The 57,671-nt window shown below is 37.0% G+C and carries 49 protein-coding genes (1 of these 49 running past the window's edge); 17 read left to right on the top strand and 32 right to left on the bottom strand.

Translation table 11 applies throughout. The features are described from left to right. The 6 genes from hemE to hemA all read right to left on the bottom strand — a co-directional run. Window positions 1-217 carry the beginning of a uroporphyrinogen decarboxylase gene (gene hemE, locus NZD88_RS13320; RefSeq protein WP_169234446.1) on the bottom strand. The gene continues 815 nt to the left of window position 1, outside the view, so 217 of the gene's 1,032 nt are visible here — the first part of the coding sequence; the start codon lies at window positions 215-217; its stop codon lies off the left edge, out of view. A 66-nt stretch (window positions 218-283) separates the two neighbouring features. Then, window positions 284-955 (bottom strand): uroporphyrinogen-III synthase, encoded by a 672-nt coding sequence (locus NZD88_RS13315; protein ID WP_259829800.1) that lies wholly within the window; start codon window positions 953-955, stop codon window positions 284-286. Beyond that, window positions 955-1,611, bottom strand: coding sequence for a peptidoglycan recognition protein family protein (locus NZD88_RS13310; protein WP_259829798.1), 657 nt, complete (start codon window positions 1,609-1,611; stop codon window positions 955-957). The genes NZD88_RS13315 and NZD88_RS13310 overlap by 1 nt, the downstream gene beginning before the upstream one ends. A gap of 10 nt (window positions 1,612-1,621) precedes the next feature. Continuing rightward, on the bottom strand, window positions 1,622-2,203 hold the full coding sequence (locus NZD88_RS13305) for a DUF1287 domain-containing protein (RefSeq protein WP_259829796.1): 582 nt from the start codon (window positions 2,201-2,203) through the stop codon (window positions 1,622-1,624). Between the two features lie 45 nt (window positions 2,204-2,248). Next, window positions 2,249-3,157 (bottom strand): hydroxymethylbilane synthase, encoded by a 909-nt coding sequence (hemC, locus tag NZD88_RS13300; RefSeq protein WP_259829794.1) that lies wholly within the window; start codon window positions 3,155-3,157, stop codon window positions 2,249-2,251. Then, the gene (hemA, locus tag NZD88_RS13295; RefSeq protein WP_169234451.1) at window positions 3,144-4,418 is read right to left on the bottom strand and encodes a glutamyl-tRNA reductase; all 1,275 of its coding nucleotides are present in this window, start codon (window positions 4,416-4,418) and stop codon (window positions 3,144-3,146) included. The genes hemC and hemA overlap by 14 nt, the downstream gene beginning before the upstream one ends. Window positions 4,419-4,807: 389 nt before the next feature. Between hemA and NZD88_RS13290 the strand changes: the two genes are divergently transcribed. The 6 genes from NZD88_RS13290 to NZD88_RS13265 all read left to right on the top strand — a co-directional run bounded on the left by NZD88_RS13290 (window position 4,808) and on the right by NZD88_RS13265 (window position 11,130). After that, the gene (locus NZD88_RS13290; protein WP_034700899.1) at window positions 4,808-5,833 is read left to right on the top strand and encodes a rod shape-determining protein; all 1,026 of its coding nucleotides are present in this window, start codon (window positions 4,808-4,810) and stop codon (window positions 5,831-5,833) included. Window positions 5,834-5,861: 28 nt separating this feature from the next. Further along, window positions 5,862-6,716, top strand: a complete 855-nt coding sequence (gene mreC / locus NZD88_RS13285) for a rod shape-determining protein MreC (protein WP_259829786.1) — start codon at window positions 5,862-5,864, stop codon at window positions 6,714-6,716. Continuing rightward, window positions 6,709-7,215 (top strand): rod shape-determining protein MreD, encoded by a 507-nt coding sequence (mreD, locus tag NZD88_RS13280; RefSeq protein ID WP_169234453.1) that lies wholly within the window; start codon window positions 6,709-6,711, stop codon window positions 7,213-7,215. Before mreC ends, mreD begins: the two co-directional genes overlap by 8 nt. After that, complete coding sequence (locus NZD88_RS13275; protein WP_259829784.1) at window positions 7,212-9,215, top strand: penicillin-binding transpeptidase domain-containing protein; 2,004 nt, start codon at window positions 7,212-7,214, stop codon at window positions 9,213-9,215. Before mreD ends, NZD88_RS13275 begins: the two co-directional genes overlap by 4 nt. After that, window positions 9,215-10,444: a rod shape-determining protein RodA gene (gene rodA, locus NZD88_RS13270; RefSeq protein ID WP_259829783.1), complete on the top strand. Its 1,230-nt coding sequence runs from the start codon at window positions 9,215-9,217 to the stop codon at window positions 10,442-10,444. The genes NZD88_RS13275 and rodA overlap by 1 nt, the downstream gene beginning before the upstream one ends. Before the next feature lie 107 nt (window positions 10,445-10,551). After that, window positions 10,552-11,130, top strand: coding sequence for a pentapeptide repeat-containing protein (locus tag NZD88_RS13265; RefSeq protein WP_259829782.1), 579 nt, complete (start codon window positions 10,552-10,554; stop codon window positions 11,128-11,130). A 368-nt stretch (window positions 11,131-11,498) separates the two neighbouring features. Here NZD88_RS13265 and NZD88_RS13260 read toward each other — a convergent pair whose 3' ends face one another. Both NZD88_RS13260 and NZD88_RS13255 read right to left on the bottom strand, forming a co-directional pair. Then, window positions 11,499-12,209: a C40 family peptidase gene (locus NZD88_RS13260; RefSeq protein ID WP_169234457.1), complete on the bottom strand. Its 711-nt coding sequence runs from the start codon at window positions 12,207-12,209 to the stop codon at window positions 11,499-11,501. A 338-nt stretch (window positions 12,210-12,547) separates the two neighbouring features. Beyond that, window positions 12,548-14,743: a glutamine synthetase III family protein gene (locus NZD88_RS13255; RefSeq protein WP_259829781.1), complete on the bottom strand. Its 2,196-nt coding sequence runs from the start codon at window positions 14,741-14,743 to the stop codon at window positions 12,548-12,550. Between the two features lie 290 nt (window positions 14,744-15,033). Between NZD88_RS13255 and NZD88_RS13250 the strand changes: the two genes are divergently transcribed. Further along, entirely contained in the window at window positions 15,034-16,725 is a 1,692-nt protein-coding gene (locus NZD88_RS13250) for a DUF6909 family protein (protein WP_259829780.1), read from the top strand. Window positions 16,726-16,912: 187 nt separating this feature from the next. Here the strand turns inward: NZD88_RS13250 and NZD88_RS13245 are convergent, their stop codons facing one another. Then, complete coding sequence (locus tag NZD88_RS13245; protein ID WP_259829779.1) at window positions 16,913-18,292, bottom strand: aspartate kinase; 1,380 nt, start codon at window positions 18,290-18,292, stop codon at window positions 16,913-16,915. Between the two features lie 474 nt (window positions 18,293-18,766). Between NZD88_RS13245 and NZD88_RS13240 the strand changes: the two genes are divergently transcribed. Beyond that, window positions 18,767-20,608, top strand: coding sequence for a M1 family metallopeptidase (locus tag NZD88_RS13240; RefSeq protein WP_259829778.1), 1,842 nt, complete (start codon window positions 18,767-18,769; stop codon window positions 20,606-20,608). A 151-nt stretch (window positions 20,609-20,759) separates the two neighbouring features. Here NZD88_RS13240 and NZD88_RS13235 read toward each other — a convergent pair whose 3' ends face one another. The 4 genes from NZD88_RS13235 to NZD88_RS13220 form a co-directional block, all read right to left on the bottom strand. Further along, a complete protein-coding gene (locus tag NZD88_RS13235) occupies window positions 20,760-21,362 on the bottom strand; it encodes a hypothetical protein (protein WP_259829777.1) in 603 nt (200 codons plus the stop codon). A gap of 132 nt (window positions 21,363-21,494) precedes the next feature. Continuing rightward, window positions 21,495-22,328 (bottom strand): M23 family metallopeptidase, encoded by an 834-nt coding sequence (locus tag NZD88_RS21290; protein WP_279324428.1) that lies wholly within the window; start codon window positions 22,326-22,328, stop codon window positions 21,495-21,497. An 80-nt stretch (window positions 22,329-22,408) separates the two neighbouring features. Continuing rightward, complete coding sequence (locus NZD88_RS13225) at window positions 22,409-22,849, bottom strand: hypothetical protein (protein WP_259829776.1); 441 nt, start codon at window positions 22,847-22,849, stop codon at window positions 22,409-22,411. Window positions 22,850-23,400: 551 nt separating this feature from the next. Continuing rightward, entirely contained in the window at window positions 23,401-25,368 is a 1,968-nt protein-coding gene (locus tag NZD88_RS13220) for a hypothetical protein (RefSeq protein WP_259829775.1), read from the bottom strand. Between the two features lie 104 nt (window positions 25,369-25,472). On the opposite strand from NZD88_RS13220, the gene NZD88_RS13215 reads away from it, so the two are divergent. Genes NZD88_RS13215 through NZD88_RS13205 form a run of 3 tightly spaced genes read left to right on the top strand, consistent with a single transcriptional unit; the run spans window position 25,473 to window position 27,195 of the window. Next, a complete protein-coding gene (locus NZD88_RS13215) occupies window positions 25,473-25,838 on the top strand; it encodes a helix-turn-helix domain-containing protein (RefSeq protein ID WP_259829774.1) in 366 nt (121 codons plus the stop codon). Further along, window positions 25,839-26,597, top strand: a complete 759-nt coding sequence (locus NZD88_RS13210; protein ID WP_259829773.1) for a type III pantothenate kinase — start codon at window positions 25,839-25,841, stop codon at window positions 26,595-26,597. A 55-nt stretch (window positions 26,598-26,652) separates the two neighbouring features. Then, on the top strand, window positions 26,653-27,195 hold the full coding sequence (locus NZD88_RS13205) for a GNAT family N-acetyltransferase (RefSeq protein WP_259829772.1): 543 nt from the start codon (window positions 26,653-26,655) through the stop codon (window positions 27,193-27,195). Window positions 27,196-27,434: 239 nt separating this feature from the next. Here NZD88_RS13205 and NZD88_RS13200 read toward each other — a convergent pair whose 3' ends face one another. The 13 genes from NZD88_RS13200 to NZD88_RS13140 all read right to left on the bottom strand — a co-directional run bounded on the left by NZD88_RS13200 (window position 27,435) and on the right by NZD88_RS13140 (window position 42,298). Continuing rightward, window positions 27,435-27,866 (bottom strand): nucleoside deaminase, encoded by a 432-nt coding sequence (locus NZD88_RS13200; protein ID WP_259829771.1) that lies wholly within the window; start codon window positions 27,864-27,866, stop codon window positions 27,435-27,437. Further along, window positions 27,867-28,184, bottom strand: coding sequence for an energy transducer TonB (locus NZD88_RS13195; protein WP_259829770.1), 318 nt, complete (start codon window positions 28,182-28,184; stop codon window positions 27,867-27,869). It abuts the gene before it with no gap. 269 nt (window positions 28,185-28,453) lie between these two features. Continuing rightward, window positions 28,454-29,080, bottom strand: a complete 627-nt coding sequence (locus NZD88_RS13190) for an energy transducer TonB (protein ID WP_259829769.1) — start codon at window positions 29,078-29,080, stop codon at window positions 28,454-28,456. Between the two features lie 52 nt (window positions 29,081-29,132). Beyond that, window positions 29,133-30,053 (bottom strand): helix-turn-helix transcriptional regulator, encoded by a 921-nt coding sequence (locus NZD88_RS13185; RefSeq protein WP_259829768.1) that lies wholly within the window; start codon window positions 30,051-30,053, stop codon window positions 29,133-29,135. Window positions 30,054-30,164: 111 nt separating this feature from the next. After that, window positions 30,165-30,719 carry a hypothetical protein gene (locus NZD88_RS13180; protein ID WP_259829767.1) on the bottom strand — a complete coding sequence of 185 codons (555 nt, stop codon included), beginning with the start codon at window positions 30,717-30,719 and terminating at the stop codon, window positions 30,165-30,167. Between the two features lies 1 nt (window position 30,720). Further along, window positions 30,721-32,904 (bottom strand): hypothetical protein, encoded by a 2,184-nt coding sequence (locus tag NZD88_RS13175; RefSeq protein WP_259829765.1) that lies wholly within the window; start codon window positions 32,902-32,904, stop codon window positions 30,721-30,723. 192 nt (window positions 32,905-33,096) lie between these two features. Next, on the bottom strand, window positions 33,097-36,801 hold the full coding sequence (locus NZD88_RS13170; protein WP_259829763.1) for a hypothetical protein: 3,705 nt from the start codon (window positions 36,799-36,801) through the stop codon (window positions 33,097-33,099). 53 nt (window positions 36,802-36,854) lie between these two features. Beyond that, window positions 36,855-38,570, bottom strand: a complete 1,716-nt coding sequence (locus NZD88_RS13165) for a hypothetical protein (RefSeq protein WP_259829761.1) — start codon at window positions 38,568-38,570, stop codon at window positions 36,855-36,857. 12 nt (window positions 38,571-38,582) lie between these two features. Next, window positions 38,583-39,224 (bottom strand): leucine-rich repeat domain-containing protein, encoded by a 642-nt coding sequence (locus NZD88_RS13160; protein ID WP_259829760.1) that lies wholly within the window; start codon window positions 39,222-39,224, stop codon window positions 38,583-38,585. Window positions 39,225-39,230: 6 nt separating this feature from the next. Next, entirely contained in the window at window positions 39,231-39,863 is a 633-nt protein-coding gene (locus NZD88_RS13155; RefSeq protein ID WP_259829759.1) for a leucine-rich repeat domain-containing protein, read from the bottom strand. Between the two features lie 303 nt (window positions 39,864-40,166). Beyond that, window positions 40,167-40,337 (bottom strand): hypothetical protein, encoded by a 171-nt coding sequence (locus NZD88_RS13150; protein WP_259829758.1) that lies wholly within the window; start codon window positions 40,335-40,337, stop codon window positions 40,167-40,169. 231 nt (window positions 40,338-40,568) lie between these two features. After that, window positions 40,569-41,606 carry a patatin-like phospholipase family protein gene (locus NZD88_RS13145; RefSeq protein ID WP_259829757.1) on the bottom strand — a complete coding sequence of 346 codons (1,038 nt, stop codon included), beginning with the start codon at window positions 41,604-41,606 and terminating at the stop codon, window positions 40,569-40,571. Window positions 41,607-41,797: 191 nt separating this feature from the next. Then, the gene (locus NZD88_RS13140; protein ID WP_259829756.1) at window positions 41,798-42,298 is read right to left on the bottom strand and encodes a M15 family metallopeptidase; all 501 of its coding nucleotides are present in this window, start codon (window positions 42,296-42,298) and stop codon (window positions 41,798-41,800) included. Window positions 42,299-42,642: 344 nt separating this feature from the next. On the opposite strand from NZD88_RS13140, the gene NZD88_RS13135 reads away from it, so the two are divergent. The 4 genes from NZD88_RS13135 to NZD88_RS13120 all read left to right on the top strand — a co-directional run bounded on the left by NZD88_RS13135 (window position 42,643) and on the right by NZD88_RS13120 (window position 47,491). Continuing rightward, the gene (locus tag NZD88_RS13135) at window positions 42,643-44,226 is read left to right on the top strand and encodes a Na+/H+ antiporter (RefSeq protein ID WP_259829755.1); all 1,584 of its coding nucleotides are present in this window, start codon (window positions 42,643-42,645) and stop codon (window positions 44,224-44,226) included. Window positions 44,227-44,887: 661 nt separating this feature from the next. Beyond that, complete coding sequence (locus NZD88_RS13130; protein WP_259829753.1) at window positions 44,888-45,748, top strand: complement C1q domain-containing protein; 861 nt, start codon at window positions 44,888-44,890, stop codon at window positions 45,746-45,748. A gap of 10 nt (window positions 45,749-45,758) precedes the next feature. Continuing rightward, complete coding sequence (locus tag NZD88_RS13125) at window positions 45,759-46,571, top strand: hypothetical protein (RefSeq protein ID WP_259829752.1); 813 nt, start codon at window positions 45,759-45,761, stop codon at window positions 46,569-46,571. Between the two features lie 11 nt (window positions 46,572-46,582). After that, window positions 46,583-47,491, top strand: a complete 909-nt coding sequence (locus NZD88_RS13120; RefSeq protein ID WP_259829751.1) for a hypothetical protein — start codon at window positions 46,583-46,585, stop codon at window positions 47,489-47,491. Window positions 47,492-47,711: 220 nt separating this feature from the next. Here the strand turns inward: NZD88_RS13120 and NZD88_RS13115 are convergent, their stop codons facing one another. Genes NZD88_RS13115 through NZD88_RS13105 form a run of 3 tightly spaced genes read right to left on the bottom strand, consistent with a single transcriptional unit; the run spans window position 47,712 to window position 51,034 of the window. Next, complete coding sequence (locus tag NZD88_RS13115; RefSeq protein ID WP_259829750.1) at window positions 47,712-49,268, bottom strand: tetratricopeptide repeat protein; 1,557 nt, start codon at window positions 49,266-49,268, stop codon at window positions 47,712-47,714. A 15-nt stretch (window positions 49,269-49,283) separates the two neighbouring features. Then, the gene (locus tag NZD88_RS13110) at window positions 49,284-49,895 is read right to left on the bottom strand and encodes a YdeI/OmpD-associated family protein (protein WP_259829749.1); all 612 of its coding nucleotides are present in this window, start codon (window positions 49,893-49,895) and stop codon (window positions 49,284-49,286) included. Window positions 49,896-49,900: 5 nt separating this feature from the next. After that, complete coding sequence (locus NZD88_RS13105; protein WP_259829748.1) at window positions 49,901-51,034, bottom strand: serine hydrolase domain-containing protein; 1,134 nt, start codon at window positions 51,032-51,034, stop codon at window positions 49,901-49,903. Between the two features lie 101 nt (window positions 51,035-51,135). Between NZD88_RS13105 and NZD88_RS13100 the strand changes: the two genes are divergently transcribed. Beyond that, window positions 51,136-52,461, top strand: coding sequence for a M48 family metalloprotease (locus NZD88_RS13100; RefSeq protein ID WP_259829747.1), 1,326 nt, complete (start codon window positions 51,136-51,138; stop codon window positions 52,459-52,461). 24 nt (window positions 52,462-52,485) lie between these two features. Here NZD88_RS13100 and NZD88_RS13095 read toward each other — a convergent pair whose 3' ends face one another. From NZD88_RS13095 to NZD88_RS13085, 3 genes are all read right to left on the bottom strand, one after another. Further along, window positions 52,486-54,018, bottom strand: coding sequence for a hypothetical protein (locus NZD88_RS13095; protein ID WP_259829746.1), 1,533 nt, complete (start codon window positions 54,016-54,018; stop codon window positions 52,486-52,488). A 323-nt stretch (window positions 54,019-54,341) separates the two neighbouring features. After that, window positions 54,342-55,883, bottom strand: a complete 1,542-nt coding sequence (locus NZD88_RS13090) for a glycine--tRNA ligase (RefSeq protein ID WP_169235867.1) — start codon at window positions 55,881-55,883, stop codon at window positions 54,342-54,344. Between the two features lie 216 nt (window positions 55,884-56,099). Beyond that, window positions 56,100-56,612 carry a hypothetical protein gene (locus NZD88_RS13085; RefSeq protein WP_259829745.1) on the bottom strand — a complete coding sequence of 171 codons (513 nt, stop codon included), beginning with the start codon at window positions 56,610-56,612 and terminating at the stop codon, window positions 56,100-56,102. Between the two features lie 207 nt (window positions 56,613-56,819). Here NZD88_RS13085 and NZD88_RS13080 point away from each other — a divergent pair, with 207 nt between their 5' ends. After that, entirely contained in the window at window positions 56,820-57,515 is a 696-nt protein-coding gene (locus NZD88_RS13080; RefSeq protein WP_259829744.1) for a pseudouridine synthase, read from the top strand. Window positions 57,516-57,671 lie beyond the last annotated feature (156 nt).

Genomic DNA, 57,671 nt, shown 5'->3' with positions numbered 1-57,671 from the left:
AAAACAAGATGGCTGCATCCAAAGGAAACCTACGGATAGGCTGTACAGTAATCTCAGAAGCCAGTTCAGGAGTCTGGCATCTTGTAAAGAAGTCATATTTATCACGAAGAGCAATGAATTCCGGCAGATATCTTCCGGCCTGTCTCATCATCCATACCGGCGGTCTTTCTACCGTTTCTCCGCGGAGTGCTTTTAAATATAAGTCGTTTTTAATCATAATTTATTTAAACTAATACGGCCGTTCCCGGCACTCATTATTTTTACCAGCCAAACTTGTAGCTGCTCAAAGTTCTTTTTTTATCAGCCCAAAAATAGAAGCCAGATTGTTTTCTTCTGATGTAAAGATCTCCTCTGTGGTGTGCTTGCGCAGTTCATTGGAGGTTGTTTCTCCGATTGAAAAAATCTTCATTCCTTCTAAAGAGTTGAGTTTTGCAAAACTACGAACTCCGCTTGGACTAAAAAAAACTGCAGCATGATATTTTTCAGGTACTGAAGGATGGATTTCTTCCGTGTTGTAAATGGTGATCTTTTTGTATTGGATATTCTGAAGAGGAAGGTCCTTGTCCAGGACATCAATGGCCAGATTGCCACAAAAATGAAGGAACTGTTCGTGTTGGCAGTTTCCGATGATAAACCTCGAAAGGGTATCGGCATTTTTCAGAACTTTAAATGTTCCGAAACCGTATTTTCTTAGCTCACGCTTCGTTTTTTCTCCAACGCAGTATATTTTATTGTAGTTTTTGGCGGTAAAATCTTCGTTGGGCTTAAACTGATTTTTAAAAAATGATCTTACCCCATTGACACTTGTGAAAATCAATGAGTGATTTTTTAAGTCAAATGGCGCCATTTTTATAGGCTCAGTCCTAATCACCTCAATACATTCAGCCGAGATATCCGATCCTAATTCTTTGGATAATAAGGTGGCATCTATGGTTTTGGTAAATAGAATTGTCATCAGGGCTTATCTTTTAAGTGTAAATCAGTAACGAGTAGTCTTACTTTTTTCATGAAATCTTTACCCGGATCGTCTTTTGCTGTAAAATAATCTGGGTCAGTCTCTTTCCAAAGTTTTGACCCCCTAAATATACCATATTCTGAGTGTCCTATAAGATATTCTATACTGTATTTTTTAGTTAAGTGTCTAATTAATTGTGCGTTTGCTACAGCTTGTTTTTCTGTAAGCGGCTGGCTTTTGCTTCCAATGTTTTCAATGCCGATGGCGCAGTAATTGAGTCCAATGGTGTGTCTTGCAAACTTATTAGGCTCCATAAGCTGATAAATCGTACCGTCCCTGTCTACGATAAACTGCGAAGAAACATTCAATGTACTCTGTTTTTTTAAAACGTTTCGGGCAGATTCCAAATGGGTCTTATTGAAATATTTATAATTCGTTTCTACAGTTCCGCCAGCGGTATAATGCAGTACAATTACCTTAGGCGAAATGGTGACCGTATTCTGAACAATATTATAATGACTTTTAAGATACTCTAAACTTAAGCGGACTCTTTCGGGAGAATAGTCTATCGGTTTATTAATGATTTTAAATTCGCTGGTTTGAGCTTTCGTACAACATGCCATCAATACAAAGAAAGCATAAATAAGATTTTTCATAAAAGGGGGCTTATTTCTGGTATTGATAATGTCCTGTAATCGTATATTTAAAAAGCACGTCTTCCATCACCTGTCCGCCTCCTATGTTATGGACAATCAAAAACCTCTTTCCGTCAGCAGATTTTTTATTGACGACAATTCCGATATGCGTTAAATTCCCGGGTAAAAGCCAGGTAACAATATCGCCCGGAACATAAAGTGCAGGATTGGTTTCAATGGATTTTGCTTTTCCGAATTTAGAAAAGAAGACGGCAAGATTCGGAACTCTCCGGTGATCAATATTGGTGTCCGGTTTTTTTAATCCCCAGATTTTTGGATATTTTGAGAAATTTTTTGCCATGTCCTCATGCACTTCCTTTTGCAGATCAATCCCCAGTTTTCTGTATGCTCTTATAACAACATCTGTACAGACTCCTTTATTGGCAGGGACATCTCCATTGGGGTACTTAAGTATGAAATAAGTGGGATCATAGGTAACCGTGTTATCTATTAATCCCAAAGCAGAATCAGATAATTGGAGTGCAAATTTATTCTGTGCATTTGCCATAAACACACAGAATGTGAGTAATAATAAAAACAGGGACTTTTTCATTGTTTGTACGTAAGAATATGAAAGTACAAATAAGCTTAAAAGTTCTTAATAAGAATTTTTAATTTCAGTCATCAGCTCTTTTCCTCCGTTTTCAAGAACGATCTTGGCGAACTTTTCTCCGAAATTCTCAGTTTCATTATATTCAAAACTCTCGTCAGTAGCAATGCAGTTTTTGCCATCCAAAGAGCAAAGAGCAGCTTTGAAACGAATCTGGTTTTCGATGATCTCTGCATAGGCGCCAATAGGGGCCGTACATCCGCCTTCCAGTGTGCTCAGGAAATTTCTTTCGATCTCTACACAGATTTGAGTCTTCTTGTGGTTGATTTGGCCTAAGATTTCATTGATCTCAGTTTTATCTGAATGCCCGGCAACAGCAATTACTCCCTGAGAAGCAGCTGGGATCATCAATGGAAGCATCTCGTAATCGATATCCATTTTCATTCTTTTGATTCCTGCCAGAGATAAAATAGTAGCATCAAAATCTCCGTTCTCCAGTTTTTGAAGACGCGTCTGGATATTCCCGCGGATATCGGAAAACTCAGCATGAGGGTAATTCTTTAGCCAGAATGCTCTTCTTCTCAAACTGCTGGTAGCCAGTTTCAGCTCATGGAATTCTTTATTTCGTGCAGATTCTTTTCTGATCAGGACATCCTGTGGGAAATCTCTTTCCAGGTACGTGATGATCTCAATGTTTTGGGGAAGTTGCGTGGGAACATCTTTTAAAGAATGTACAGCGATGTCAATCTCATCATTCAGCAAAGCCACATCAAGGTCTCTTGTGAAAACCCCGGTGATCCCTAAGGAATAAAGTGGTTGATTTAAGTTCTTATCCCCAGAAGATACGATAGGAACGATGTCCGTTAAATAATTACGGTTTTGAAGATGCCTAGCAACCTCTCTTGCCTGCCAAAGTGCAAGTGCGGAATTTCTTGTTCCGATTCTAATGCTTTTCATTGAATTCGTTGTTTGGTTGTTCAACTAATATTTCGTGCATTAATTTACTAATTTCTTCGGCTTTTAAAGGATTATCGATGATAAATTTTGCAAAACGGTTGGTAATTTTCTGGATCATTTTGTCAGAAAGCTCCATGTCCGTGATGTTTATGTATTTATTTTTTCTGTAAAATTGATGCATTTCATTGCGTTCCATGTTCTTCAGAACAGCCTTGAAATGATGAATATTCGGTGCCAGCTTTCTCTTTTTTTCCCACTCCAGAAACTCTTTCATCAGTTCTTTGATGATTTTTTCAGCTTTCGGGATCTCTTTTTCCCGTTGCTGGATCGTTTCCTGGATCTGTTTGGAAAGCTCATCTACATCAATCAGGGTTACATTTTCATTTTCAGTAACGTTCTTTTCAACGTTGTGCGGAATAGAGAGATCGATCACGAGTGTTTCTTTTCCGTTCGGGAAATGAGACTTGTTGATAATAGGGTGTTTTGCTCCTGTTGCAACGATTAAAATGTCGGTATTTTTTAATTCCTGGTCAAAATCAGAATAATCAACATGAGGAATATTATATTTTTCGGAAATCTTTTCAGCTTTCTCCTGCGTTCTGTTGGCGATTTTAATTTTAGGTTGGTAAACATGTTTTACCAGATTTTCAACCGTATTCTGTCCAATCTCGCCTACGCCTAAAAGAAGAATGTTCTTTTCCGTAATTTTTTTCTGGTTGTTTAAAATATAATGGACGGCTGCATAAGATACAGACGCAGCACCGGTGGAAATTCCGGTTTCATTTTTAATCCTTTTCGAGATCTGAATGGCAGCATTGATCGCTCTTTCCAGATAAGGATTAGAATTCTGTCTTTCTTTTTTAAACCGGCTGTACGCTTTTTTGATCTGCCCGATGATCTCAAAATCTCCGATGATCTGGCTCTCAAGTCCTGCTGCTACCCTGAACAGGTGGATAAGAGCCTCTTCTTTGGTCAGGATATTCGCAAACTGAAGGAAATCCGTAAGATGAACCCCGATGGTTTTGCAATATTCCTCTGCGACCAGAAGGTAATTGGGTGAAGTGGTATAGATCTCGGTCCTGTTACATGTGGAAACCACAAATGCATCTCCTAAATCCACATTGTGAATCCTGGTGACAAAGTTTTTGATATTCTCGTCAAAGAATGCGAATTTCCCCCTCGTTTCTGCATCTGCTTTTTCATAGCTGATGGAAAGTACAGCAAAATTCGATGTTTGATGGATGTTGGAATATTGTAACATAATCGCTGCAAATTTACGGTTTTTTTAATTAACCATCCTCTGATAATGTATATGATAATTATCGTGAAAAACTATTGTCAGAAGGAAGGGAAAAGGGAGCAGGGAGATGGAAGTTGAAGGAGGTCTAATGTTCAAAAATATTTTATAATCAAGGTTTTATCTGTTTCTGACGGGTCTGTCTGTTGATTTCCGTCCGAAACATCTTCCATCTCCCGACTTCCTTATCCCATTCATTAATTTTAGTTTAAATCAGGCTCTTTAAATGATTCAATCAAAAGTTAATAAAGAATTGTGAATTTTAATAAAATTTTAACCAAATTATATGCAGGTTAAATTTCTTTAGTAGGGTTAAATTCATATCTTTGTAAACTTAAAATCAGAAGGAAAATATGAGTTTATTCGATATGTTTACGCAAGAAATTGCGATAGACCTTGGTACTGCCAATACCCTAATCATCCATAATAATAAAATTGTTATAGATCAGCCGTCAATTGTTGCAATTGAACGTTCTACGGGTAGACCCATTGCGGTCGGTGAGCAGGCCAAACATATGCAGGGTAAAACTCATGAGGATATCAAGACGATTCGTCCATTGAAAGATGGGGTGATTGCAGATTTCCACGCTTCTGAACACATGATTAAAGAATTTATCAAAAAAATTCCTGGAATTAAAGGTAGATTCATACAGCCGGCACTGAGAATCGTGATCTGTATCCCTTCTGGTATTACTGAAGTTGAGAAAAGAGCCGTTAGAGACTCTGCTCAGAAAGTGAATGCAAAAGAAGTAAGATTAATCTACGAACCAATGGCTGCGGCAATAGGAGTTGGAATCGATGTACAGAAACCTGAAGGAAATATGATCATCGATATAGGTGGTGGTACTACGGAAATTGCTGTTGTTGCATTAGGAGGTATTGTGTGTGACAAATCTGTAAAAATTGCAGGTGACGTATTTACGAACGATATCGCTTACTATCTTAGAACTCATCATAACCTTTACATCGGAGAGAGAACAGCTGAAAGAATCAAAATTGAAGTAGGTTCTGCAGTAGAAGATCTTGACGTTGATATTGAAGATATCCCGGTACAGGGTAGAGACCTTATTACAGGAAAGCCAAAAGAGATCATGGTAGGGTACAAAGAAATTGCACGTGCATTAGACAAATCCATTATCAGAATCGAAGATGCTGTGATGGAAACGCTTTCTCTTACACCACCGGAATTGGCTGCTGATATTTATAAAACAGGTATCTATCTTGCTGGAGGAGGTGCTTTATTGAGAGGTCTTGCAGACAGATTGCACAAAAAAACCGGTCTTCCTGTATTTGTAGCAGAAGATCCGTTGAGAGCTGTTGTTCGCGGAACCGGTATTGCCCTTAAGAATATGGATAAATTCAATTTCTTAATTAAATAATTTTAACCTTTTACGACAATATATCTGAATGGGATTTTTGCTGAGACTATTTTCGAAGAACGCTCTTTTTGTCTTCTTTATATTCCTGCAGATTGTTGCTCTGGTTCTTATATTCTCTAAAAATGCCATGCAGAAATCATGGGTAGCTGGCCAGTCGGCTGCGCTGAATTCGTGGATTTCGGGGTATATTGATGAAGGAGTTTCATATCTGAAACTGAAACAGATCAATGAAGATCTTGTGGCTCAGAATAAGTCTCTGATGATCCAGCTTTATGGAAAAGAAGGGGCGAAGAATCCTGTATTCAAAAAAGTTCATGATACTTTAGGCGGTGGACAGATCTACACTTTTGTAGACGGCGAAATCGTATTCAACAGTATCAACAGAAGAAATAATTACTTTACAATCAATCGCGGCCGCAGAGACGGTGTTTTTCCTCAGATGGGCGTAATGGCTCCTAAAGGAATTGCCGGAATTGTAATCAACTCTACAGACAGCTATGCTTTGGTGCAGTCTGTCCTGAGTGTTAATAGAATCAGAATCAATGCTTCGTTGAAAAACTCCGGATATTTCGGAACTTTAACCTGGAACGGGGATAATTCCCGAGTGATGCATCTTGCTGACATTCCTAAATATGTGGCTTTAAAAGTAGGTGATACTGTTGTTACAGACGGTAAATCCGCTATTTTCCCTAAGGGGGTAATGATTGGTACTATCGCAGGATATTCTGTAGACAACAAAACCGGTTTCTGGGATATCTCTGTAGAGCTGAGCGAAAAAATGGGTGCTTTAAGCAAAGTATTTGTCGTGAAAAACCTTAAGAAAGCCGAAGTTCAGAAAATCCAGGATACATTGCAGAACGTAATAAAAAAAGAAAATGATTAGCAGGACTTTATTTACCGATATATTGATCATGATCTTTCTGGTTGCATTACAGATTTTTGTACTGAACAGGATCACCATTTTCGGAAAGTATACGCCGGTTCTTTATCCGGTTTTTGTCATGTTTTATCCTTTCTTCAGAAATAAATATCAATTTTTAGCTTTAAGCTTTTTAATAGGACTTTCCGTTGATGCATTCCTCTACTCATGGGGAATCAATGCTTTTGCGACAACACTGATCGCCTATTTCAGAACATTGATTTTCAGGACGTCCACAGATACTTCCACAGACTTTTTCTCCTTTCAGTCCCTTCAGTGGGCGCAGTTTTTACTGTTTCTGTTTTCAAGTATCTTTCTGCACCAGTTTTTAGTGCAGTACATCGAATTTTTTAAATTGAGCCGTTTTTTCGAAATATTACTTAATGTAGTGATAACAAGTATAATTTCCTTTATATTTATCGTTGTTTACGCATTAATATTTAAAATCAAACAAAAAGTTTGAACACACGTTATTTAAAAATCTTTTCCATACTAGTCGTTATCGCCATTATTTTTGTGGCGAGGCTCGCTTATTTACAGTTGCTGACGGACCGTTATGCTTTAAATGCAGCCAATACTTCCATTAAAACAGAATACGTTATTCCGCAGAGGGGTGTTGTTTTCGATAGAAATGGTAAGATCCTCGTAGGAAACCAGCCCGCTTATGAAATCTCTTTTACGCAGGCCTTAATGAAACCCGACTTTGATACTTTGGGATTCTGCAATCTGATGCAGATCAGCAAATCTGATTTTATCAAAAGAATCGACCTCATCAAGAAAGAAAAATACTATTCGAAGCTGACCCCTATGACCTTTTTTAAGGACCTCAGCAGAGAAGACATTGCCAGAGTACAGGAGATTATTTTCAAATATCCGGCATTCAGTATTGTATCCAGACCTCAGCGTCAGTATGAAGTGGGGACCTCCGGAAACCTTTTAGGATATACCAGTGAGGTTAATGAAAGAGAAATAAAGAAAGATTCAGCCTATTATCTTCCGGGAGACTTTATCGGAAAAACAGGGGTTGAAAAATCTTACGAAAAAGAACTTCGCGGTATAAAAGGAATAAAATATATTCAAAAGGATATCAGATTACGAAATATAGGATCTTATAAAAATGGAACCTTAGATAAAGATGTTGTTACCGGAAAGGATATTACCTTAACGATTGATTATGACCTTCAAAGAATGGCTGAAGAAATGCTTGTGGGTAAACACGGAGCTATTGTAGCCATCGACCCGAATAACGGTGAAATTCTGACCATGGCAACCGGTCCGGATATTGACCCTAATTTATTCACGGGACCTTATAAATCTAAAAATCTTTACGCCCTTTCTAAAGATACCTTATACGAAAATAAACCTACTTTTGACAGATCTGTTCAGGCAGCTTATCCTCCGGGGTCTACCTTTAAATTGCTGACTGCTCTTGCGGGACTGCAAATGGGAGTGATGGATGAAAATACAGTCTTTCCTTGTGGTGGCGGTTTTTTTTACAGAGGTTTAAGAATTAAAGGACATGGAGGAGCTGATCCTCTGATCCCGGCTATTCAGGTTTCCAGTAACTGTTATTTTTCCCATGCATTTATTGCGATCATGAATAAATATCCTGGAGATCCTTCCAGAGGCGTTGATGAATGGAAAAAAATCATGAGTAGCTTTGGCGTAGGAGAATATCTGAATAATGATATCGCTGTGGGTTCACCGGGAAGAATTCCTACCGGGAAATTTTACGAAAAAAGAAGCGGTAAAAAAGACTGGACGGGTGACTATACCATGAACGGTTCTATTTTCAATGGAATGGGACAGGGAGACGTTTTGGTGACGCCTCTTCAATTGGCAAATTATGTTGCCGCCATTGCCAATAAGGGATGGTTTTATACCCCGCATATCGTTAAATCTATTGATGGAAAACCTAATCCGGACAAAAGATTTAAAACAAAACATAAAACGCTTGTAGATCCTAAACACTTCGAGCCTGTACTGAAAGGTATGGAAGCTGTAGTATTAAGAGGTACCGCAAGAAGCTTAAAATCCAATGACTTTACTCAATTAGCAAAAACAGGTACTGCACAGGTTCCTCAGGGGAAAGATAACTCAATCTTTGTTTTAATTGCACCTGCAGATAAACCTAGAATCGTTGTAGCTGCAGTAATGGAGCATGCCGGATTCGGTGCAACGTGGGCAGGTCCTGCGTGTACAGTGATTGCAGAAAAATATATTACCGGAGATCTGAAGAGAGAAAATCTGTATAAGAAGATGACCAGTGCCAGCTTCATGCCTGAGTACAAAAGACAATGGGTAGCAGATCTTAAACGTAAAGGTTTATATAAAGACCCAAAAGAAGATTCTGTTAAGCTAAAAAGAAAGCAGGACAGTCTGAACTTTATTAAAGAGCAGAAAATAAAACTGCAGAAAAAAATAGAAGAAGAAACAAAGAACAATACTAAAAAGGTAAAGTAATGAAATGGGCAGAAGGAATAGATAAGCTAGGTCTTGGGCTGTATTTTGCGCTTTGTATCTTTGCAATCGCCAATATTTACAGTGTTGACCAGAAGTTGGGAGAAAAACAGTTGGTTTTCTTCTGTATCTCCTTATTTGTTGGACTTATAATATTCGTTGGAAGGAGTAAATTCTTCGAAAACATGGCGGGTATTATTTATATCGGTGGTGTTTTACTTTTGATCGGGCTTTTTCCTTTTGGAAAGGAGATTCTGGGGCAGAAAAACTGGTATAAATTTGGGAGCTTCACCATGCAGCCCGTTGAATTTGCTAAAATAGGAACAGCTCTTATGCTGGCGAATTATGTGTCAGGACCAGATTTTAATCTTAAAATTAAAAAATCACTCTGGACAGTTTTGGCTATTATCGGAATTCCTGCAGCAGTAGTTTTGGCGATTCCCGATGTAGGGTCTATGCTTGTATTTATTGCGTTTTTTATTGCGTTATACAGAGAAGGACTGAGTGGACTATTGTTTGGAGTAGGATTTATTTTTGCCGGCGTCTTTTTGATCGCTTTGGCTATTCCTCCGGTGTATGTAGCAGTCGCTGTTGTTGTCATCGCAGGTGTTCTGATCGCGATGAATTATCATAGAATGTCCTGGGATGTTATTTCTATTTCAGGAATTGCAGGATCCATTATTTTGCTGTGCGGATTGGCTTTCGGATCACCTTACATTTTGGAGAAACTTCCCAAGCACCAGAGAGAAAGAATTGAGGTTCTTTATAAAGGAGAAAAAGCATTTAGAGATACCTCCGGGTATAACTTATTATATTCCAAAACGGCTATCGGATCTGGCGGAGTTTTAGGCAAAGGATACCGTGAAGGTTCTGTAACACAGGGGAAATTTGTTCCTGAACAGGAAACTGACTATATTTTCTGTACGGTAGGCGAAGAATGGGGCTTTGTAGGAAGTGCCGTTCTCGTATTATGCTATATGGTCTATATCGGCCGGATCTATTATCTGGCAGAACAACAGAAATCCACCTTTAACCGTGTATTTGGATATTGCTTTGCTTCCATCCTGATGATGCACTTTACCATTAATTTAGGGATGGTTATGGGGCTTTTCCCAACTGTGGGTATTCCACTTCCTTATTTCAGTTATGGAGGAAGCTCGTTGCTTGCCTTTTCTATGATGACTTTTATTTTCTTTAAACTTAATTATTCGGATAAAAACAGCTTGGTGTAAGTTGTGAGGGGAAAAGGGAAGCCGAAATCTTTGATGTTTCCTTAAAGCCTGCAATATTCCTTAATAAAGGAGAACATAATCATTATCATTTAAGAATGTAGTTACGTATGAAGCAAGCCTATCTTTCAGACCAGGATTTTCAAAATATAAATTGTACCGACCAGTCTTTTGAAAAAGGCGAATACGAAAACTGTACATTCAGGAATTGCAGCTTTGAATATGCAGACCTTTCTGATTTTAGTTTCACAGACTGTGAATTTATCGGGTGTAATCTGAGTATGGCAAAACTGTTTAAAACAGCTTTTCGAGGTATCCGTTTCAAAGAATGTAAAATGTTCGGACTTCAGTTTAATGACTGTAACGGTTTCGGTCTTTCATTTACTTTTGACGACTGTGCCCTCAATAATTCTGTGTTCTACAATACATCGGTTAAAAAGACCATATTCAAAAATTCAAGATTGATTGAAACCGATTTTGCAGAATGTGATCTCTCCAATTCAGTGCTCAAAGGTTGTGATCTTTCCGGAGCTATTTTCGACCGGACAAACCTTGAAAAAGCAGATCTGAGAACTTCCTTCAACTATTCTATAGATCCTTCCGTAAATCGTCTTAAAAAGGCTAAATTTTCACTTTCCGAAGTACATGGACTCCTGTATAAGCTGGATATTGAAATTGACCGGAGTTAGATATTAGATATTAGAGGTTAGAAGTTAGAGGGTGGAAGCCACGACAAATTCTTTTATTCTGAAAATCTATACATAAATAATTCAATAGAGACGGGTTTTAACCCGCCTTTGTATTTTAAGATTCAAGATAAGGCTTTAGCCAAAACGTATTATTCCTGCCTATCAAACATACCTTGATGACTACGTTTTTTATTACGATGGCTAAAATCCATTTTACCTACATATTGTTCCCCTTCCTTGAAGGGGTGGATTTTTGCGCAGCAAAAAGACGGGGTAGTAAAACACTCTTCATGAAAAGCTCACCAGCCAGAAAATAAAAAAGCCATCAGATTTCTGATGGCTTCATTATTTAAATCAATTATTTAAAATTAAAAACTTGTCGCTGCGGATGGAGTAGAAGAAGCTAAATTGTTATAAGCGTCTCCGTTCTCGTTGATCACTCTTTTTGCGAACCTGAATTTCGGTCCCCAGTAAGAGTCATTCAGCGATGAGATCATTACCCCTTTAGAAGTGGCTGCGTGGATGAATTTGATTTCACCTTCTTCAGTTACACTTTCTACGATACCTACGTGAGAGATTCTTCTTCCGTGTGAAAAGAAGATCAAGTCTCCTTTCTGAAGGTCTCCTTTATCAATACTTTCTCCTTCCTGAGCCTGAGAAGCTGCTACTCTTGGTAAGCTAAGCCCTGCTGCTGCTCCGAATACAGAAAGAACGAAAGCTGAACAATCAATACCTCTTCTGGTCATTCCTCCGTATCTGTATGGAGTTCCAAGGTATGTTTCAGCTTCTGTTAGGATATTATCGATCGTTTTATTGTATTTGACTGCTTTTGCAATCTCAGAATTCTTAATGGATTTTTTTGCATTGGCTATAGATGCCGCCTTTTCAGCTAGAAAAGAATCAATAAGTCTTTGCTTATCCTGCTCCATTTTCTTGTTGTCAAGAGAAGCTAGTTTGGCATCTGTTTTGTATTCTTTAGCATAAGTTGCTGGTTGTGAAACTACATAATTTGTAGCGCAAGATTGAACTGATACTGTAGACACTAAAGCAACTAAATAAAACAAAACTCTTTTCTTCATATATATTTGATTATCCGTGTTAAAAGGAATATTTATTTTCTCAAAGCATTACAAAAGTAGAGATTCCGAGCAAAAGACCCCTGATATGATTATTGTCAGCTTCTTTATTTAACACATTTTAACATATTATTTAAGTATGTTAAAGAAAAACAAACCGCAACCGCCTATTTTTGGTGAGTCCGCGGTTTTTTTTATTATGATTCTTTAACATAATAAAAGGCGTTTCCTTTATTTATCGGATTTTAAGATTCACAACTCTAATTTTCAAGGCTGTTAATAAATCAAAAAAACTCCCCGGAAAAACCAGGGAGCTTAACTAATATGGAACTTTACAGATGTTATTTTGTGAATAACATTTCTCTATATTTAGTCATTGGCCAAAGCTCATCATCCACCATCATTTCAAGATCATCAGAAGCTTCTCTGATCACATCAAATAAAGGGATTACTTTGCTGCAGTAAGTTTCTGCCTGCTTCTGACTATTGGATACAGCTTTCGCTGCTTCTCTTGCTTTAATAAGATCCTCAACGCCAAGTTTGATCTTGGAAACATTCTCAGAGATATTAGTGATTAAGCTCATTTGCTCTTTCGCCAATGTTTTGAATTCTTTGTCCGGGAATATTTCTTTAAGACCTTTTACGTTCTCGATCAATCTGTTTTGGTAATTTAAAGCAGAAGGAATGATGTGGTTTCTTGCGATGTCACTTAAAACTCTTGCTTCAATATCAATAACAGTAGAATATTTTTCTAATTTAATTTCGTTTCTGGCCTCAACCTCTCTGTGAGTGAATACTCCCATTTCTTCATAAAGAGCAACGAATTTTTTATCCATTTCCTGCTTAAGGGCTTCAGGAGTGGTTTTTAAGTTATTCAAACCTCTCTTTTTAGCTTCTTTTGCCCAGTCATCAGAATATCCGTCTCCTTCAAACATAATGCTCTTGCACTGCTTGATGTACTCTCTCAATACATTGAAGATCGCTTCATCTTTCTTCAGTCCTGTTTCGATAAGGGCATCAACTTCTTTTTTGAAATCGATCAATTGTTTTGCAGCGATCGTGTTCATTACAGTCATAGACTCTGCACAGTTGGCAGAAGATCCTACTGCTCTGATCTCAAATTTATTTCCTGTAAATGCAAATGGAGAAGTTCTGTTTCTATCCGTGTTATCTAAAAGAATTTCAGGGATTTTTCCAACAACGTTTAGTTTTAAATCTGTTTTTTCGTCCGGAGAAAGTTTCCCTTCTGTTACTTTTTCAAGTTCTTCCAATACTCTGAACAGCTGACTTCCGATGAATACAGAAATAATTGCCGGTGGAGCTTCGTTGGCACCCAGTCTGTGGTCGTTACTTGCAGATGCGATGCTTGCTCTTAAAAGGTCAGCATATTCGTAAACTGCTTTAATGGTATTAACAAAGAAGGTTAGGAACTGTAAGTTTTTCTTAGGGTTTTTCCCGGGGCTTAATAAGTTTTCACCTGTATCGGTTGCTAAAGACCAGTTGTTGTGCTTTCCGCTTCCATTAACTCCTGCAAATGGTTTCTCATGGAATAAAATGTGGAAATGGTGCTTGTGAGCAATTCTTGCCATGATGTCCATCAACAAAGAGTTGTGGTCTACAGCAACGTTTACTTCTTCAAACATTGGGGCAAGCTCAAACTGGTTAGGTGCCACCTCGTTATGTCTTGTTGTTACAGGGATTCCCAATTTCATACATTCGATTTCCAACTCTTTCATGAAGTTCATTACCCTTGTCGGGATAGAACCGAAATAGTGGTCGTCCAGCTGTTGTCCTTTCGCAGGAGAATGTCCTAATAAAGTCTTTCCCGTTAAAACAAGGTCCGGACGGGATTGGAATAATGCGGAATCAACTAAGAAATATTCTTGCTCCCAACCTAAAGTAGGGGTTACTTTTGTTACGTTTTTGTCAAAATACTGCATTACGTTGGTTGCGGCTTCATCTACAGCGTTCAAAGCTCTTAAAAGAGGTGCTTTATAATCTAAAGTTTCCCCAGTATAAGAAATGAAGATAGAAGGAATACATAAAGTAGTTCCCATGATAAACGCAGGAGAAGTAGGATCCCATGCTGTATAACCTCTTGCTTCGAAAGTATTTCTGATTCCTCCGTTCGGGAAAGAAGAAGCATCAGGCTCCTGCTGGATCAATAAGTTTCCGCTGAATCTTTCGATGGCTCTGCCTCCTTCAATAGGGGTAAAGAATGAATCATGCTTTTCTGCAGTAGTTCCTGTCAATGGTTGAAACCAGTGGGTGTAGTGAGTCGCTCCTTTGCTCATTGCCCAGTCTTTCATAGCTACGGCTACCTGGTCTGCAATGTGTCTCTGGATCTTTGTTCCTTTTTTAATAGCATCCATAATAGACTGGAATGCTTCCTTTGTCAGATATGCTCTCATGGTCTCTTCTGAGAAAACATTCTGGCAGAATAAATCTGACAGTTTTCCGGGAACCTCAACAGAATTATCTCTTCTGAAGTCCTTAAATGGTAAAGTTTCTAACGCTTTGAATCTTAAAGTTGACATATTAAGGTTGTATTTTGTGGGGCAAATTTACAAAAAAAATGAATTGAAAATGATTTACCCCTAATTTTTTTAGGGGTTATTGTGAAATTTTATAAATATAAACGGTGGTTTAATTTTTTTAATAGGGGGAGGTAGCCTGTGAAATATAATGTTTAGCCTTATAACAGCGTCATAATTCATTTTATGATGTACGATTCACAATCTTTAAATATACAAATTTAAACTGCTTGTTAAAAGATACTTAAAATAGAATGCGCAAAGATTTTGTATATTTGTGTGAAATTTATTTTATGACAAATTCTAGAGCTAGAGAAACAACGGAAGCAATTGAAAGATTGTACATTTCTATGAGACACCTCTTTTACAGAGGTTTTTTTAAACCTGCCGGTGTTTCTGGAGAAAGTATCAGAAGTTTGTTAAAGACTATCAATCCAGAGATTTATGGTACCATGAATATTCCTAACAAATTGGAATTAGATGGTTTGATGTATGTTTTAGACAGACTTCCGGAAGGAATTGAAGAATGTGCTTTTATTCATCTTACATCAGATGAGGGTTTTGATAAAGGAAGTTTCGAACCTATTGTCCCTAAAAAGAGAAGAAGAAACTGTTACAGGATAGATGAGCACCAAATGAATATTGAAGTTCTTTTGGGACGTTCTGAAATTTATGATATTCTTACGCACCTTACCTTCTTATTTATAGAAGCAGATAAAGTGAGAAATCTGGCTTTTATTCAGGATGAAAACTGGAAGCCTACACGTGCCTTCAAAATTATCGAAGAAGTAGTAAAAGGGGAAAAGAAATTCAGCAGAAAGGAAAAAGAGGTTGCTCTTATTCATTTATCTTCTTTAATAGGAAGAACTTTTGAAGAAACACTGAATGCTTATAATTCTTTTGGGGATGACAATAATCCTGACCGTTTATTTAAAATCATCTACAACTTAGGAAAAGTAAGCCTTGAGGATGCCAAACAGACGAGAGAAAGAGAAATTCATTTCAGTGCTATATTAAAGGAAAGAGTAGGACACCATTACTTCGGCGAAAAATGGGCGAACAAAGTGAAAGAAGTTTTATTTGAAAACAATCTTCATATGCGTCCGCTTCACATCATTTCTGCCAACATGCACTCCGTGAAAAATATGCTGTATGGAAATGATGCCTTAAAGAAAAAAGACAACAAAGAAGTTGATTATAAACTTTACGGAGAGATTTCTGATAAAAAAGAACTTCGTGACAAAGTTTCAAAATATGCTTTGGAGGAAGGATTGATTTATATTAATGATAAGAGCGGAAGTAATATTGATGTTCAGATTATTGATTTAAGCAAAACAGACCTTAAAAATACACCATTCAACAGTATAAAATACGGCGGAGACGATGTGATCATGGTTTTTGACTATGCGTTCGGAGAACAGGCTTTTGAAGTAATGGACGAATTGTTGAGACCCTTCGAACACAAAGGAGAGGTGTATATGATGAAAGTGAAATCTGTTTCTATTATGGGTAAAGCCGGAATTCTTGCCGGAGGGAAAGGAGATATTATGATTCCTACCGCTCATATTTTTGAAGGAACGGCAGATAACTATCCTTTTGAAAATGCTTTGAAACTGGATGATTTTAAAGATGATGAACTGAAAGCATTTGAAGGCCCGATGATCACTGTATTAGGAACATCACTTCAGAACAGAGATATCTTATCGTACTTTATGAACACTTCATGGAAGGCAATTGGTCTTGAAATGGAAGGAGCACATTACCAGAAAGCGATTCAGGTAGCTTCTAAGATCAGACATCACATTGCACCGGACCTGTTTGTGTGTTACGCTTACTATGCTTCGGATAATCCATTGGAAACGGGAAGTACACTTTCTTCAGGAGGTCTTGGTCTTACGGGAGTGAAACCTACTTATCTGATCACTTTAAGAATCCTTGAAAAGATCTTACAAAGCGGAAAAAAAGAAATTCCTGCTAAAAAATAATTTGATTTTAAGTCATATTGAAACCTCAGATGTTTTGCATTTGAGGTTTTTTATTTTAGACTTCCCGCAGATTGTACAGGTCTCAGGGGAAAATTGCGCATAAAATCTGAAGGAATTATCATAAGCGACCTAAAAAGCCTTAAAACCGCTCTGTTTAGGGGTGCTTTTATATGTTCTCAGAAAATGCTTAATTGCATAATGCTTGGTTCAAAGCTATAATAGCTTTCTCATAATGCTCCCTTTTTACTACAAACTGCATGTTAACCTGCATGATGGACTGTGCATAGCATTCGATATTAATATTATTCTCATACAGGGCTTTTGCCGCACGATATAAGAATCCGGGTGTAGCAATATTGGTTCCCATTGCACAGACTAATGCAACCGGAACTCCCGTTACCTGATAGAAATTTTGTTTAAGTTCTTCCAAAAGCTTTTCCGAGGCATTACTTTCCCAAATCACCATTGTTATTGAGTTTGCGTTTGTAGATTTCAACACATAACTTATATTATACTTTTGGAAATAGGTCATGATTTGGGCATCATAACCCACTTCACTTACCATAAGCGGATCGTGAATTTCTATGGCCAGCATTTTTTTTGATCCGGAAACAATCTCAACACGAGCGTCAGGAGATACATAATTCTTTGAAATCAGGGTGCCGATATGATCCGGGTCGAATGTATTTTTAATACGGATATTAATTCCGGAGAGTTCTAATGGTTTTGCTGCCTTTGGGTGAATGGCTTCCATACCTATATCAGCCAGCTGGTCTGCAATGATATAATTGGTCAGTCCCACTGGAACACAGTTTTCTACACCCACGATATTTGGGTCTGCGCTTGATAAGTGATATTCTTTATGGATAACTGCCTCATCAGCCTTTATATCTACAGCGGCCTTACTGAAGGTAACTTCGGAATATCCACGATCAAAAACTCTCATAATTCCTTCAGTTCCTTTAGTGTATCCCGTTGCTACACAAATCACATTTTTAAAATCTATTCCGCTGAATTCTTTTGTAATTCTTTCATCAATAGTAAGGGCTTCGTTGTCATCAAATCCGCATAAATCCACAAATTTTGCATGAATTCCTTTATTGTTGATAATATTAGTAGAATTCCACGCAGAATGCGCTTCCCCAATAGAAGCTAAAATTTCCCTTGCTGCAAGATGAATATCGTGTGCATTTACATATCCCGATGCCAAAACCTTACTCAGGCTGCTAAGCATCGTTTTTGCCTGCTCCACTCTGTTTGTTATAAATTCATTAGCTTCAGAAAGCTGAAGGCCAACATTTTCCAATCCTTCATTAATGGAAATCAGTTTTTGGCATACCTTATCGAGATCAGCTTTATAGTCTTCACTGTTCAAAAATTTTTGATACACACCAGGCTCATTTGTTTTTTTGTGTTCCAATAGCCAGTTGGTGACATTATTATAGGCTGAAACTACAAAAACCCTATTATAAAATTCTCCTTCCTTTCTTTTTCCAATAATTATATTGTAAAGAACATCATGAAACTGAGACATGGAAGTTCCTCCTATTTTTTCTACGGTCAGCATTATACAACTTTATTTAATCTGCGAAAATAAGAAAATTAAGATGATTGGAGATACTGATCTGTAAGTCGCCTGTTTAATCTTTTTAAAAAACACCTATGCTTCATTCAAATTCTAGAATCAGCCTAGTCAAGGTTTTAAACCTTGACTAGGCTCACGGGACATGAATGATTGTATTTAGAATTGTGTATTAATTTGTGTCATTTGTGGTTAAAAAAAGATATAGGCTTATTTAAATTTCCCACAGATTTCTCAGATTTTAAGCATCGTTCTCTGTGAAATCTGTGTCTTCTGTGGGAACTCAATGATTATGTTTTGGTTTAAAAAATCTACTTCATCTCCAAAATTTTTGTGAGTGAAACTTAACCATCAGAATTAAAATCCATCTAAAGCCATAACAGATCAAAAAGCCCTAAAATAGCTCCATATTTGAGGGTTTTACATAAATTACCTACCTTTAAAAAAAATAAATTTTAAATGAGAAAATCGGCTGCAATCATTTTTGCGTTTATCATTTCACAATTTCAGGCTCAGCAGGGAGCTTATTATCAGCAGGCTGCGAAGTATAAAATGGATATTGATGTTAATGCTGAAAAATTTACCTACCAGGGAAAACAAAGTTTAGAATACACGAATAACTCACCTGATGAGCTGAACGTTGTGTATTTTCATCTGTACTGGAATGCTTTTAAGCCTAATTCGATGATGGACCAGAGAATTGCTGGCCAGGGGAAAAATGGAGATTCCAGACTGCAGAAAGATGGGGTTTCAAGGTTGGCGTCTATTCCGAAAGATCAGGAAGGTGCCCAAAATATCCACTGGATCAAACAAAACGGAAAAGATCTGAAATTTGAGATCCAGGAAACCATCATGAAGGTATATCTGGCAGAACCTATCCAGCCGAATGCTACGACCACCTTTACAATGGATTGGGATGCTGTCATCCCTCAGCAGATCAGAAGAAGCGGCAGAAACAACAGGGAAGGTGTAGATATGACGATGACCCAGTGGTATCCGAAAATTGCAGAATATGATTATGATGGTTGGGCAACCTTTGATTATATAGGAAGAGAGTTTCATGCGCCGTTCTCGGATTTTGACGTTACCATCAAGATCAACAAAGATTATGTCATCGGAGCAGGAGGAATTCTTGAAAATCCGACGGAAGTAAAAGGATATGATGCCGCTGCAAAAATTACAGCTGATAAAAATAAAAAAGCAGTCTGGAAATGGAAAGCCAATAATATCCTGGATTTTGCCTGGAGTGCAGACAGAGATTATATCATCAAAAGTTTTGATGTTCCGGAAGGACCAAAGGTATTCCTGGTTTATCAGCAGAATGACAAAACGAAAGTTTGGGAAGAAGCCCAGCCTTATGTGACCAAATATTTCCAGTTAATGAACAGGCATTTCGGAAAATACGTGTACCCGACATACGCTTTCATTCAGGGAGGCGATGGCGGAATGGAATACGGAATGTGTACCATGATCCTGGGAGAAGCGAAAGATATTAAAGGCTTAATGGGGCTAATGGCCCACGAAGGCGCACACTCCTGGTATCAGCAGATGCTGGCAACCAACGAATCGGTACGCCCGTGGATGGATGAAGGATTTACTAGCTATGCGGAAGGTTCTGTGATGTATCAGCTGTTTCCGGAAGAACTTCCCAACCCATTTGCCAATACAGTGAATGCATACAGAGCTTTCATTAAAAAAGGCATTGAAGAACCTGCGGTATGGTTGGGAGACCACCATGACAATGGAAATGCATATACTTATGCATCCTACGTAAAAGGAGAACTGTATCTGGTAGAACTTGGTTACATCATGGGTGAGCAGAAACTTACTGAGACTTTAAAGCAGTATTACGACCAATGGCACCTGAAACACCCTTCTGACAGAGATTTTCTTCACATTGCTCAAAAAGTGTCAGGAATGGATCTGAAATGGTTCCATAACTACTGGATCAACACGACGAAAACTATTGATTACGGGATCAAAGACGTGAAGTATGATGCAAAATCTACTACAATCACTTTGGTGAATAATGGGCAGGTTCCCATGCCTGTTGATTTCAGTGTATTGACTACAGATAAAAAGGTCGTTACCTACCAGATCCCTTTGAATATGACCCATACATGGAAGGAAAAAGATATATATGGAGACTTTAAGACAATGCCTTACTGGCCATGGACGCAGAAAGAATATATGTTGACAATTCCTTACACGAAAGGTCAGCTGTCAGTTTTAGGAATAGATTTCAGCCAAAGATTGGCAGATGTAAATATGGATGATAATATTGTAGAAGTGAAACCATAGATCCTATAAGATAAAAAGATAATCCCACAGAAAACTCTGTGGGATTTTTATTTGTATTTAATTTCGAGTATTCCGGCCTGAAATCTGATGTCTCACATCTTAACCTATTCATCATTCACTTGCGAAGCAAAATTCACCTCAGTAAATCTCTTTATTTTATTCCAAACTGCTGTACCATCCAGTGATTAGGGTGATTTTTGACCAGATCATTTTTTAGAACCTCATCTTTCGTGTTAAGGTAAGTGTATACTTTTAAAGGAACTGAATCCGGATATTCTTTTAATCCCTGATCTAATACCGTTTTGGCTTCGCTTTTCTTTCCTGCTCCGTCCAGTGATTCGGCTTTATAGATATAGATGATGGCCGGTACTTTTCCATAAACCTCCCTGGTTTCGTTCTCCAGGATGTTCATGGTTTCGATCTGGAATTCGGTATCAGGTGCTTTTCCAGCCATTGAAGTTCTGCTGATGTGCTGTTGATACATCAGAAAAAGCATCAGGATATGAAGGTTCTTTGTATTGGGATCTGAAGCCATTTTCTCAATTCTCTGAATGGTCTCCGTGGTCATTTCATCATTTTCTGCCTGCAGGTTTTTGTTGTAAAACTCATCCAGTACTTCATAGACAGCGCGGTCATTCTTGTCAATCTTGGCCTGTTCTTTTATTTTTTGGAATAGGTCTTTTACTTGGGCTCCACTCTGCGCAAAAGCACTCAGGCCAATACAAAAGAAAAATGCTAAGATCAATTTTTTCATAGAAAACCGGTTTAAAATATTTTCAGTTTTAAAGGTAACTAAATGTTTCCACTTTTCTAAATCTTCGATCTAAATTTTCTTTAGTACGTGTAAAGAAAGTAGTACACTCATTAGAGGAATCAAGAATTAATCTTAATATTCTTTTGCGTAAGTTTTCTTCTCTGCCAGATATTCAGTTTTACTTCCGTTTCCAGTTTTGAAAAGAGTTTTAATTGTTTTCTTTTGTTTAGCATTTGTGAAGTCGGGTAAATAGCATACAAAATGCAGATGAGGTCCGTTTGTCCAACCTGTATTGCCACTTAATCCTATTAGGTCACCTTTTTTTACAGTATCCCCGATTTTTATTTTAACTCCATTTTGTTTTAAGTGAAAATATTGAGCAATTGTTCCGTCTGAATGTAAAATAGAAATATAATTGGCCAGATTTGCACAACTTATTGTGGGACATCCTTTGTTGCTGGTTTGAACAGCCTCAATCACTTTTCCTTCTCTTGCCGCTGTAATTTCCGTGCCTTCAGGCATTACAAAATCTAAAGAGTTTTCATTCTGGTGAGAAAATGTTCCGTTGTAACCCTGATAGACATTGAAAGATTTGCCTTTTTGAAAAGGGAGGTCGTATTGGTAGTCAGAATCATAGGTTTTAATGGTGACATCTCCGATCATTGTATAATAGTTGGGCATTTTCTTTATTTTCCAGCCTTTCGTCTTATCATTAACTACAAAATAAGTAATTCTGTATTTTGTGGAATTTGCAGGTATTACCTGAATGAGTTTGAATGCTTCTGGGGTCCTCATGTTTTCAACTTCAGGTTGCTGAGGGAATGATATTGAAATAGGATAAATTTCAGCATTATCTACATAGTAGGTGACTGAATCTTTCTTTTGTTCAAAGTATATTTTTGCCGGTTTCTGCGCGAATATTAAAGCAAATTGGGCTAATAATATCAGGGTAATTATCTTTTTCATTCTATTGTGGTTAGTTTTTGATAAGTATTTTATTCTGTGAGGAAGTCTGCTTGCCTAAATTTGATCAGTTTTTTTTAATATTACACTTTCTCTTTTGATATTTTTTCAAATATTTGAATCCGATACCCTGTTGCGGACGGATAGTATAATTCTAATTTTTCATTAAGTAATTTAAGATGATGGTCTCCTCCTAATCCCGGGCATTTATCTGCTTCTAATCGGAATGTTTTATCCAGTTTCATGTATTTTGGGATATAAAATTTTCCTTTTGAATTATTATCTTTAGTTTCTTTCCAATTTCCTGTACATAAATCTCCATTTGAAATAAATGTCCCATCAGTTTTAAGCGATACTGTCATTTTACTTTCTACTTTTTCAGGAGTCAATGATGAGCGAGCAACATAAATATTATCACTATTAATTATACTGGAAAGTTTCCAATTTCCTACAAGATTATCTTGTAGAGAACTGCAACTAAAAAATAATAAAAGAGAGATTGTAAGAGCGATATTTGTTTTCATTTAAAAGAACTGTTTTATATTCAGCATCTGTATATTAAGTTCAGTAAACTTGTTTTAAAAAGTTGACGATTGCCGCTACATATTTTTAGCTAATAGTAAAACAAACCGCAGAGTTTTCTGCGGTTTTTAAAATTTTAATTATATGTACATATTTTTCCATACTTTTTTTAGTGGCATATACCAAATTATTAAAGTAATGCAATAAGCAATTAAATATGTATAAAAATATTGATTTACAGGATAGCTTTTATAAACAAATAAAGATCTTATTTCATGTTCGTTTAATATACCGCCCAACACTAATCCTGAAAAGATGGTGAAAATTATATTTCTTGATTTTTTTAGATAATAAGTAATTAATATATACAAAACAAAGAAAAATGAGAGACAAATAAAATTATATGGCTCAAAAATATGACTAATAACTTGAATCAAATATAAAAACCAAAATCGAAAATCAAATTGTATGATACAAATTAAAATACTTAATATTAGTGAAAATATCAATAATATTAATGAAAAAATAAAACAGTTAATTATTGTATAAATTTTTAGTGACATCCTAATGCTGTTATTGGTTTATTTCCTCTAAGATAATCTTTTACAAAGATATAATTTGGAGTATAGTCAGTACTTGGTATAATTGATGAACTTCCATTTTTACTATTTACAAATGATGAAACTTTTTGCTGCATAGTCGTCCACATCTCCTGAGCTTTTGAATATCCAAAGCTTTCAACCGTGTATTGCAATGCATTATTTGATACTTTTGTAGTAAATCGATCCACACCTCTAGTATAAATAATCATGTCACCTGAAGCATCTACAGAATATCCAAATAGCCTGTTGCCGCTTACAGGATGTTCCCCGTCCCATGGAGATTTTACAGTAGTGAAAATCCATGCTTGTGAGCCAAAACCGCTACATACTACCGTACCGTTATCTGGCGGAATTTTAATTGTAATCAAAGCTCCTATAGGATTAGTTGAGTTCCAAAGTTGGGTATCATCAATTCCATATTGAGACTCTACAACAGGATAAAACATTCCATGATTTATATCTGTGAAATTATTTATATTTTTTCTAAAATAATCAAAAAATTCGGCAGGTGTATATTTTACTCCAGGTGATTTTTCTGGCATATTAGAAATTTTCACGGGGTAAACATCCATATTGATAGTAAAAGAATTCGAATAATCTAAATTTTGAATAACTGCACTACTAAACCAGCCCGTATTTCCATTTACCTGAAATATTTTATTCTTAACAGATTGTGGAATTGGGTGGGTGGCCAGTTCTTGCCATTTCGGTAATTCTGTACATGGGATATCTAATAGCAAATTAGGGTTTTGTGTTATCGCATCATCAAGAGCTTTAAAACGATGGAATATTTCTAAAGGTACATTTATATCGCCATATTCTTCTTGTAGAAACTTATAAACAGAATTTAAAAATTCATGGTTTAAGTCATTAATTTGGACGTTAGGATTGTCTTGAATATATTTTAAGAGTGCTTTTACAAAAGTTTGTTGTTCATCAGATAGAAAAGAATCGAAAGGATACAGATGTTCAATAGCAAAAAATTGGTATATTTTTAGTCTAAATTGATCATTGCTGTTAATTTGAGTAATTTCTGTATTATTTAATCCCAATGGATTAAAATCAGGTGGGTTTTTTATAGTTCCCGTTTTTATTCCTTTAATGCTGTATATAGGGGCAACGGTAGGAATTGTAATCACAGCGGGTGTAGAAGTAGATGGGATGCCGGGATCACCGCCACCGCCACTTACTCCCCCTGGGGATCCTTCGTTTCCTCCCGGAGTGTAGCCAGTGTTTAATCCCCCACCAACATTGCAGTTGGGATTATTATATGACGCTATAATATCCTGAGGCATATAAGTCTGCTCTACATCACAGAATTGACCGTTTGAATGGTTTCCTTGATGACCACAGTTGAAAGTTGTAACCATATATGTTGTACAGCCTACAGAAAAAGTATCTATATACATTATTTTGGAATTTGAACTCCCTGAAGTATTTTGGATCAATTTCTCAAGTTGATAAGAGTTGGGGTCGATTTGTAGATTTGGTAATCGTTTATATTTAATAATATGCCTTTCAGAAATTTGATTATTCACATATTTTAATACCAGTTTCTGTTCGTAATCATTGCGAGATGTTCCTACAATATAAAATGAATAGTATTTTACATTAAGATAATCAACCTCTTCAAAAACATCTGTATAAACTTCAATTCCTTCTATTATCGAATTTTTTAATGAAGAGCCTGAAGTGGGTGGGCTTTCCTGTTTTAAAAATACATTTACGCCCTCAATATTTTGTTTTAAAGAAAAACTACTTTCGTAATCACTCTTAAACAGTTGCTTTGTGATAATATTATCTTTTGTAAAGGCATGTGGATTTTGTTTTGAATTTTCATTATTCATATAATCCAGCTCTTCACGGCACCCAGATAATAGTGCTAATATGAAGAGCATTAGGAAGTTGTTTTTTTTCATTTTGTGTTGAATTAATAATTTTCACAAGAATAGAATTTTTTAATTAATCTGCAACACACTTTTTCGGAAAAATTATTACTTTTACGAAAACTATTTTTACTATTATGGAAAAGATTATCAAGAAGATCTCGGAGATCCGCACCAGAAAAGGCTTTTCTTATGAGAATATGGCTCATGATCTGGATCTTAGTACCTCAGCGTACAGAAAAATAGAAATGGGAGAAACTAAGCTTACTGTAGAAAGGCTGGTTGATATTTCTAAAATACTAGAAACGCCTCTTAACGATTTGTTGGATACAGATTCGCAAAAAAATTTTAACCAAGAAAATAAAGATAATGCACATGGGTTTCAAGGTTTCAATGATAATATTTTTAATGAATATTCTGAAGTTTCCAAGAAACTTATTGCTAACTATGAGAACCAAATAGAAGCTTTAAAAGCGGAAATCGAGCAACTGAAAAAAGGATAAATGAATTCAATCGTAATCAACGTAGGGAACAGCAATATCAGATTTGGACTTTTCAATGGAGATAACTGTGATATTTCATGGGTAATCAATACAAAGCCCTACAGAACAGTAGATGAGCTCTATGTACAGATGCTTATGCTGTACCAAACCTATAAAATAGAACCGAAAGAGATCAGTAAAATCATTATAGGGTCCGTAGTACCTCAGCTTACCAAAGTGATTAGTTCGGCCATCAAAAAAATCCATGGTATTCTGCCTGTGATTGTTGACCGGTCTACGCCTTCAGGAGTGCAGGCAAAATCTAAGCAGATGGGAACAGATATTTATGCTAATCTTGTAGCTGCCCATAATTTGTATCCTGACCGAAAAAAAATCATCATCGATTTCGGAACTGCGCTTACAGCAAGCTGTGTAACAGAGACAGGAGAAACACTGGGAGTGATTATTGCTCCCGGAATTGTAACCTCTTTAAATTCTTTGATCAATCAGACTGCTCAGCTTCCTGATATTGAGCTTAAAAAACCAAAATCTGTATTGGGACTGGATACGGTGACGTGTATGCAGAGCGGAATGGTATATGGATTTCTGGGAATGGTAGAAGGTTTTATAGACCGTATCAACGATGAGGTGAATGATGATTGTTTTGTGGTGGCAACGGGTGGTGTTTCCCATGTTTATAAGCCATTGACTGAAAAGATTCACGTAATGGACAGGTTACATACATTGAAGGGACTTTACTTTTTAGGTAAAAATTTATAGATATAAGAGATTCAGGTCAAGGTTAAGTGTAAGGATTGTTCAATAAAAATAAACCATGAGAAAACTAGAAAAATTTCCAAAAATAGAAACAGAAAGACTGATCCTTTCCCAACTAAAGGAGGAAGACGTTCCTTTTGTGACTGAATATCTTCAGAACAAAATTTTCTCGGACCTTACCTCCAATATTCCCTATCCCTATACCAGAGAGCATTCGGAACTTTGGATTAAGATGTCTCAGGAAGCTTTTGATAATAATACAGGATACACATTTGCCATCCGTAATAAAGACGGACAAATTATAGGAGCAATAGGACTTCACGACAGGGAAGATGATAAAGCCGAGCTTGGTTATTGGATGGGAAGACCTTTCTGGAACAAAGGGTATATCACAGAAGCAGCTCTTGCGTTGATTGAATTTGGTTTCCGGGAACTGGAATTCAACAAGATTTATGCTACTTATTTTCTTCACAATCCTGCCTCCGGAAGAATCCTGGAAAAGATAGGAATGGATGAAGAAGCAAGGCTGAAACAACACCTTAAAAAGGACGGTGAATATTTTGATGTCATGATGTATTCTGTCCTGAAAAATAAATATTGATTTAACTTTTCACGGAAGGAGGCTTCAAATCTCAAAATACTTCCATGAAAACAACCTACTTTCTAGTAGCCTTAATCTTAAGCACATTTCTTTTTTCACAAACTAAGCTGATCGCTTTAAAAGCCATAGCGGAAATTCTACACACTTTAGTGCCGCCGTTTCTGAAAATTTTTATGATACCAATTTATCTAATCTTGGTGTCGTTCCGGAAAGGTATGTAAGAGATGCCAGACAATAAGTTATCTTTTGCTTTTGAAAAACTCTTTCACGATGGATGAACATTCATGTTCCATGATTCCGGTTACTATTTCCGTTTTGGGGTGTAAAGAAAGATGCTTGTTGATAAATCCTCTTTGTTCATCTCTGGCACCAATCACCACTTTTGAAATCTGTGACCATGAAAGCGCTCCTGAGCACATCACACAAGGCTCCATCGTTACATACAATGTGCAGTTGATTAAATATTTTCCCCCAAGAAAATTGGCGGCGGAAGTAATGGCCTGCATTTCTGCGTGGGCAGTCACGTCATTTAATGTTTCGGTAAGATTATGAGCTCTCGCAATGATGCGGTTATTGGAAACAACGATACATCCAATAGGAACCTCATCTTTTTCTAATGCAGCGTCTGCTTCCTGCAGGGCCATTTTCATGTAGTATTCGTCGGTAAACATTTAATCAAAATTTAACATTAAAGGAACTGACATTATAGCTCTTACCGGCAACCCATCTTTTTTTGCAGGTTCCCATCTATCTTGGGTTAGTAATATGGCAAGTTCCGCGTATCTATTAAATTTTTCATTATCTCCGATTCCTACTGCTTTAATGATACTGCCGTCTTTTTCAACAATAAATATCAATTTACAGGTAACTTGACCTTTACCCTGAATATTTTGAATGTTCATATTTTTAGAAAGCTCCTCTTTGAAAAAAGCATCTCCCTTAGGATGAATGGGCTTTGTTCCTCCATTTTGGGACTTAACAGATTTCATATTTAAGATGTCGGATTCAGTCAGTTTAATTGCTTTTAGATATTCACATTCTCTGTTGAATTCCAGATCTCTTATGTCTTCAGATTTCTGTATATTAATCTTCTTAATTTGCCTTTTAGTCTTTTTTTCCAGCAGCTGGATTTTGTAATGGTTTTCCAGATTTTGCAGCTGTATCCCATACTTCTCTTTGATCAGTCTAAGATTTTCGGTCTGTTGAGAGAAACAGAAACAGGAAATCAAAAAACAAAATGATAGGAAACAATTTTTCATTAGTCCTGAAGAGTTAAGGTTAAAGGAAGCTTGAGGTAATATCTTACCGGATCGCCTTTGCTAACTGCCGGAGAAAACTTCTGCGAAACGGAATACAGCGCGATTTCAGCCTGCCTGTTAAAAGTGAAATTATTTCCCTGTGCATGAACGTTGCTGATGCTGCCATCTTTTTCAACAATAAAAGCTACATCTGTTTTGACGGTTTTTACTTCAGTATACACTCCGTCTGTGTAAAAAATATTGGCGACTTCCTGCCTCAGTGTATTGAATCCACCAGGGTAATCTGCGGATTTTTCAAAATCGACTGGTTTATCGGGATTGTTTTCTGATATGCCTTTTGGACTCTTTAGAGATTGAAGGTCTTCCAGATTTCTTACTTTTAACAAAGCTGCGATCATAGATACATTTTCAATGCTGTCCATCTTTTTCATGAAAAGAACATAATCAAGCTTTATGCTTGCCTTTCTGAAAGAGTCAGATTCCTGATCGAACTTCTTTTTGAATTCTGTATTCAGCATACTTCTGTGCTGGTTGTAATAGTTTTTTACATGCTTGAATTCTTCCTTCTGCTGGGAAAAGCAAACGGAAGAAATGAGACAGAACAGGTATAGAAATAAAGCTTTCAAAGAGTATATTTATGTAAATATAATCAAAAAAAATGAGCTTTATGCCTTATGATCAGCTTTCCAGATAGCGGTTCAGTGACTCCTGAAGATGGGTGCGGATGTCATCAACTAAACATTTAGGTTCAAGGACGGTGACTTCTTTTCCATACGAAAGAATTTCCTGCATAAAATCGTACGTAGGGTGGAGGAAAAACTCAAAATAGATCTCTTCGGGAGTTTCTTTCGTTTCTTTCTGGGACTGGTGCAAAGGAAAACTCCGGATATATTCGCCCTGATGTCTGCTGCATTTCATGACGATATTCTGTGGTTTTTGCTCTGCCAGATTCATAACGCCGAAAGCATTTTTGAAATGTTCCCTGAAATTGTAGTTATACTTTTCGCGGAATTTGTTGTCGCTCACATCCAGATAATTGACTCTGTCTAAACCGAATGACTTCAAGATCTTGTCCTTGGTGTCAATGGCGATGAGGTACCATCTGTCCTTGGATTCTTTTAAGGCCAGTGGATGTACCTTGCGGGAAGTCATTATTTTATTTTTGTAGTTGTAATGTTCAAAACTTACGACTCTTTTGTTACGGATGGCGAAGAAAAGATCATAGAAATGCTCTATTCCGGTTGGTTTTCTGCTTTCAAAAAAGATAAAATCTGAAAAGTCCGGATGAAGATTCAAAGCATTACTTACCTGAAAGGATTCCAATAATTTCTGGTTGTATTCATCCACTTCCATAATGGGGCGGCTTTCAATATAATATCGGTTATCTCCCTTCTTTTTGTTGTGAATGGAAAGATTAAAAAGATCAGAAATCTCACGAATATCCCTCTGCAGTGTACGGATCGAGTAGCTTTTGATCCCTGCATCCTGAAATTCGAAAGAGTTGAGAAGATAGTCCTCCAGCTGGGAATAGGTAGCCGGAGAACTTTCTAATCTTTTTATTATTAAGGCATATCTTGTCAGATAAAAATCTTTTTTCATTCGTCTGTATTTTATATGGCAGCACTGCTGCGTTTCATGGTAAATTTTTATAAGACAAATATATAGGCTTAATGCGACAAAACGTGTCGTGTTTTATTTTTTTGTGGAAATTTATTGCCCGTAATCTATGAAAGAACTCTTATTTATGAAGAGGTGAAATGTGGAGGGTGTAACTTCTATTTTTGAAATGGGACTATTGGAAATAACAAAGGTAGTTTTGTTATTTTGTTCATTTTCTGTAAATGTTTTCCCTTGTAAATTATTTTTTACAATATCTTTAAAAACCTGAGAAGGAATAGAGAATTCCATAAATAAGTTGTCCAAATATTCAGTATTTCCTCCGAAATCAGTTTTTACCCCATCTTTAAAATCAAATTGTATTTTTTTGATATCTTTTCTTTTAGAATTCTCTTTTTTTGTGTTTATCTCATAGTCAACAATTCCTGTCCATACAGGTAAAGGATTTGCATACTTTTCCTTGAAAATTATTATTAAAGTAGAAATTAATTCAGAGAGAGAACATTTTAATAATAATTCTTCCAATGCCTCTTCTTTATTTAAATTCTCCATTGCATTGGGATCGTACTGCTGCTGATCTAATACAATCGCTCTGTATTGTTTCGGTGTTACATAATATAACACTTCATAGTTTTTTTTTGTTATCATTTTATAATTTTTTATAATGAATATATTCTACCCTGTTTTTTAATTTCATAAGTTGCTCTATATAAAGATCTGCAACTTCTAAAGAATTATCAAAAAGAGTTGCCGAAAACATTTTTTTCTCATTTTTGGCTTTTACTATTTCCTTTATAAGAAGTCTAATCTCTGTAGTTGTTAATGGTTCTCCTATATATTTTAACACAAATACACTTTTGTCAGTTGCTGCTATAGCTCTAAGTTCTTTTATTTGATTAAATAAGAATGCTCTAATATCTCCAGTACTTAAACTACTGCCAAGTGGATGGTTATGTGTAACTATTGACCCTCGTAAATGTTCAGAATGAGGAGTCAAATCTACTTCTTTACGTCTCCCACTAGTAATGCCTTCAATCATTTCTCCTGTGGCTTTTTTAATTCCTGCATATTCATCTGCGAGTTCAAAGATTTTCTTTTCGTATTCAAGAATTTCAACAGGAGCTATATCGGAGGCTATATCCACCACTTTTACTAAGATACTTCTGATCTCATTGCCTGTTCCTTCATAAAGAAGTAGCTTTTTATTACTTAAAAACCAATCTGCTATTTTTTTCCAAAGATTATTAACAAAATCCTGTAATTTTTTTCCTCCTTCTTTTAACAAGAATACTAAATCTTCTAAGGCTTTGCTCACTTTTTGATAAGCTTCAGCAGTTTGTATTTTTACAAATTTAGTAGTTTGAGAGATTGTTTTTCCAATTTCAGAATTAATTTTTGCAAGAATCTCACCCATTTTTCCAATTTCAGATACTTTTGCTATATCTGCTATCGGGATAAAAAAAGTACCTATAAATGAAATTGTGAAACCGGCAGCATAATTAATTCTAACCCAATTCAAATCATCACCGTCTTTGCCGGTGAGATATTCTTTGATTTTTTTTGCGCCTTCTTTTATAGCTTCCCAGAGATTTTCTAGTAATGTCATATCCAGCATATCCCAGAAATTGTCAATCATTTCTAATGTATGTTGAAAATCTTTGCTAATGTCGAAAGGAGCTTCTAATAGACCTCCAAAGAATTTAAGAGTAGAAGCAACAAAATCTACCAAGCCATTCCATATTCCACAAAGTAAAGCAATGTTTTCGGTCAGATTCTCTTTTACAAATCCAGCTAATGAATCAGATGGTTCGAAGAATTTTTCTATCTGTTGTTTTACATAGCTGTTATATTTGTTTATAAATTTTTCAACCATATTTAGTTGATCGAGAATCAGATCATCTAAAAATTTTGGAGTAAGATCTGTAAGATCAAATCCTTTCTTATCTGTGAAAAGATTGCGTAAATATTTTAATTTTTCTGTTGGGATAGTAAACGCTTCAACTAACTTATCCTTTTTGAAAAAATAACCTTCAATCTCTGTATCCCAGAAGTTATCTGAAATTTTTAAAAAGTCGATGCCCTCTCCAAGTTTCTTTAATACCCAGCCTAATGCTTTAGCAGGGGCAGAAACTCCCAGCATAACATATTTTAAAAGGCTAAAGAATCCACTTTTTATTTTACTTTCTTTGATGTAGCCATTCTTCATTAATTCTTCTACAATTTCCTGATTTACACTATCTGTATTTTTTAATACAGCCTTCATAATTTCATTATCAAAGAGATTGCTTTTGAGATTGCCTTGATCATCAGTAAATTGTTTTCGGACTTTTGAAGACATTTTTCCAAATAAAACATCATTACTTAATTCTCCTGAATCACTTTCCAGGAATAGAATGACTTCATCATCTTTAGGTTGTACAATTTCATAACATTCTCTAACCTTATTTCCGTCATTCGAAACAAATAATAATAATTTAAAAGCCAACAAATCTCCCTGATCTCCATAATTAGAATTTCTATTGTTATCAAAATAATAATTGTAAGTGTTAAACTTATATTTGTCTTTAACAGTAAGGTTAACTTCTTCAATGACATTCGTGTTCCCATGGCCAGAAATGTTCCCATCTGGATAATATTTCTTGTGAATATCTTCGGCAGTCTGGTTGAAAAGTTTTACTGTTGCCAACGGGCTTACATTATTCATTCCTCTGATATTTTCACCAATTGTAAAAGGGTTTTTTAAGGACGGAAATGTTGGGAAAACAAATTTATTGTCCACTGATAAGGCCTCGCCACTGATATCAAAAACACCCTTATATTCTGTATTTTTCATTTTTAATAATTTTGAAGATTAAAAAGGGCAGAATGTTTAAACTCTGCCCAGTTTTACTAATCGTTTTTGTCCGAAACTGAAAAATTAATGACATTTGTTTCTCTTTCTCCTTCAGGAGGGAACGTATTTGCTGAGGTAATTTTTCCTATATTGGACATATTGTTTTTTTTTATTAATTTGGATTAATAAACTTTATTTCCAGTCTCCGGAAATTACTTTTTCAGAAGATGTTCCTGATTCTTGAACTCCAAGGAGATTGTCGTTCTTTACAAAATCTGTGTCCTCAGTCACAACATCTGAAGGAACTTCAAACTCTTCAGGATCTTCTTTGGTAAATGGCAGTGCATTAAGAGTATGTAACCCTGCAGAACCTTCCTGTAAAATGTTTAATGATGTTGGAAGAGTAGTGATCCATGGTTTTCCTTGTTTCATACCCATTGGCTCACGCAATTCATCTACAATACTCAGATACATAGGATCTCCGATTACCGGTACTTCACCTCCGTTCCAGATTCTTCCTGTAGACATAAAGAACTGTACAGCATCTTCAAATCCTGGTTTTACCGTAACGATGACTCTGGCCATACCTGCCTGCAGGAAACTTCTGAATAATGGATCTGTGTTTTGTGAAAGATACATTTCCTGCCATCTTTTTCTGTCACCCCAATAGTACGGATAGAAGGTATAATCCATAATATTCCATTCGAAGGCCTGTTCCATAAATTTGGCTAATGCGGTGTATTCTTCAAGCTTTTCACCAAGAATGACCTCAAAGTTGCTCATTTTATCTCCAACAGTAAATGCTTTTCCTAAAGGAGCAATATAATCCTGTAAGAGATAGGCAATACAATTGTGCTTTAGAATTACCGATTCCATATCGCGGTAGAAATTAGCAAGACCATCTTTTTTCTCGCTGGCTGCATCAGATTCTTCTTTTGCTTTATCATCGAGTTCTTTCTGCTTGACAAGAAAATCAGCATAAGCTTCTTCATATGCTTTGATAACTGCATCAAAGTTTTCTTTTTTCCATGATTCAATGAATTCATCAGAAAGCGTACAGTATTTTGTAACTTTAAAAGAAGCAATATCTATGAAATAAATGTAGAAAGTAAGTGTAAATGATCCTGTGGCATTGGCCGCAAAACTTTTGTCTCCTTCATGGTCAGTCAATTCACCAGTATTGTTAATTTTGATCTTCCCTTTTTTACGTTTTTCTTTGTAAGAGTAATGAACGTTGTAATGGGTACATTTATAATTTTGAGGAACTGACATTGCCACATTTCTCATTTCCCAGTCGGAAGCTCCTGAAGTATCATCATGATACTGGTCTTCCGTGATATTAGACTGAGGCATCACAGATAAAGTAATCCCATAAATTTCAGCCCAATGCTGAAGCTGCTCTTTCGTTGCTGATTTAAAATCAGGCATTTTCCATTCGCCGTCTGCTTTTCTTGGGTCAACCGGAGCTTTCAGTGTATCTGCTTTTACAGAAGGAGTTGCTAGGTTATGAAGTCTTGCCGGTTCAGGGATCATAAATTCGAACATAGTACGTTTACCATAGTTGTAGATCTGATTTTTCATCTTTTTATCTACCCATCGGTATACACCTACTACATGTTTGTTTCCGTTTCTGTTATCGAAACCATGAGCATTGTTTTCTTCGAACTCTTCAATGATTTTTTCAATTCTTTCTTCAGCTACTTTTGTAAGAATTCTTTCTGAGGCTTTTGCTGTAATTTCCTGAGATTTTTCCATAGCCTGTCTGGTGCTGGTTTCTTTGGAATTATGGGCTGCAAAGCTTCCTCCGATCTCAAAGGTTTTTTGCATTCCACCATACCTGAAGTGTGCTTCAGTATTGATGTCCTGCTGGATAACGTTGGCTACTTCAGACTGCATATCATTTCTGGTCGTTGTAGTCGTGTCGCTTAATGTTTCTCTTTCTGTAGACTTTGATGTTGTCGTCTGAATTTCGCTTCTTCGGAGCCTTCTGGTAGATTTCTGTTTGAACTCCTTGGCCATTATGTTTTCGATATGGGTAACTTCTCCAGGAATATAAGCGTGCGTTGACTGTACTACTTTTAGATAATCTGCAATACCCAGTCTTTTTACGCCAAAGTGTTTAGGGATAAAAGTTCCAGGTTGAGGATTGGGATTTCCGCCTCCTTCACCAGGGTTCTCGCCGCCGCCAGGGGTTTCTCCGCCATCACCATCGTCTACCATGGTTCTGAATGAGAATCTTCCTGTGTATTCCTGATTAGGAGTGATAGCATGCTCAACTACAGTATGTTCTCCATTTTTGAAGTATAAATTGATTTTTATCCTTGTTACACTTTTCATGAAATTTAGAGTAGGAGGGAAAACTACTTTTCCGTCAACAATATCCGTAGCCGGAATGCTTACATTCTGTTGCTCACTACCTGTGATTTCCATAATAGCAGAAGAAAGTGCTAAAGAATCACTGTCGGTATTATAGTAGAAAACAATGGCATTACTTGTTGTAAATAAAACCTTTTTAGAAATTACTTTTAAATAATAAGTTCCTGCAATTTCTACGTAGGTAGTTTTATTGGCTACGGGTACTAAAACACTTCCTATTTTTGCATATTCCTGTTGCTGAATAGGAGACTTTGTAAATAATTCCTGTGTTTTAGCCGATGTAAGCTCGTCAATGACTTCAAATACTTCAATAAATGTATCGTATTCTTCAGTAATTGTCACAGGCACTTTATCAATAAGGATTTCTTTATCAGATACAAATTCAATCTTTGTAAAATCTGGTTCCTTTTCTACCGGGCTGCCATTGTTTACAAGTGCAAAATATTTAATGAATATTTCAAACAGATCTTTTGAAAGTCTTGCTTGAAGATCTTCGAAATTCAGTTCATTTTTGTATTCGAATTTGAATTCAGGAACATTCAGTCTTTCCAACGCGGCATATAATGCATCGATCTCTTCCTGGCTTACTCCTCCTTTGTCAATCTGAGCATTGATTTTTTCCAGCATTGCATTGTAGGCATCAATACCGGCCTGGTTGGTGTTCAGATATTGTTTGTTGGCAGCATCATATGCTTTTGTTCTAAGCGTATAGAAGAGTTTCTGCATTTTTTCAAGTTCAGATCTTAGTTGTACCAACTGGTCTCTTTCAAAGCTGAGAAGAGATAACTCCGAGATTTTTTGCCCGTCCACTTTAAGCTGTTGTTTAACTGCTGATGGTAGAGTTGTTCCGTTAATAACTCCACTTCCAATTTGGGACACATTTACCTGAAATGCATTGCCAGTGGGAGATGTAGTTGTGGTTTGGCTTTCTCCTTCATATCCATCGCCAAATAATTTCATGGGTAAGACTACTCTGGCTTCAAGAGCTTTAGCTTTTAAGTCTGCTCCATTGATCTTTATTAATTCCGGTGTAGCTGGCAGATCAGCAACATATCCGAAATGAAGTGCCTTTAGAATGTGAACAAGTGCTTCTTTAACGTAGAAATTATCTTGGGTAACAGTTTGGTAAATCAAGTTATCCCAAACCTGTCCCAGCTTGCCTTGAAGAATATTACTATTGTAAAGGCTTTTCGCAGTATTTTCATCAGCGGTGGAGAGCGTTTCTTTTTTTGCGATCTTTCTCCCGATCTTTAAGGCTTCTGCAAAAGAACCTTCTTCAATTTGAAGTTCGGTTTTGTACCCTACCGGATCGAAAGACTTTACAGCACGTACCAAAGCCTGGAATTTAACGAGTGCTGTGTCACTAGGATCGACTGCTACATCAAATGAGCCTGTCAGTCCGGAAGGTCTGTGAATAAACCCGAGGTTCTGTTTTTTAGTTTCTGTTAGTTGAGGATTTCTTAAGCTGACAAATCTAAAAAGAGTTTGCGAAGTATTATTTTGTGTGTTGTTGGTTGCCATTTTTAATATTTTGTTTTTAATTGTTGTTTGGTTTTTGTTCAATGATGAAGAGATTAGAATACCGGATTGTCACCTTTTTTGGTATATTCAAGGGTCAATGTAAATGAATCGATAGCAGAATAATCATTATCTGGGGCTCCTATGATTTCAAACTGGACATGTGTTTTTTCTAAAGTGATAAAAGCCTTTGATCTCCACTGGTTTCCTGCGAACGCAGCATCCAGGGCATACCATTCTGTAAACATCTGATTGGATACAATTACTTCCATATCTTCGATAAGTTTATCAATCCAGATTTCTCCGTTTCTTGGAATTTGATCGAAGAATAAGGTTTTTTTATAAACCGGTTTATTGTTGATCCATAATCCACCTGTTTTTTCTTCTTTAGTGGTATAGGAATGCTGTTTGTCTGCGTATTTCTTTTGGATGTAACTTCCATCCACGTAATAATCACCATAATAACTTGCCCCTCGTAAACCTGAGAAAGTGGGATTAGTAGAACCTATACTGACATCATTATGATAAACACTTAATGTGGATACTACATTATCACCTCCAATCCAATATATAAGTGGAGTTAGAGTGCCATCATCCTGTATATCAAATCCTGATTTCTCATTATTAGAAAGTTTGCTATAGAAGCCGAAGGAATTATAACCTGTAGTGTCACTACCTTTATATTGAATGGAACCTGTCAAGGGTCTGTTGTCAACGGTACCTGAAAGTGGTATTCCGTCAGTTTTATCTTCCCACCCGAAAGTTCCGTCCGGTTTGGCAACAACATTTTTAGTATAGCTGCTGTCTGCTGACTGCATTTGACCTGGAGTTATTGAAAATACTCCATTGATGTTTACAAATCTATCTGCAAAATCCCCAGAAATCAAGGCTCCTGATAATGTTGTTCTAATGCCTGGTGACTCATTATGGATGTACAGCTTATTTTCAAGTGTGGATGTTTCAAAATGAGAATTATTTCCAATGATAATATTGTTTCCGGATTTGGCTCCAAGACCTGTTCCTCCTTTATAACCCAAAATAATATTCATAGTGTTATCACCTCCTCCGGAGTTCCCTGAGTAAGCTCCCATAATAGTATTACCCTGCGAATTTTTCCCATTGCTAAAGCTGGAATATCCTACAATTGTATTTTCATTAGAATAAAGACCTTCTCCTAGACTGAAATTTCCAATAATGGTATTTCCCTGAGAGCTCTGATCAGTATTACCAGATTGATGTCCAATGGTTATATTGTCATTACCTAGAGTTTTTGATTTATTACCAATTGAGATCGTATAAGTTGCCTGACTACTTAAGTCATCCGCCTCTTCACCTATGATAATATTGTCCAATTGAGAAGAACCACCATAATTTATTCCTTGTACTTTGATATTTTTGGTTGTTTCATTTCCTCTGTCGGTTACGGCCTGAAGACTTCCCACGTCTCCCTGAGTAATATCAATGTATCGGGTGCCGGTCCATCTATATAGTTTATTGGTATCTGTAGTAATATAAATTTTTCCTGATTCACCAAGCTGCAGTAGATTAGATATTGATGCAAATTCCAGTACATCATCTACATAGCTCGGCAGTTGGGATGCGGGAACTTTGCCGCTTATAAGATCTGCTTTCTTGGAAAAGTCGTATTCTAATTTTTCTGCTGGAATTTTTTCATCTTTATGCCAGTATGATTCCTGCCACTCCCAGAATTCTTCCTGTTTTGGGATATCTCCGTTTTCGAAGTATTTTTTTAGGTCTTGTTTTGTTTTCATATTGTGAATTATTTAAGATTCGTTGATAAGAGTTCCTCCAATGACCTTGGTATTAGGGTCAAATGAATTGGAGTAGTATTGTGTATTACTATCAAGTATTACAGTATTTACATCAGGATTGTAATTGAAGGCATTGGCTCCGATCTTTGAAACGCCAGCCACAATGTATATTGAGCTAAGCTTGTTGTAGGCAAAAGCATAATCTTTAATTTCTTTTACATTAGCTGGAATCGTTACTGTTTCCAGTAGATTAGATGAAAAAGCTCGGTCATTGATGATGGTAACACTTCCTGGAATATTCAGAGATTGTAGTTGATTATTGCTGAACGCTTCTTCCCCGATGGTAAGAACACTGTCCGCAAGGAATAAATTTGATATTCCGCTTCCTGACGCAAATCGTGCAGGAATGTGCAGAGTACCTTGCTTTATAAATATATTCATAACTCGGAGAGGCGCTAATGTGGCGTTTCCGTTTTCATCTATTTCCGCATGAAAATCATTCCACCGGGGAAAACCATTTTCCAGACCGGTGATTTTAGTCATATCAATTTTCTCATCTTTATGCCAGTAAGAGTCTTGCCACTCCCAGAAATGTTCCTGTGTAGGCTGGTCTCCGTTCTCGAATTTGAGCCTTAGTTCTTGTTTTGTTTTCATAATATTTTATCTATAGGTGATTATGGCTGTTGCAGGAATTCCGGCATTACTCAGATCCAGACCGGAGGGAGCTGAAACTGTTTTTAGCGAAGGAATGGCAAATGCATTTTGCCCGACAGATGTTACTGTGCTAGGAATGTATAAGTCTGAAATAACGGTTGCTCTGGGGCAGTAAAATGCAGCAGCTCCAATACTAGTTAAGCCATCATTGAGAATAATTTCTTCTAATGAATCTGGACCATTAATAATATTTCCTTGGCTAGTAAAGGCTTGATCCTTAATGGTTTTTAATGTTGAGGGAGTTTTGATGCTTTTAATATTTTGTCCTAGAAATGCAGATTCTCCTATTTCTTCAAGCCCTTCATTGAAAACTACTTTTATGATTTGGTATGACATACCTGTATAAACAAAGGCTGATGGAAGGATTTTTTTTGTATAGGCAGGAATAGTAACTACTGCTGCTGAGCCAAGTAATCCGACTTCGGTAAAAAACGGCACTACTTTTTCAATACTTTCAATAGATTCTAGAGTCATTTTCTCATCTTTATGCCAGTAAGAATCCAGCAAAGCCCAGAAATCTTCCTGTGTAGGCTTGTCTCCGTTTTCGAATAAGAGTCTTAATTCTTCTTTTGTTTTCATAATAAAATTGTGTGATTTTGTTGATTAATTAATAGGTTATGTTTGAAGAGTCTTTTTAATAGATTCCCTTCATGTTTTTAGTCTCATTTTTTTGCGGTTGCAGACTCTATTTCCGCTTTACCATTACATCTTCATATACTGTTATTTTTATATCTTTTTAGACATAGTTCTGGCTGTCCGGCATTTTGTGAATGATGGATTCAAAGGTGTTTTTGAATGATTATAGGATGATGTCTGGTCTCTTGATTTGGTATTTCAAAGGTAATTCCGGACAGCGTCAGAACTCGTCGTGTTATAATGTATTTAGTATATATTTTCTTCAGGAATACCATCTTCGAAATCTTCCCGGAAAAAATTTTCAATGTCGTTGAGGTAATTCTCATAGTCCATCTCTGCATGTTCGATGTCACTCCATTCAATAGTATAGAGATCTTCATCAAAAAGTATATCTGGGTTGTGATCTGGTGTTTCCATGTTTTGTGTTTTAAAGTTGAGGTTATGTTCTAAACATATTTCTGGCTGTCCAGCATTGATAAATGTTGAATTCAAAGGCTTTTTTAAATTTTAAGGATTGTTTTTTGTGTCTTTGTTTATACTTCAAAAGTAGTGAGGGAAGACGACAAAACTTGACGTGTTTTAAAAACTTTTGATAAATTTTAAATATTATCTTTTAAGCTTATATTGAGTGATTATAAGGTAAAAAGCTTATATTTTATTTCTGATCAGTTTCTGTACAATCTGATTCAGTGTTTCCCTGTTATCATCAATATAGCTCAATCCTGCCTGGATTAGATTTTCAATATTTGATCTTCTGACATTGTCCATACCCGGGGATGCATTTTTTAACGATGGATTCAGGCGGTAATAATTTTTCTGATTTCGCTGGCCCAAAGTCTGAAACATTTGACAAAGCTGATAATCTACGGTTTCTGCGTTGGCAGACATCAATATATCAATAATAGGGTTTACCCAGCCTATTTTTCCCGACTTTTGAAGCTTTTTAAAAGAATAAGGCCTTGCCTCGATACCCGTTCCGATAGAAACAATGATCATATCATTCACACCAGGATGATTGGCCTTCTGATGATTCTTCAATACTTCAGCAAAAGGAATTTTTCTTGCTTCCGCATAGGCACAAAGAGCAGGATTATTGGCAAACATACCGCCGTCGATCAGGCTGAAGATCTGTCCGTACATAGATTTGATCTGTACAGGACTGAAATAAGTAGGCGCCGCTGATGTTGCTCTGCAAATGTCTTTTACATAAAAATTGTCTGTACTCAGATTAGCTTCCCAGGAATTAAAAAGCTTGGCTCGCCTGTTTTCAATATCATAGCTGGTGATTAAACAGGGTTTTATAAATTCTTTAAGTTCCAGATGTCCAAAAAAGTCATTCAAATTTTTTTCAAGTGATTCCTGAGGGATTTTTTCATTCAATAAGCCAAACGGATTGACCAGTTTTTCCCAGAAAGAAACCTGGAAGATGTCGCCGCCCTTTTCAGCATATAATTCCAATCCTTTCTGGATAGAATATTTAGCTTTTCGGTGTTCATCGGGACATAGAATAATAGAAGCGATCAGTCCTCCTGTGCTGCTTCCGGCTACCAGATCAAAATAATCACCGAGTTTGGCCCCCGGATTATCATGATGCTGAAGCTGTTCCTCTATGTAGCGGAGAATAATACAGGTAATAATGCCCCTTATTCCGCCCCCGTCCAAAGAAAGAATGGTTGTCTTTTTCATGTGATGTTTGTTGGTTTTTAAAAGATAAAACTAGAGTCCTGAGACAACTAAAACCAACGTTCTGCCCTTGAAAGCGGATGCTGGTTTTAGTATTTGAGATCTCAGTTTACTAACATTTTCTGATAAAACAAAGGTAGGACTGGGAAGCGACAGAACTTGTCGTATTATAATTATTTTCAAATAAAAGGGAATTAAAACAGAATATAATTTTCCTTATCCCTTGGCATCTTGGATAGCGTTCGCCAACTCGTTTTCACCAGACCTTTTTTAGTCTGCATATTCTTTTTTTCAAAGTGGGGGAGGTCCTTGAAAGTCTTCCAGTTTCCGCCCCAGTCCCAGCCGTGTCTTGCGAAAATTTTCACACACTCATACCAGTCGGCTACCTTATCGTTATCCCAATCTTTTACCGTGTCCCAACTTGCGATCTTTCCATCGATCATCAGGCAGATATCAACAGCAAGACCGTAATTGTGAATACTTTGTCCAGCCTTCGCATTAGTTACTTTTTTCCCTGAAGTGATTCTTCCGATGGCATACAGCTTTTCCTGTTCCTCAAAAGATCTCAATCCCTGGGTAATTCTGACCTTTGCTCTTCCGGTAAGGGATTCATCACATTCTTTGATGATCTGCCTTACTTCATCTCTTACAGAAGGGTGAAGTTTGTCTATTCTTTGTGTCGTTATTTTATCCATGATGTATTGTTATAGAACAAAAGTATAGGTTAATAGCGACGAAACTTGACGTGTTTAATTAAATTTTTAAATAAAAAAGACCTTTTTTGTAAAGGTATTACTGTTCATACTCTTTATGAAAATGCTTAATGAGAGATAAAAAAGGACATAAAATTTAACATAATATATCGATTGGAAAATATGAAATGTATTGACTTACAGGTTTCAATGATTATTTCAGTTTAAGTTCATATAGGATCAGAAAATTGAATACAACAAAAGACAATTGACTGTATATTTGTAAAAAACTTGCTCATTATGGTTGGAAAATTGAATGAGTACTGATCAAAAAACACAATATTCCAATGCATACTATTTTACCTTTTTTCCTGGCTATGATAGCCGCCATCGTATTGCTGAATATGTGGGCGACTAAACTGAAAATCGCTTACCCGATTCTATTGGTTGTATTCGGCCTGCTTGTAAGTTTTGTACCCGGACTTCCTGTTGTAAAGGTAGATCCGGATCTTATTTTCTTTATATTTTTGCCGCCACTGCTATTTGAAGCCTCCTGGGCGATTTCATTTAAGGAGATGAGGAGATGGTGGCGTATTATTGGGAGTTTCGCCTTTTTGGTTGTATTTTTTACTGCGTTGTCTGTAGCTGTGGCTGCTAACTATTTTATTCCAGGGTTTACGATCGCTTTAGGATTTTTGTTGGGAGGAATTGTCTCACCACCTGACGCTGTAAGTACCGGAGCGATCATGAAATTTGTAAAAATCCCCAAAACTACTTCTGCAGTTCTCGAAGGAGAAAGTTTGCTCAATGACGCCTCTTCCCTTATTATTTTCCGCTTCGCACTCATAGCCGTGGGTACCGGACAATTCGTATGGCAGGAAGCCTCTCTTAGCTTTTTATGGATGGTTATTGGCGGAGCCGGAATAGGTCTGCTGCTCGCATGGATCTTTGTACAGGCCCACAAACGTTTACCAACAGATGCATCTTCGGATATTGCTTTGACCCTAATAGAACCCTATATCATGTACTGGGTTGCAGAACAGTTTCACAGCTCCGGAGTGCTTGCCGTAGTATGTGGAGGCCTGTTTATGTCGACCAGACGCTTAATATTTTTGAATAGTGCGAGCAGAATAAAAGGACACAGTGTGTGGGAAAGTTTTGTATTTATCCTGAATGGTATCGTTTTTTTACTGATAGGTCTCGAACTTCCTGAAATTGTAGGCGGTCTTCGTTCCGAAGGAATTCCTTTTGGCACAGCTGTTCAATATGGGATACTGGTAACTGTTATCCTTATTTTGGCCAGAATCATAAGTTCATATGCTGCAATGCTGGCTACTTATGTCTTTCGTCCAAGCGTTGCACCCAGGGCGTCTTCCAGAAGAAGGCAAATGCTTATGCCTCTTTTTTTGGGATGGACCGGCATGAGAGGAGTAGTATCTCTTGCCGCGGCATTGGCTATTCCGATAACCCTTGAAAACGGTGAGCCTTTCCCTAACAGGAACCTGATCCTGTTTATCACTTTTGTTGTTATTCTCCTTACATTGCTGGTTCAGGGACTTACGCTGCCCTATATTATCAATAAAGGACGTGCATTCCAGGATTTTATGAATGAAGAAGAAGAGGAGGCAACAAGGCTGAAAATAAAACACGAACTGAAGCAGCATGTCTATCATTTCCTTAAGGCAAAACATGAAAACGAACTTCAGGGCCATGTCGGAATAGAAAAGATGTTAAAACATTGGGAGGAAAAAACCAAAGCCAATGATGACGGTTGGATGAATGAAAAAAACAAAATTATTTTTGTTGAAATGCTAGAAAGCCAGAGACAATACCTTTCAGAGCTCAATAAAGATATTACGATTAATGAAGAAGTCATTCGCCAGCAGTTATACCAGATCGATCTGGAGGAAGAACGTCTGAAAATGATCTAACTTAATTTGAATTCAGGGCCTGCCAATAATCAATTGAAAGAATGTTGGCTGTTATACCTTTTGGTCAGAAAAAATAATGAAATTCCAGGGGTATTTTATTTATAGTCTTTTTTTTGTTTTTTACTTCTTAAAAGAGCTTTGACGGAATAGGAGTACTATATAACAATGAATATTTCTTTAACTGTGACAGTCAACTTGCTCATTTTTTTACCTTTTCAAGAACAGTATCTAAAACCGCGGGCATAGATTCCTTCAGGAGTTATGATAAACCGGTATGGGAAATGACTGTTAAATACTGAAACAAAAAAATAGTGGAAGGTAAAGTTGAATGTAGAAAATGAGCAGGAAAAAGTTCAGTTACGAAAAGTTCTCTTCTGAATAGGAAGCTTTCTTAGAAATATGACATAAGCTGAAGCCTATTTAGATTTCATTACTATTTAAATATTTCTGATAAATGTATTTTTTGGTTAAAAAAATGCATTGTTTTTTGAAGTTTGTGGTCAGTATTTATTAAAATTCCGAATTTTGATATGGTTTAAATTAATGTAATGTAAACATTTTCAGCATCTTAAGGTTATTTTGCTTTTTTGTGTATTGTACAGGTGATTCACTTCAGTCTATCTTTGTGGGAGAATTTTACGTTCTAAAAAACACAAATGAAATGAAAAAAATAAACACATTGATGAAAGGTGTAGTGGCTGGAGGATGCTTTTTGATGAATTTCGCAAACGCACAAGTTGGCATTAATACTTCAAATCCTCAAGCCGTACTGCATGCCGATGGTGCTAAGGATAATCCCGCCTCCGGAATTCCAACTGCGGCTCAGGCAGCCAATGATGCAGTGTTCACCGCTAACGGAGAAATAGGAGTGGGAACGCTTACCCCCGCGGTAAAAATAGACGTACGCTCTGCTAATAACACAGACAACTCTATTGGAGTAGGTGAGACTACTCAGACGGCAGCTGTAGCGGGTTCAGGAGCGATGAGGTATAATCCGCTGAATGGAGGGAAAATGCAGTATTCAGATGGCGTTGTATGGCAGGATCTGATTTCTTCCCCAACAAAAGCGGTTGTAGTCGCTAATATCCAGGCTGCTAATTTTGCCGTTAAAATCCCTTATCAGGTCTCTACCGGAATCGCTGGATGGACGGAAATTTCTGATCCTACCGCCAACTTTACTCCCGGAACAGGAATCTTTACAGCCCCCAGAACCGGTGTTTACTTAGTTTCCTTTACCTACGATTTTGTTAGAATTCCTATTGTTTCAGGATATTTTTCTGAAGCCAGATACGTGGTGAATGGAAACAACATCGTTAAGAAATGCGTAAAATCTTTTTCGAATACCTCAAAACAGGCACAGGTTGCGGGTTCATGCGTTGCAGGAGTTCAGCTCAATAAAGGAGATACTTTTCAGCCCCATATTTACCAGTCGGTATACAACGGAAGCTTAAGCCTCCGTACCGATACAACACCTGCAAGTAATGAGTACGGTTTTGTGAATCTTTCCATTGTAGAACAATAACACACTTGATATGAAAAAAAGATTAGCAATTGCTTTAATGATCGGCGCAGGTCTGTTGATTAAAGCACAGGTCGGAATCAATATGTCCGCTCCTCAAGCAATTCTCCATGTAGATGGACAGAAAAACACATCTCCAGTAGTTCCAGCCAGCTATTATGATGATGTAGTTGTGACTTCTTCAGGAAATATGGGAGTCGGAACAAAATCACCCAAAACAAGGCTGGATATGAGGTCTGATGAGCATCAGAATGCCATAGGTATCGGAGGAACAGCACAGACAGCCTCTGCAGCAAAAGCCGGAGCGTTGAGGTATAACTCAGGAACTCAGGACCTGAGCTACTCCAACGGGACTGTATGGACGGCGCTGGCACACAAGGCGCCCAACGATTTTGTGGATGCTGAGAACCCTTCAGCACAGAGTTTCACCAGCGGAACACAGGCTATCGTGACAAACTGGACGAAAAAAACAGACGTTAATGAAAGCTTTAATGCGGCAACGGGAATTTTTGTAGCATCAAAAACCGGTGTTTATATCGTTTCTTTTACATTTTCTCTGGTTTCAGGCACTATTGCCAACGATTCTCGTTACGAAACCCTGATCCAAACTAATTCCGTATCCTCAGCAACCAATAAGGTTTTCAAGTGTGTAGGAAGTTACCCGGGAACAAACGGACTTTCCAACCGTGTTGCCGGAAACTGTTCCGGAATTTTTAACCTGACTCAGGGTGATAATATTACCGTAAACCTGAACCAGGCTTTAGGGACATCAAAAACACTGGATGCGGATGCCACACTGACTTCTTTAAGTATTTTCGGATTATAAAAACAGCAATGATGAGAAAAAAATTTGTATTAATTATTTTAGCCTTAAGTTTCAATGTTGCATTTTCGCAGGTCGGAATCAATACCCCGAATCCAAGAGGAATTCTTCACACGGACGGGCAAAAAGATAATCCCACATCAGGATCTTCATTTACTCCGGCTCAGCAGATGAATGACGTTCTGATAACCAGCACCGGAAGAATAGGAGTAGGAACTATTAATCCTACTGTAAAAGTAGATGCCAGAAATTCCGGAAACGGAGCCATAGGTTTTGGAACTTCTTCCCTGACAGCTTCAACAGCCGATGAAGGTGCAGTCCGTTACAATACCGGGATGGAATATTCTAATGGAAATGAGTGGCTTCCTCTTCTTACCGCCCAGCCAACCGTCAATAAAGTCATCGTCATCGCTGCCAAAACAGACAACACCGTAAAACTGTTGAATCCTTCTGCATTGGTCACTACAGGATTACAGAACAGGGCGAGTAATTATCTGGTAGGTTGGACAAAAGCTTTTGAAAGCAATTCGGGAAATACCTTTAATGCTTCGACCGGAATTTTTACAGCCCCTCGAAATGGAGTGTATGTGGCCTCTTTCACGACAGATCTGGCTCCTCTTGCCATCAATTATACGGTAGATCCATTAAATCCGATTCAGATAGAAGCGATCTGGCAGCTGTATGACAACACAACCGGCGTTCTTGCGACTAATATTGTCAACACCGTAAAATGTGTGAATACCATGTCTTCAAACAGCAACGGAAATATTGATGCCGGAAGTAACTGTACAGCTTCTTTTTATATGACGACCGGGCAGCGTTTAATGCCTTATATCTGGTTCAATCTGAATGGTTTAAATACAGCAGGGTTTTCACTAAACAATATCGGAGGATATAATAACCTGACGATAGCAGAACAATAAAGTAAGCTGAGTTTGGGATAAGATATTTCAGTTTTTTTAATAGGTAAGGAAGCTTGAGGCTGGAAGAGAGAAGTTATTGAGACGCTAAAGACAACTACAAATCATTTTATTGATTTTTTTAATACAACACCATCAAACTTTACAATAAATCCAATAATAACTTCTCTCTTCCAGCTTTCAGGCCCTTAATTTAAATTTTATTAACCTGAACTTAAATTAATTAAGAAATTTCCTCAAGTGCTTTAATGAAAGCAGAAGGATGCATTCCTGTAATTTTTTTAAATTCAAGGGAGAAAGCACTGTGGGAAGAGTATCCTGTGATTTCTGCAAGGTGATTGATTTTGTATTTACGGTATTGGGGCTCTTTTTTCAGTTGGTCAACGATATAGTTGATTCTCAGATGATTGATGTATTGGTTGAAATTGAAATTTTTATGCTTCCTAATCACAGCAGACAGGTACTTGGTATTCACATTCAGTGTGTTGGATAAATTGTACCGTGAAATATTTTTATTATTAAACTCAAGATGTTCTTCAAAAGCTTGTAATCCTGTCAAAATATGTTCCTCTGCTTCAGGGGAAATTTTGATATCTGCAGGAATGTTATTTCCGGATGGACTCTCAGTTTCAGTTTCCTGCGGATCTTCTTCATAAGCAACCGGAGTGATCCCTTGCTGGTAAATCTGGGCTACCGCTTTTTTATGTTTTTTCCTTAGGCTGATGGTGTTATATACAACTACTCCCAAAACAAGAAGCAGAATGATACAAGTGGCAATCAGTCCTTTTGAAAGACTATGGCTCTTGATGAGTTGCTGGTCAAAATTTTCCTCTTTTTGATTAAGGGTTTTATTAACGGCCATTTTCTGATTATAGGCGATACTATCCTTTAATTCAAGGTTTTCCAGTTTGTATTTCCGGACATTCGCAGGGTCTCCCAATTTTTTATAAGCTTCCTCAAGGCTTTTGGTAATTTCTATTTTTTTTTCATTAAAACCATATTGATCCGCAATTTTTAAAGATTTCTGATAATATAAAACCGCACTGTCCGGTTTATTCTGCTGCGAGTACGAGAAGCCTATATCATGAAGAATATTGGATCTCAGATAATGATTATCATTCCCAACTAGTGCAAGTGCTTTCACAAAAAAAGACTTGGCTTCATCAAATTTCTTTACTTCAGACAAATTATAGCCCAGATTGGTGTAGGCAGAAACCAATAACTCATTCCGTCTCAAAACATTTTTGATCTGTTGAAATTCCCGGACCGCATTTTTAGAATAGGATTCCTTTTTTTTATATTCATTCTGATTGAAAAGAATTAAAAACGAATTGTAAATCATTCCTTTCAACTCATGTCCCTCATCGGTATTTTCATTTTTTATTTCAGATAAACCTTTGTTCAGGCTTTCTGAAGCTTCCTTTAAAAGTCCCAGTTTTGCATATTGGGTCCCCTGCATTCTGTAAGCGAGTGCCTTTCCCGGTGCATAATGGTTATCCGTAGAAATCTTCAGCGCCTTTTCTGCAAAATCGAGGGTGCTTTTGGCATCTGATTTCAAATAGCTGTTGAATGATTTCAGATAATAGGCTTTTGCCAGATAATTGGGCTGATTCTTCCTCTGAGCAGAATCTATAATGCTGTTCAGGACAATTTCCGAATTGTCCGGATTTTTTGAAGCCAGTGAACGCGCATATTTGTATTGACCCTCAAAATCATAGTTTTGAGAGAATATAAGACCTGAGAAGATAAGGAAGAGAAAGCATATGATTTTTTTCTCCATTTGTGTGTATTGTGTTTATTTTTTTTCGTACTTCCAGTTTCTGGATTTTCCTTCGGCTATCCATTCCAAAGATTGTTCCATTCTTTTATTTCTGGTCGCTTCGGTTTTAGCTTCAGTGATCCAGTTGATATACTCTTTCCTGAAAGACGGCAATCCTTTTCCAAAAATTTCCAAAGCTTTTTTATTTTCATTCAAAGCATTTTGAAAGTAATCCGGAATCTCAGTTTCTGTCTTAGCTGGCGGCGCTTTTTTCATGGTAACTCCCATATCGGTAAGTTCCATCGCTTCTTTAATCGCTTTTTTTAGTTGAATTTTTGGAGGAAGATCTTCAATTTTTGTAATCTTTCCTAAGCTGAACATAGCGTTTTTTTCAATGCCACTGGTGATTTCCTGCATCGTCTTCATTTCCTTTTCCAACCAGAAGCCGAAGGTACAGTGCTGTTTGAATGAAGCCATTGCACAGAGAATTTTCCCTTCGTACATAAAGTGTGGAAAACTCCACTTCATGGTTTCCTCGGCATCGGGGCAGAATTCGTGGACAATTTCACGGATATACTGTAAAACAGGCTTGGCAAAATCCTGCGATTTCTCAATATAGGTGTCTATTTTCGGGCTGTGTTTTTCCATACGTTTTACCGGAATAATTGAACCGTTTCGTTAACAAGGAATTTTACCTGATCCGGTCTTCCTCTGTCGTTTTTAGGATTATTGCTGTAGCTTCCTGTTCTTACAATCACCATTTGATGTTCAGGAACCATAATGATGTACTGTCCCTGTAATCCGAGGAAATAATAATGTTTAATGGGATTGTCATGATTGATCCAAAGGCCCATTCCGTAAATCTCTTTAGATTTTTCAGTAGGTGTTCTCATCTGTTCAATAAAATCAAGATTGAGAATTTGCTGTTCTCCAACTTTTCCATTATCTAAAAATAGTTGTCCCAGTTTCGCATAATCTCTCGCATTGGAGTGGATGCAGCAATACGTTTTCTCCATTCCGTGATGGTCGGTGCTCCATGAGGCGTTCTGTTCCATGCCCATTGGAATCCAGAATTTTTCGGATAAATAGCTTGCTAATGTTTGGTTCAAAGCCTTTTTTAAAGCAAATCCAAGAAGCTGTGTAGATCCGCTCTGGTATTCATACCGGGTGCCGGGTTCTTCTTTAAATCTTCTTGAAAACACGGTTTTAATGAGATTCCTGCCGTAATAGGCTTTTGCATTGGGAAGAAAAGGATTATTGTAATCTTCATCCCAGTCCAGTCCGCCTTCCATTTGGGCTAAATTTTTGAGCGTCACCTCATTTCCGAATTGTTTTTCTTTAAATTCAGGGTAAAAGTCAGAGAGCTTTTCATCAATATTGTTAATGATACCTTCTTCCAAAGCTTTCCCCAAAAGCATTACCGTTACAGCTTTAGCCATAGAAAAAGAATTGGTTTGTGAAAGCTGATTATAGCCATCCCAATACTGCTCATGAAGAATTTTCCTGTTTTTTATAACGACAAAAGCTGCTGTTTTGGAATGTTTTAAATCTTCAATCACATTTTCAGGCAGTTCCTTTTTGTTGTAGTCGGAATCTTCCGCCCACAGTTCAGGTTCCTCGGTAGCGATGAGGTTTCCGGGAAAGAGCTTCCCATCGTCGATATAAGCGCTTGACTTTCCTTTGAGATAGGTTTTGGAAATCCCACTGAATAAATAGTCGTATCCCAAAAGATAAACAGCGGCTACCCCTACGGCTGCTCCGCCTATTACGTATTTTAATGCCTTCATATGATCATGAGTATCAGTCTCAAACAAATTTAAAGTAATTTTGATAAGAAAAGGAGAAAGCAACAGTAAATAAACTATTTTTGTGATTATTGATGAAAAATATGACCAGAAAACTCATTGTATTCGTGTTTTTCATTTTTTCAGTGATGGGAACCGCCCAGACCTATAAAATGATAGACACCGCAGACTATTTGCAGAGAAAAGAATTTTTAAAAAGTTTTGCCGGAAATAACGAAGGTTTTATAAAAAAATTAAGATCGCAGTATTCCGGGAAGACAGGTTCAGAACTGTCTAAAATTTATAAGGAATTCGGAACTGATTTTGAAAAACAGGTAAAAAACAAAGATTTTATTTTTAAATCTGAATTTGAAACCGAAATAAAAACACTCATCCAGCGCCTTAGAAAAAACAATCCTAAAGTCCCACAGGACCTGAAAATTTTGGTGGCAAGAGATAATACGCCCAATGCATACTGTCTTGCTGACGGTACTTTCGTGATCAATATGGGATTATACAACTGGTTTAACAGTGAAGATCAGATTGCCGCAGTTATCACTCACGAATTGGGACATAAAATCGATGAACATTCACTGAAAACATTTTTAAGTATTATCGAACAGAATCAGCTGGATAAAATTGCCGTTCAGAATCTGAAGGAAACGACTGCGAGCCGTAGCCAGACTCAAAATAAGAAAGCATTCGACATTCTTAAAAACCGCGCTTATAAAAAAGGAGTTGAAAGAAGACAGCAGGAAATGAAGGCCGATTCACTAGGTTATGTAATCTTTAAGAACAGTGATTTCAATAAAAATGAATATGTGAACGCACTTCAGCGGCTACAGGATTTTGATACGATCTCACCCCGAGAACTGAAGATGGAAACTTATAAAAAACTTTTTGATCTTCCCAAACAGGCCTTCAATGAAAAGTGGATGAAAAAAGAAGATTTCTCACTGTACAATTATAATTTTTACAAAGAAAAGCTGGATAAAGATTCCCTTGCCTCACATCCTGAGATGTCCAGAAGAATTGAAAGACTGAAAAAAATATTCCCGGAACTTAAAACTTCGGTGGAATTTGAAAAACCCTCTGAAACGTTTACAGGCTTAAAGAAAATGGCCAGAATGGAGATTCTTCCCAATTATTTTCACTCCGAAGATTACGGACTGGGCATTTATGCATCGATGCAGTTTCTGCAGGATGGGGAAGAGGAAAAATACTACAAAGGCTGGCTAGGAAAATGTTTTTTGAAAATATATGAAGCCCGTAAAAACTACAATCTGAACCGTTATCTTGATAGAATAGAGCCTAAAAATCAGAGTGAAAGTTACCAGCAGTTCCTGAATTTCATGTGGAATCTGAGTCTGGACGATATTAAAAATATAGCAGACTTTTATCAAAGCAGCTACCCAATAAAAGAATCCTGATAATACATCAGGATTCTTCTCTTTCTAATAGTTCAGTTTTTCTAAACGGATCTTATTGAATTTTTCTTTTTCGTTGTACTCGCGGAGAAGAATATACCCTTCTTTTCCAACGTATGGTGTAACAGCATAATTGTCTTTTTCAGAGATGGGAATGATTTCCTGCTTGAATTTTCCATCGATAACCGTATTGATGAAAAGGTTCCATTTTTTCTGTTTTGTTACTTCATCTTTCTGATAGTCGCGGTAGAAGAAAACAACATCTTTTCCTCCGTTGAGGTATTGGGAGAAAAGATAATCACTGTTCACCCATTTCGTTTTTTCTTTCTCAAAAACCTTAACATTTTTGATTTTGAAATCTTTATCCGTATACACATACACAAGGTCAGTGGTTTTAGGGGCATTGTACTGACCGGCCGGTTTGTACTTTTCAGAAAGAATTCCCACACTTCCGTCATTCATAAAGAACATATCTTTGGTTTGAAGCATATAACCACTTTCTACCATGCCGTTGGCATTGATCTTTGGAAGATAGGATGCAAAATCCGGCTTAAAATTGATCTCTTTGGTATCTACCGTAAAATCAGATTTGTTCACCATCATTCTGGCGTAACCGATAAAATCATACTTAGCGAAATTTCTTCCCAACAAAACGATCTTGTCGTCAAATGTTTTATCATTATCGAGGCTGCTGTCGTAGCCTAAAGAAAAGCTGTCGATGAGGTCGATAGTAGTATCAGAAAGGCCTGTGATAGGTTTGTTGGCGGCTTCTTTTCCGGTTTTCATGTCGATTACAACCAGGCTGAAAGACTTTTTGTCGTCATCCGCCTTTTTCATGATACAATACATGTATTTCTCATCCCTTTCCAGAACAGAGAGGGTGGAGAAAACTTTTTTGGAACCATCAGTATTGTATTTATATCTCCAAAGTTCCTTTTTATTATCATCAAATTTAATGATGCTGTTGTTGTTCACATACTTTCCATAGTCTTTATATTCTACGGCAAAATAGCCACCTTCCTTTACTTCTCCTACAGCAGAAACATAGTTGTAGCCCTTCTCCTTCTTCTCTTCGCGGTTTTCCTTACGTTGAGCTTTCCAGTTTTTAGGCTCATTGATCTCTTTGAAAGTACCATCCTCAAGATAATCATAGTAAACCTTTCTTTTGATGGTATTGGTTTTCGGATCGATCACCATAGAAACAGGGGTAAAGATCTCTCTTGTTTTGACTAGAGAATAATCCATCATGGAAGGTCTTAAGATGATCTGCCCTTTAAAGTCAACATAACCACGGTAAGAACCGGCAGTAATATCTCCTTCAAACTCTTTATTGGCAACAGGGTTAAGGTTTTTATCCAGAATTACATATTCGAATTTTTTGGTCTTGTCGCCTGCCTTTCCGTAAGAATAAAGAGAGACATAGCCGTAAAGATTATCTTTATCATCAAACAGGGCATTCATTCCCACATGGTCGCCGGCGGCGAGTGTTGTAAGGTCCTGGGTCTGGGAATAGGATAAGGTTTGAAATAGTCCAAAGAGTACAAAATATATTTTTTTCATGATTATTATTTTGCCAAAAATAATAAATTAAGGAATACGTATGGAAAGTTTCGTTTTCTTTATTAAAATTTCATAGAAATCAAGAAAGACAAGCCATCGAATTCAATAATTAGATGCTTTTTTATTTGAATTTTTAACGGAGGGAAGGCCTTATACGTCATCAAGACCATAAGATTGTAACAGAAATGATGATTGTTAATGTATTTTAGAAAAAAATCTACACGCGATTAAAAATCTCCCACAGATTTAACAGATCCCACAGTTCACAGCTGTTTGTGTTGTAGATAAGTAATAAAAAAGCCCCAAATGACTGGGGCTTTAATCTATAGTTTAGAAAGTAAATTTCTGAAGTTCGTTTTCTCGTCGATGATTCTTCTTAATTCAGAAACAGGAACTCTTTCCTGCTGCATCGTATCTCTGTCTCTTATCGTTACTGTATGATCGGTTAGAGAATCGTGGTCGATCGTGATACAGTAAGGTGTACCGATGGCATCCTGTCTTCTGTAACGTTTTCCGATGGCATCTTTTTCTTCGTAGAATAAGTTGAAATCATATTTCAGATCATTGAAGATCTTTTCTGCGTATTCAGCAAGACCGTCTTTTTTCATCAATGGAAGAATGGCCGCTTTGATAGGTGCCAATGCCGGCGGTAAAGATAAAACTGTTCTTTCTGAACCGTCTTCCAGTACTTCGTCTTTCAGACAGTGAGAGAATATGGAAAGGAATAATCTGTCTAAGCCTACAGACGTTTCCACTACATAAGGTACGTAGTTTTCGTTTCTTTCCGGATCGAAGAACTGAAGTTTTCTTCCTGAGAATTCTTCATGAGCTTTTAAATCGAAATCCGTTCTCGAGTGAATTCCTTCCAGTTCTTTGAAACCAAATGGGAAGTTAAATTCAATATCAGCCGCTGCATTCGCATAGTGAGCCAATTTTTCATGATCATGGAATCTGTAGTTGTCATTCCCTAAACCTAAAGCAAGGTGCCAGTTCAGACGTTTTGTTTTCCACTGCTCGTAGAATTCAAGTTCAGTTCCCGGAGCTACAAAAAACTGCATTTCCATTTGCTCAAATTCACGCATTCTGAAGATAAACTGTCTTGCAACGATTTCGTTTCTGAATGCCTTACCTATTTGTGCAATACCGAAAGGAAGTCTGTGACGTGATGTTTTCTGAACATTCAGGAAGTTAACAAAGATACCCTGAGCCGTTTCTGGTCTTAAATAAAGATCCATCGCACTGTCTGCAGAAGCTCCAAGCTTAGTTCCGAACATCAGGTTGAATTGTCTTACCTCCGTCCAGTTTTTAGAACCTGTATCAGGATCAGCAATTTCTAATTCTTCGATTAATGCTTTTACATCAGCAAGATCTTCATTTTCCAGAGATTTTGCAAGTCTTGAAAGGATAGCCTCTCTTTTTGCTCGGTATTCCAGAATTTTCGGGTTCGTAGCTACAAACTGAGCTTTGTCAAAAGAGTCACCGAATCTTTTCGCTGCCTTTTCAATTTCTTTATTTTCTTTATCTTCAATTTTCAAACAGTAATCTTCCACTAAAACATCTGCTCTGAAACGTTTTTTAGAATCTTTATTGTCAATCAATGGATCGTTGAAAGCGTCTACGTGGCCTGATGCCTTCCATGTGGTAGGATGCATAAGGATCGCCGAGTCAATACCCACAATATTTTCGTTAAGCTGTACCATGGCTTTCCACCAATACTGTTTGATATTGTTTTTTAATTCGGCACCGTTCTGTCCATAATCATAAACAGCGGATAAACCGTCATAGATCTCACTGGAAGGAAAAATAAAACCATATTCTTTAGCGTGAGAAATCACTTTCTTGAAAACATCTTCTTGCTTTGCCATAATTTTTTTACGTCTGATGTGCAAAAATATGAATTTGGATTCCAAATTCATGAAATTCAATAAAAAAAGAGTGTATTAACAGAAAAAATAGGTGTTCATCCAAGGAAGATTACTCAAAGTTCAACTTGTTGATTCCTTTTAGCCACCTTAAAATTCAAGTTTAAATTATAAATGTTACGTTAAATACTCTTGCTGATTGAACAGATTCCCCGGATTTTAGAAACTATAAGTAAGACCTATGCTGTTTCCGCTGAGGTCAAGTTGGTAAGAAGTTGTCTTCGTTTCGTCTGTTCCTCCAGCCTGATTCTGTGTATTGATGGCCTTTTTCATATTCTTTCCTGAGCTTATGGCAAAAGGAATCCCGATTCCGATCGCTCCCAGACCAATTCCTACCAATCCCCAGCCGCCTTTATCTTTTTTCTTGTAAGCAACCCCATTTTGATAGGTTGTTTTCGTTCGGAATATTTCTTTACCCAGTCCGAAACCTACAAAACTTCCGCCTATAGCTCCAAAAATTTGTGCCACCGTACCGTTGGTATTCGCTTTTTTCATGTAGCCTAAAGCTTCAGGATTGGTGAATACCTTTTTGTATTCCGAGAATTTGAATTTCTGATCGCCTTTGATAAAAAATTCACGGTTATTCTTCCCGAGTTTAAGAGAATCTGAAACTTGAGCAGAGGTTGAAATAAAGAAAAAAGCCATGAAAAAAGCCGAAAATAATAGTTTCATAAAGTAATTTTTCCGCGAAAATAGAAAAATAAAACAGATAACGGCAAAACTTTGTACTATTTTCAGGAGCCGGGAACCTGCTTTCTCTACTCGCTATTTTATTGGATTATGCGCGGCGGCTCTGCCGCCGCGCATAATCCAATAAAATGAGCTCAAACATGCCGTTCAATCAGGGCTAAATCATCGGAAAATTTCTACTTTTGCCCCATGTTAGAAATTCTTTATCGTGACGAGCATCTTATTGCCATCAACAAACCCAGCGGATTACTGGTTCATAAATCTTTTTATGCAGGAGAAGCAGATACTTATGCTATTCAGGAATTGAAGAAGCAGATTGGGCAAAAAGTGTTTCCTGTACATCGGCTAGACCGAAAAACTTCTGGTGTTTTGCTGTTTACTTTAGATAAAGAAACCTTGAGAATCATGAGTGATCAGTTTGCATCACGAGAAGTCGAAAAGAAATACATAGCCATTCTTCGTGGTTGGACAAAGGAAGAAGAAACCATCGATTATGACTTGATTAATGAAAATGAGGTCAAGCAGAATGCAGTTACTTACTATCGTCGTTTGCAGACTTCGGAAATAAATTTACCTTTTTTAAAACATCAGACTTCAAGATATTGTTTAGTAGAAGCTGTTCCTGAAACGGGAAGATTTCATCAGTTGAGAAAACATTTTAAACATATTCTGCATCCTATTTTAGGTTGTCGTAAACACGGCTGCAATAAACAGAATAGATTGTGGCTGGAAACATTTGAGATCACAAAAATGACGCTTCACGCACATCAATTGATTTTTAATCATCCTATTTCTAACGAAAGAATTACGGTAAATGCCACTATAGATGACGAGTTCAAAAGAGTAGGAGATATTCTGAACTTCGATTTGAAAGCGTATTCTTAATTTAAACTCCAATATTTTATTTAATAACTTTCTACGTTTGAGGGTACAGTCTTCAGAAAATATCCTTGTCAAGGTTTAAAACCTTGACATTCTATGTTAATTAGCAAATTTTATAAGTTAAAATATTTATATTTTTTCAATAATTGTGTTGATATT

This window comes from Chryseobacterium pyrolae (genome assembly GCF_025153485.1).
GTDB classification, from domain to species: domain Bacteria; phylum Bacteroidota; class Bacteroidia; order Flavobacteriales; family Weeksellaceae; genus Chryseobacterium; species Chryseobacterium antibioticum.
Note: the sequence above shows the minus strand (reverse complement) of the source record. Positions and strands in the feature narration are given on the sequence as shown.

What these genes read in the sequence shown, in the direction of transcription:
- NZD88_RS13315 (WP_259829800.1), bottom strand. Translation starts at nt 955, where the DNA reads ATGACAATTCTATTTACCAAAACCATAGATGCCACCTTATTATCCAAA.
- NZD88_RS13310 (WP_259829798.1), bottom strand. Translation starts at nt 1,611, where the DNA reads ATGAAAAATCTTATTTATGCTTTCTTTGTATTGATGGCATGTTGTACG.
- NZD88_RS13305 (WP_259829796.1), bottom strand. Translation starts at nt 2,203, where the DNA reads ATGAAAAAGTCCCTGTTTTTATTATTACTCACATTCTGTGTGTTTATG.
- hemC (WP_259829794.1), bottom strand. Translation starts at nt 3,157, where the DNA reads ATGAAAAGCATTAGAATCGGAACAAGAAATTCCGCACTTGCACTTTGG.
- hemA (WP_169234451.1), bottom strand. Translation starts at nt 4,418, where the DNA reads ATGTTACAATATTCCAACATCCATCAAACATCGAATTTTGCTGTACTT.
- NZD88_RS13290 (WP_034700899.1), top strand. Translation starts at nt 4,808, where the DNA reads ATGAGTTTATTCGATATGTTTACGCAAGAAATTGCGATAGACCTTGGT.
- mreC (WP_259829786.1), top strand. Translation starts at nt 5,862, where the DNA reads ATGGGATTTTTGCTGAGACTATTTTCGAAGAACGCTCTTTTTGTCTTC.
- mreD (WP_169234453.1), top strand. Translation starts at nt 6,709, where the DNA reads ATGATTAGCAGGACTTTATTTACCGATATATTGATCATGATCTTTCTG.
- rodA (WP_259829783.1), top strand. Translation starts at nt 9,215, where the DNA reads ATGAAATGGGCAGAAGGAATAGATAAGCTAGGTCTTGGGCTGTATTTT.
- NZD88_RS13265 (WP_259829782.1), top strand. Translation starts at nt 10,552, where the DNA reads ATGAAGCAAGCCTATCTTTCAGACCAGGATTTTCAAAATATAAATTGT.
- NZD88_RS13260 (WP_169234457.1), bottom strand. Translation starts at nt 12,209, where the DNA reads ATGAAGAAAAGAGTTTTGTTTTATTTAGTTGCTTTAGTGTCTACAGTA.
- NZD88_RS13255 (WP_259829781.1), bottom strand. Translation starts at nt 14,743, where the DNA reads ATGTCAACTTTAAGATTCAAAGCGTTAGAAACTTTACCATTTAAGGAC.
- NZD88_RS13250 (WP_259829780.1), top strand. Translation starts at nt 15,034, where the DNA reads ATGACAAATTCTAGAGCTAGAGAAACAACGGAAGCAATTGAAAGATTG.
- NZD88_RS13245 (WP_259829779.1), bottom strand. Translation starts at nt 18,292, where the DNA reads ATGCTGACCGTAGAAAAAATAGGAGGAACTTCCATGTCTCAGTTTCAT.
- NZD88_RS13240 (WP_259829778.1), top strand. Translation starts at nt 18,767, where the DNA reads ATGAGAAAATCGGCTGCAATCATTTTTGCGTTTATCATTTCACAATTT.
- NZD88_RS13235 (WP_259829777.1), bottom strand. Translation starts at nt 21,362, where the DNA reads ATGAAAAAATTGATCTTAGCATTTTTCTTTTGTATTGGCCTGAGTGCT.
- NZD88_RS21290 (WP_279324428.1), bottom strand. Translation starts at nt 22,328, where the DNA reads ATGAAAAAGATAATTACCCTGATATTATTAGCCCAATTTGCTTTAATA.
- NZD88_RS13225 (WP_259829776.1), bottom strand. Translation starts at nt 22,849, where the DNA reads ATGAAAACAAATATCGCTCTTACAATCTCTCTTTTATTATTTTTTAGT.
- NZD88_RS13220 (WP_259829775.1), bottom strand. Translation starts at nt 25,368, where the DNA reads ATGAAAAAAAACAACTTCCTAATGCTCTTCATATTAGCACTATTATCT.
- NZD88_RS13215 (WP_259829774.1), top strand. Translation starts at nt 25,473, where the DNA reads ATGGAAAAGATTATCAAGAAGATCTCGGAGATCCGCACCAGAAAAGGC.
- NZD88_RS13210 (WP_259829773.1), top strand. Translation starts at nt 25,839, where the DNA reads ATGAATTCAATCGTAATCAACGTAGGGAACAGCAATATCAGATTTGGA.
- NZD88_RS13205 (WP_259829772.1), top strand. Translation starts at nt 26,653, where the DNA reads ATGAGAAAACTAGAAAAATTTCCAAAAATAGAAACAGAAAGACTGATC.
- NZD88_RS13200 (WP_259829771.1), bottom strand. Translation starts at nt 27,866, where the DNA reads ATGTTTACCGACGAATACTACATGAAAATGGCCCTGCAGGAAGCAGAC.
- NZD88_RS13195 (WP_259829770.1), bottom strand. Translation starts at nt 28,184, where the DNA reads ATGAAATCTGTTAAGTCCCAAAATGGAGGAACAAAGCCCATTCATCCT.
- NZD88_RS13185 (WP_259829768.1), bottom strand. Translation starts at nt 30,053, where the DNA reads ATGAAAAAAGATTTTTATCTGACAAGATATGCCTTAATAATAAAAAGA.
- NZD88_RS13180 (WP_259829767.1), bottom strand. Translation starts at nt 30,719, where the DNA reads ATGATAACAAAAAAAAACTATGAAGTGTTATATTATGTAACACCGAAA.
- NZD88_RS13175 (WP_259829765.1), bottom strand. Translation starts at nt 32,904, where the DNA reads ATGAAAAATACAGAATATAAGGGTGTTTTTGATATCAGTGGCGAGGCC.
- NZD88_RS13170 (WP_259829763.1), bottom strand. Translation starts at nt 36,801, where the DNA reads ATGGCAACCAACAACACACAAAATAATACTTCGCAAACTCTTTTTAGA.
- NZD88_RS13165 (WP_259829761.1), bottom strand. Translation starts at nt 38,570, where the DNA reads ATGAAAACAAAACAAGACCTAAAAAAATACTTCGAAAACGGAGATATC.
- NZD88_RS13160 (WP_259829760.1), bottom strand. Translation starts at nt 39,224, where the DNA reads ATGAAAACAAAACAAGAACTAAGGCTCAAATTCGAGAACGGAGACCAG.
- NZD88_RS13155 (WP_259829759.1), bottom strand. Translation starts at nt 39,863, where the DNA reads ATGAAAACAAAAGAAGAATTAAGACTCTTATTCGAAAACGGAGACAAG.
- NZD88_RS13150 (WP_259829758.1), bottom strand. Translation starts at nt 40,337, where the DNA reads ATGGAAACACCAGATCACAACCCAGATATACTTTTTGATGAAGATCTC.
- NZD88_RS13145 (WP_259829757.1), bottom strand. Translation starts at nt 41,606, where the DNA reads ATGAAAAAGACAACCATTCTTTCTTTGGACGGGGGCGGAATAAGGGGC.
- NZD88_RS13140 (WP_259829756.1), bottom strand. Translation starts at nt 42,298, where the DNA reads ATGGATAAAATAACGACACAAAGAATAGACAAACTTCACCCTTCTGTA.
- NZD88_RS13135 (WP_259829755.1), top strand. Translation starts at nt 42,643, where the DNA reads ATGCATACTATTTTACCTTTTTTCCTGGCTATGATAGCCGCCATCGTA.
- NZD88_RS13130 (WP_259829753.1), top strand. Translation starts at nt 44,888, where the DNA reads ATGAAAAAAATAAACACATTGATGAAAGGTGTAGTGGCTGGAGGATGC.
- NZD88_RS13125 (WP_259829752.1), top strand. Translation starts at nt 45,759, where the DNA reads ATGAAAAAAAGATTAGCAATTGCTTTAATGATCGGCGCAGGTCTGTTG.
- NZD88_RS13120 (WP_259829751.1), top strand. Translation starts at nt 46,583, where the DNA reads ATGAGAAAAAAATTTGTATTAATTATTTTAGCCTTAAGTTTCAATGTT.
- NZD88_RS13115 (WP_259829750.1), bottom strand. Translation starts at nt 49,268, where the DNA reads ATGGAGAAAAAAATCATATGCTTTCTCTTCCTTATCTTCTCAGGTCTT.
- NZD88_RS13110 (WP_259829749.1), bottom strand. Translation starts at nt 49,895, where the DNA reads ATGGAAAAACACAGCCCGAAAATAGACACCTATATTGAGAAATCGCAG.
- NZD88_RS13105 (WP_259829748.1), bottom strand. Translation starts at nt 51,034, where the DNA reads ATGAAGGCATTAAAATACGTAATAGGCGGAGCAGCCGTAGGGGTAGCC.
- NZD88_RS13100 (WP_259829747.1), top strand. Translation starts at nt 51,136, where the DNA reads ATGACCAGAAAACTCATTGTATTCGTGTTTTTCATTTTTTCAGTGATG.
- NZD88_RS13095 (WP_259829746.1), bottom strand. Translation starts at nt 54,018, where the DNA reads ATGAAAAAAATATATTTTGTACTCTTTGGACTATTTCAAACCTTATCC.
- NZD88_RS13090 (WP_169235867.1), bottom strand. Translation starts at nt 55,883, where the DNA reads ATGGCAAAGCAAGAAGATGTTTTCAAGAAAGTGATTTCTCACGCTAAA.
- NZD88_RS13085 (WP_259829745.1), bottom strand. Translation starts at nt 56,612, where the DNA reads ATGAAACTATTATTTTCGGCTTTTTTCATGGCTTTTTTCTTTATTTCA.
- NZD88_RS13080 (WP_259829744.1), top strand. Translation starts at nt 56,820, where the DNA reads ATGTTAGAAATTCTTTATCGTGACGAGCATCTTATTGCCATCAACAAA.